This window comes from Kordia jejudonensis, from assembly GCF_001005315.1.
GTDB classification, from domain to species: Bacteria; Bacteroidota; Bacteroidia; order Flavobacteriales; family Flavobacteriaceae; genus Kordia; species Kordia jejudonensis.
Window position 1 is genome coordinate 57,672 of record NZ_LBMG01000009.1, and the last position, 57,671, is coordinate 115,342.

At 34.8% G+C, this 57,671-nt stretch carries 62 protein-coding genes (1 of these 62 only partly in view); 24 read left to right on the forward strand and 38 right to left on the reverse strand.

All coding sequences use genetic code 11. The annotated features are described in order from the left end of the window. Positions 1–145: 145 nt before the first annotated feature. From AA089_RS06680 to AA089_RS06730, 12 genes are all read right to left on the reverse strand, one after another. A complete protein-coding gene (locus AA089_RS06680) occupies positions 146–508 on the reverse strand; it encodes a four helix bundle protein (protein WP_046756156.1) in 363 nt (120 codons plus the stop codon). 34 nt (positions 509–542) lie between these two features. Next, complete coding sequence (locus tag AA089_RS06685) at positions 543–956, reverse strand: PaaI family thioesterase (protein ID WP_173427051.1); 414 nt, start codon at positions 954–956, stop codon at positions 543–545. 68 nt (positions 957–1,024) lie between these two features. After that, complete coding sequence (locus AA089_RS06690) at positions 1,025–1,414, reverse strand: four helix bundle protein (protein ID WP_046756157.1); 390 nt, start codon at positions 1,412–1,414, stop codon at positions 1,025–1,027. A gap of 24 nt (positions 1,415–1,438) precedes the next feature. After that, a complete protein-coding gene (locus tag AA089_RS06695; RefSeq protein WP_046756158.1) occupies positions 1,439–2,632 on the reverse strand; it encodes a 3-hydroxyacyl-CoA dehydrogenase NAD-binding domain-containing protein in 1,194 nt (397 codons plus the stop codon). Positions 2,633–2,705: 73 nt separating this feature from the next. Beyond that, a complete protein-coding gene (locus AA089_RS06700) occupies positions 2,706–3,491 on the reverse strand; it encodes an enoyl-CoA hydratase-related protein (protein WP_046756159.1) in 786 nt (261 codons plus the stop codon). Positions 3,492–3,593: 102 nt separating this feature from the next. Further along, entirely contained in the window at positions 3,594–4,094 is a 501-nt protein-coding gene (gene paaD / locus AA089_RS06705; RefSeq protein ID WP_046756160.1) for a 1,2-phenylacetyl-CoA epoxidase subunit PaaD, read from the reverse strand. Positions 4,095–4,186: 92 nt separating this feature from the next. Beyond that, entirely contained in the window at positions 4,187–4,942 is a 756-nt protein-coding gene (gene paaC / locus AA089_RS06710) for a 1,2-phenylacetyl-CoA epoxidase subunit PaaC (protein ID WP_046756161.1), read from the reverse strand. Positions 4,943–5,091: 149 nt separating this feature from the next. Then, positions 5,092–5,376, reverse strand: coding sequence for a 1,2-phenylacetyl-CoA epoxidase subunit PaaB (paaB, locus tag AA089_RS06715; RefSeq protein WP_046756162.1), 285 nt, complete (start codon positions 5,374–5,376; stop codon positions 5,092–5,094). Positions 5,377–5,510: 134 nt separating this feature from the next. After that, positions 5,511–6,473 carry a 1,2-phenylacetyl-CoA epoxidase subunit PaaA gene (gene paaA, locus AA089_RS06720; protein WP_046756163.1) on the reverse strand — a complete coding sequence of 321 codons (963 nt, stop codon included), beginning with the start codon at positions 6,471–6,473 and terminating at the stop codon, positions 5,511–5,513. A gap of 335 nt (positions 6,474–6,808) precedes the next feature. After that, positions 6,809–7,882, reverse strand: a complete 1,074-nt coding sequence (paaE, locus tag AA089_RS06725; RefSeq protein ID WP_046756164.1) for a 1,2-phenylacetyl-CoA epoxidase subunit PaaE — start codon at positions 7,880–7,882, stop codon at positions 6,809–6,811. A gap of 148 nt (positions 7,883–8,030) precedes the next feature. Further along, positions 8,031–8,207 (reverse strand): hypothetical protein, encoded by a 177-nt coding sequence (locus AA089_RS24620; protein ID WP_156168929.1) that lies wholly within the window; start codon positions 8,205–8,207, stop codon positions 8,031–8,033. Positions 8,208–8,312: 105 nt separating this feature from the next. Then, positions 8,313–8,885, reverse strand: coding sequence for a TetR/AcrR family transcriptional regulator (locus AA089_RS06730; protein WP_046756165.1), 573 nt, complete (start codon positions 8,883–8,885; stop codon positions 8,313–8,315). Positions 8,886–9,548: 663 nt separating this feature from the next. On the opposite strand from AA089_RS06730, the gene AA089_RS06735 reads away from it, so the two are divergent. Continuing rightward, the gene (locus tag AA089_RS06735; protein WP_046756166.1) at positions 9,549–11,294 is read left to right on the forward strand and encodes an aromatic amino acid hydroxylase; all 1,746 of its coding nucleotides are present in this window, start codon (positions 9,549–9,551) and stop codon (positions 11,292–11,294) included. A 6-nt stretch (positions 11,295–11,300) separates the two neighbouring features. Here AA089_RS06735 and AA089_RS06740 read toward each other — a convergent pair whose 3' ends face one another. From AA089_RS06740 to alaS, 9 genes are all read right to left on the reverse strand, one after another. Then, positions 11,301–11,486: a hypothetical protein gene (locus AA089_RS06740; protein WP_046756167.1), complete on the reverse strand. Its 186-nt coding sequence runs from the start codon at positions 11,484–11,486 to the stop codon at positions 11,301–11,303. A 77-nt stretch (positions 11,487–11,563) separates the two neighbouring features. After that, complete coding sequence (locus AA089_RS24625) at positions 11,564–11,731, reverse strand: hypothetical protein (protein WP_156168930.1); 168 nt, start codon at positions 11,729–11,731, stop codon at positions 11,564–11,566. 123 nt (positions 11,732–11,854) lie between these two features. Further along, on the reverse strand, positions 11,855–12,019 hold the full coding sequence (locus AA089_RS24630) for a hypothetical protein (protein WP_156168931.1): 165 nt from the start codon (positions 12,017–12,019) through the stop codon (positions 11,855–11,857). Positions 12,020–12,233: 214 nt separating this feature from the next. Next, positions 12,234–12,485, reverse strand: a complete 252-nt coding sequence (locus tag AA089_RS06745) for a hypothetical protein (RefSeq protein WP_046756168.1) — start codon at positions 12,483–12,485, stop codon at positions 12,234–12,236. 106 nt (positions 12,486–12,591) lie between these two features. Beyond that, positions 12,592–12,753, reverse strand: coding sequence for a hypothetical protein (locus AA089_RS24635; RefSeq protein WP_156168932.1), 162 nt, complete (start codon positions 12,751–12,753; stop codon positions 12,592–12,594). Positions 12,754–13,023: 270 nt separating this feature from the next. Next, positions 13,024–13,209 carry a hypothetical protein gene (locus tag AA089_RS06750; RefSeq protein ID WP_046756169.1) on the reverse strand — a complete coding sequence of 62 codons (186 nt, stop codon included), beginning with the start codon at positions 13,207–13,209 and terminating at the stop codon, positions 13,024–13,026. Positions 13,210–13,317: 108 nt separating this feature from the next. Then, positions 13,318–14,268 (reverse strand): GSCFA domain-containing protein, encoded by a 951-nt coding sequence (locus AA089_RS06755; RefSeq protein ID WP_046756170.1) that lies wholly within the window; start codon positions 14,266–14,268, stop codon positions 13,318–13,320. Position 14,269: 1 nt separating this feature from the next. Beyond that, the gene (locus AA089_RS06760) at positions 14,270–14,662 is read right to left on the reverse strand and encodes a hypothetical protein (RefSeq protein ID WP_046756171.1); all 393 of its coding nucleotides are present in this window, start codon (positions 14,660–14,662) and stop codon (positions 14,270–14,272) included. Between the two features lie 34 nt (positions 14,663–14,696). After that, a complete protein-coding gene (gene alaS / locus AA089_RS06765; protein WP_046756172.1) occupies positions 14,697–17,309 on the reverse strand; it encodes an alanine--tRNA ligase in 2,613 nt (870 codons plus the stop codon). Positions 17,310–17,575: 266 nt separating this feature from the next. Between alaS and AA089_RS06770 the strand changes: the two genes are divergently transcribed. The 5 genes from AA089_RS06770 to AA089_RS06790 are packed head-to-tail and all read left to right on the forward strand — an operon-like array spanning position 17,576 to position 20,830. Then, complete coding sequence (locus AA089_RS06770; RefSeq protein ID WP_046756173.1) at positions 17,576–18,556, forward strand: M23 family metallopeptidase; 981 nt, start codon at positions 17,576–17,578, stop codon at positions 18,554–18,556. Beyond that, positions 18,556–18,885, forward strand: coding sequence for a MerR family transcriptional regulator (locus AA089_RS06775; protein WP_046756174.1), 330 nt, complete (start codon positions 18,556–18,558; stop codon positions 18,883–18,885). The genes AA089_RS06770 and AA089_RS06775 overlap by 1 nt, the downstream gene beginning before the upstream one ends. A gap of 48 nt (positions 18,886–18,933) precedes the next feature. Further along, positions 18,934–19,542 (forward strand): LemA family protein, encoded by a 609-nt coding sequence (locus AA089_RS06780; RefSeq protein ID WP_046756175.1) that lies wholly within the window; start codon positions 18,934–18,936, stop codon positions 19,540–19,542. 14 nt (positions 19,543–19,556) lie between these two features. Further along, positions 19,557–19,997 carry a TPM domain-containing protein gene (locus AA089_RS06785; protein ID WP_046756176.1) on the forward strand — a complete coding sequence of 147 codons (441 nt, stop codon included), beginning with the start codon at positions 19,557–19,559 and terminating at the stop codon, positions 19,995–19,997. Continuing rightward, positions 19,997–20,830 carry a TPM domain-containing protein gene (locus tag AA089_RS06790; RefSeq protein WP_046756177.1) on the forward strand — a complete coding sequence of 278 codons (834 nt, stop codon included), beginning with the start codon at positions 19,997–19,999 and terminating at the stop codon, positions 20,828–20,830. Before AA089_RS06785 ends, AA089_RS06790 begins: the two co-directional genes overlap by 1 nt. Positions 20,831–21,007: 177 nt before the next feature. Here the strand turns inward: AA089_RS06790 and AA089_RS06795 are convergent, their stop codons facing one another. The 4 genes from AA089_RS06795 to AA089_RS06810 all read right to left on the reverse strand — a co-directional run bounded on the left by AA089_RS06795 (position 21,008) and on the right by AA089_RS06810 (position 28,008). Continuing rightward, the gene (locus tag AA089_RS06795) at positions 21,008–23,431 is read right to left on the reverse strand and encodes a T9SS type B sorting domain-containing protein (protein ID WP_046756178.1); all 2,424 of its coding nucleotides are present in this window, start codon (positions 23,429–23,431) and stop codon (positions 21,008–21,010) included. A gap of 90 nt (positions 23,432–23,521) precedes the next feature. Continuing rightward, positions 23,522–24,430 (reverse strand): hypothetical protein, encoded by a 909-nt coding sequence (locus tag AA089_RS06800; protein WP_046756179.1) that lies wholly within the window; start codon positions 24,428–24,430, stop codon positions 23,522–23,524. Positions 24,431–24,544: 114 nt separating this feature from the next. Then, positions 24,545–25,114: a hypothetical protein gene (locus AA089_RS06805; protein ID WP_046756180.1), complete on the reverse strand. Its 570-nt coding sequence runs from the start codon at positions 25,112–25,114 to the stop codon at positions 24,545–24,547. Between the two features lie 128 nt (positions 25,115–25,242). Continuing rightward, on the reverse strand, positions 25,243–28,008 hold the full coding sequence (locus tag AA089_RS06810) for an outer membrane beta-barrel protein (RefSeq protein ID WP_046756181.1): 2,766 nt from the start codon (positions 28,006–28,008) through the stop codon (positions 25,243–25,245). Positions 28,009–28,211: 203 nt separating this feature from the next. On the opposite strand from AA089_RS06810, the gene AA089_RS06815 reads away from it, so the two are divergent. The 3 genes from AA089_RS06815 (at position 28,212) to AA089_RS06825 (ending at position 31,173) form a co-directional block, all read left to right on the forward strand. Beyond that, a complete protein-coding gene (locus tag AA089_RS06815) occupies positions 28,212–29,924 on the forward strand; it encodes a helix-turn-helix domain-containing protein (protein WP_082113221.1) in 1,713 nt (570 codons plus the stop codon). Positions 29,925–30,020: 96 nt separating this feature from the next. After that, positions 30,021–30,248 (forward strand): hypothetical protein, encoded by a 228-nt coding sequence (locus AA089_RS06820; RefSeq protein ID WP_046756183.1) that lies wholly within the window; start codon positions 30,021–30,023, stop codon positions 30,246–30,248. A 172-nt stretch (positions 30,249–30,420) separates the two neighbouring features. After that, entirely contained in the window at positions 30,421–31,173 is a 753-nt protein-coding gene (locus AA089_RS06825) for a GNAT family N-acetyltransferase (protein WP_046756184.1), read from the forward strand. An 8-nt stretch (positions 31,174–31,181) separates the two neighbouring features. Here AA089_RS06825 and AA089_RS06830 read toward each other — a convergent pair whose 3' ends face one another. The 3 genes from AA089_RS06830 to AA089_RS06840 all read right to left on the reverse strand — a co-directional run bounded on the left by AA089_RS06830 (position 31,182) and on the right by AA089_RS06840 (position 33,888). Continuing rightward, positions 31,182–31,769: a hypothetical protein gene (locus AA089_RS06830; protein WP_046756185.1), complete on the reverse strand. Its 588-nt coding sequence runs from the start codon at positions 31,767–31,769 to the stop codon at positions 31,182–31,184. Beyond that, the gene (gene der, locus AA089_RS06835) at positions 31,770–33,074 is read right to left on the reverse strand and encodes a ribosome biogenesis GTPase Der (protein WP_046756186.1); all 1,305 of its coding nucleotides are present in this window, start codon (positions 33,072–33,074) and stop codon (positions 31,770–31,772) included. Positions 33,075–33,234: 160 nt separating this feature from the next. After that, the gene (locus tag AA089_RS06840) at positions 33,235–33,888 is read right to left on the reverse strand and encodes a hypothetical protein (protein WP_046756187.1); all 654 of its coding nucleotides are present in this window, start codon (positions 33,886–33,888) and stop codon (positions 33,235–33,237) included. Between the two features lie 157 nt (positions 33,889–34,045). On the opposite strand from AA089_RS06840, the gene AA089_RS06845 reads away from it, so the two are divergent. Next, positions 34,046–34,540 carry a hypothetical protein gene (locus AA089_RS06845; protein ID WP_046756188.1) on the forward strand — a complete coding sequence of 165 codons (495 nt, stop codon included), beginning with the start codon at positions 34,046–34,048 and terminating at the stop codon, positions 34,538–34,540. Positions 34,541–35,191: 651 nt separating this feature from the next. On the opposite strand, the gene AA089_RS06850 is transcribed toward AA089_RS06845, so the two are convergent. Next, a complete protein-coding gene (locus AA089_RS06850) occupies positions 35,192–36,685 on the reverse strand; it encodes a choice-of-anchor I family protein (RefSeq protein WP_046756189.1) in 1,494 nt (497 codons plus the stop codon). A gap of 6 nt (positions 36,686–36,691) precedes the next feature. Beyond that, entirely contained in the window at positions 36,692–37,576 is an 885-nt protein-coding gene (gene era, locus AA089_RS06855; protein ID WP_046756245.1) for a GTPase Era, read from the reverse strand. 232 nt (positions 37,577–37,808) lie between these two features. On the opposite strand from era, the gene AA089_RS06860 reads away from it, so the two are divergent. The 7 genes from AA089_RS06860 (at position 37,809) to AA089_RS24645 (ending at position 42,740) form a co-directional block, all read left to right on the forward strand. Then, positions 37,809–38,480 carry a TetR/AcrR family transcriptional regulator gene (locus tag AA089_RS06860; protein WP_046756246.1) on the forward strand — a complete coding sequence of 224 codons (672 nt, stop codon included), beginning with the start codon at positions 37,809–37,811 and terminating at the stop codon, positions 38,478–38,480. Beyond that, positions 38,480–38,809 carry a hypothetical protein gene (locus AA089_RS06865; RefSeq protein WP_046756190.1) on the forward strand — a complete coding sequence of 110 codons (330 nt, stop codon included), beginning with the start codon at positions 38,480–38,482 and terminating at the stop codon, positions 38,807–38,809. Before AA089_RS06860 ends, AA089_RS06865 begins: the two co-directional genes overlap by 1 nt. Before the next feature lie 177 nt (positions 38,810–38,986). After that, on the forward strand, positions 38,987–40,582 hold the full coding sequence (locus AA089_RS06870; protein WP_046756191.1) for a SulP family inorganic anion transporter: 1,596 nt from the start codon (positions 38,987–38,989) through the stop codon (positions 40,580–40,582). A gap of 27 nt (positions 40,583–40,609) precedes the next feature. Next, positions 40,610–41,437, forward strand: coding sequence for a universal stress protein (locus AA089_RS06875; protein ID WP_046756192.1), 828 nt, complete (start codon positions 40,610–40,612; stop codon positions 41,435–41,437). Positions 41,438–41,498: 61 nt separating this feature from the next. Then, on the forward strand, positions 41,499–42,125 hold the full coding sequence (locus AA089_RS06880) for a carbonic anhydrase family protein (RefSeq protein ID WP_046756193.1): 627 nt from the start codon (positions 41,499–41,501) through the stop codon (positions 42,123–42,125). 173 nt (positions 42,126–42,298) lie between these two features. Beyond that, a complete protein-coding gene (locus AA089_RS24640) occupies positions 42,299–42,460 on the forward strand; it encodes a Lacal_2735 family protein (protein ID WP_046756194.1) in 162 nt (53 codons plus the stop codon). Positions 42,461–42,602: 142 nt separating this feature from the next. Next, complete coding sequence (locus AA089_RS24645) at positions 42,603–42,740, forward strand: hypothetical protein (RefSeq protein WP_156168933.1); 138 nt, start codon at positions 42,603–42,605, stop codon at positions 42,738–42,740. A 28-nt stretch (positions 42,741–42,768) separates the two neighbouring features. Here the strand turns inward: AA089_RS24645 and AA089_RS06890 are convergent, their stop codons facing one another. Continuing rightward, complete coding sequence (locus tag AA089_RS06890; RefSeq protein WP_046756195.1) at positions 42,769–43,308, reverse strand: hypothetical protein; 540 nt, start codon at positions 43,306–43,308, stop codon at positions 42,769–42,771. 162 nt (positions 43,309–43,470) lie between these two features. Between AA089_RS06890 and AA089_RS06895 the strand changes: the two genes are divergently transcribed. From AA089_RS06895 to AA089_RS06910, 4 genes are all read left to right on the forward strand, one after another. After that, complete coding sequence (locus AA089_RS06895; protein WP_046756247.1) at positions 43,471–44,106, forward strand: Crp/Fnr family transcriptional regulator; 636 nt, start codon at positions 43,471–43,473, stop codon at positions 44,104–44,106. A 71-nt stretch (positions 44,107–44,177) separates the two neighbouring features. Continuing rightward, positions 44,178–44,975 (forward strand): sulfite exporter TauE/SafE family protein, encoded by a 798-nt coding sequence (locus tag AA089_RS06900; RefSeq protein ID WP_046756248.1) that lies wholly within the window; start codon positions 44,178–44,180, stop codon positions 44,973–44,975. A 94-nt stretch (positions 44,976–45,069) separates the two neighbouring features. Then, positions 45,070–46,476: an MBL fold metallo-hydrolase gene (locus AA089_RS06905; protein WP_046756196.1), complete on the forward strand. Its 1,407-nt coding sequence runs from the start codon at positions 45,070–45,072 to the stop codon at positions 46,474–46,476. 126 nt (positions 46,477–46,602) lie between these two features. Next, positions 46,603–46,947 (forward strand): rhodanese-like domain-containing protein, encoded by a 345-nt coding sequence (locus AA089_RS06910; protein ID WP_173427052.1) that lies wholly within the window; start codon positions 46,603–46,605, stop codon positions 46,945–46,947. Positions 46,948–46,950: 3 nt separating this feature from the next. Here AA089_RS06910 and AA089_RS06915 read toward each other — a convergent pair whose 3' ends face one another. Further along, the gene (locus AA089_RS06915) at positions 46,951–47,547 is read right to left on the reverse strand and encodes a class I SAM-dependent methyltransferase (protein WP_046756197.1); all 597 of its coding nucleotides are present in this window, start codon (positions 47,545–47,547) and stop codon (positions 46,951–46,953) included. A 181-nt stretch (positions 47,548–47,728) separates the two neighbouring features. On the opposite strand from AA089_RS06915, the gene AA089_RS06920 reads away from it, so the two are divergent. From AA089_RS06920 to AA089_RS06930, 3 genes are all read left to right on the forward strand, one after another. After that, positions 47,729–48,286, forward strand: coding sequence for a YeeE/YedE family protein (locus AA089_RS06920; RefSeq protein ID WP_046756198.1), 558 nt, complete (start codon positions 47,729–47,731; stop codon positions 48,284–48,286). Between the two features lie 3 nt (positions 48,287–48,289). Further along, a complete protein-coding gene (locus AA089_RS06925) occupies positions 48,290–48,703 on the forward strand; it encodes a DUF6691 family protein (RefSeq protein WP_046756199.1) in 414 nt (137 codons plus the stop codon). A 225-nt stretch (positions 48,704–48,928) separates the two neighbouring features. Beyond that, positions 48,929–50,062, forward strand: coding sequence for a hypothetical protein (locus tag AA089_RS06930; RefSeq protein WP_046756200.1), 1,134 nt, complete (start codon positions 48,929–48,931; stop codon positions 50,060–50,062). A gap of 237 nt (positions 50,063–50,299) precedes the next feature. Here AA089_RS06930 and AA089_RS06935 read toward each other — a convergent pair whose 3' ends face one another. The 6 genes from AA089_RS06935 to AA089_RS06960 form a co-directional block, all read right to left on the reverse strand. Further along, positions 50,300–50,950: a response regulator transcription factor gene (locus AA089_RS06935; protein WP_046756201.1), complete on the reverse strand. Its 651-nt coding sequence runs from the start codon at positions 50,948–50,950 to the stop codon at positions 50,300–50,302. A 384-nt stretch (positions 50,951–51,334) separates the two neighbouring features. After that, on the reverse strand, positions 51,335–53,149 hold the full coding sequence (locus AA089_RS23585) for a sensor histidine kinase (protein WP_156168934.1): 1,815 nt from the start codon (positions 53,147–53,149) through the stop codon (positions 51,335–51,337). Positions 53,150–53,315: 166 nt separating this feature from the next. Then, positions 53,316–54,377 carry a hypothetical protein gene (locus tag AA089_RS06945; protein ID WP_046756202.1) on the reverse strand — a complete coding sequence of 354 codons (1,062 nt, stop codon included), beginning with the start codon at positions 54,375–54,377 and terminating at the stop codon, positions 53,316–53,318. Positions 54,378–54,564: 187 nt separating this feature from the next. After that, entirely contained in the window at positions 54,565–55,188 is a 624-nt protein-coding gene (locus AA089_RS06950) for a hypothetical protein (protein WP_046756203.1), read from the reverse strand. A gap of 37 nt (positions 55,189–55,225) precedes the next feature. Then, complete coding sequence (locus AA089_RS06955) at positions 55,226–57,343, reverse strand: MORN repeat-containing protein (RefSeq protein WP_046756204.1); 2,118 nt, start codon at positions 57,341–57,343, stop codon at positions 55,226–55,228. 11 nt (positions 57,344–57,354) lie between these two features. Then, positions 57,355–57,671, reverse strand: partial view of a hypothetical protein gene (locus tag AA089_RS06960; RefSeq protein ID WP_046756205.1) — the end only. The gene runs 379 nt beyond the window's last position; 317 of the gene's 696 nt are visible here — the last part of the coding sequence; its start codon lies off the right edge, out of view; its stop codon occupies positions 57,355–57,357.

Genomic DNA, 57,671 nt, shown 5'->3' on the forward strand with positions numbered 1-57,671 from the left:
TTTTAAATGCTAAATTTTAAATGCGAAAGTTGATATTACTTCAATTCAAAATTTTTGCTACTTATTGCTTGTTCAATTTAAAATGTAAAATTCTAAAGTGTTTGTTTTGATTATCAAACTGGATTTAGAACTTACTTATTATTATTTATATTTTATTTGACGTTTTTATACTTGTTGTAAAGATAGCCACTAATTCGCTACATTCTTTTTGATTTTTTTTGAACTCAGTCGTGTCGTTTACTAGGTTTGCTTCTACCAAAATCTGCATATTTACTTGAGATTCTCGCAATTCTTTTAGACATATTTTCATTTTATGAATGAAATCTCTCTTTGATTCAGCCGATTGAGCTTCTCCATAGTTTAACGCTGCTGATGTAGACGAACGAATCAATTGTTTTAGTAAGTGCTCAGATGCAAATTCTTTTTTTAAAGCAGAAGCATTGACGATAATATTTGCTGAAAATTTCACCAAACGTTTTTGTAAGTCGTATTGTTTCTTTTTTCCCACTTTATAATTTAAAATTTTACATTTAGCATTTATTCTATTCTTCCCAGTCTTTTTGCGTTCGGTATACAACTCCTTTGAATAGTGCAATGAGCTCGTCGCCACGTTTGACTTCTATGATGTTGAAACCAAGTTTGTTTTTTACTTTTTCGATGACAGATTCCGCCACAATGAAATCACCTTCTTCTAATGCTTCTATATGATTGATAGATGTTTCTATAGAAACTGCATATTTCCCATGTGTATTTGCCGCAAAACCGAAAGCTGTGTCTGCTAAAGAATAGCTGATGCCACCATGTGCTTTCCCCATACTGTTGAGCATGTCTTTTTTGACCGTGAGTCCTACTTTACATCTTCCTATTTCACATTCTAATATCTCGATTCCTAGCCATGTACTGAATGGATCTTGACTGAGCATTTTGGTTGGTATGTCTTTACCTTTTATGGGCATTAGTTTTTAGTGATTAGGGATTTGGCATTAGGAATTAGTTTCTTACTTAGGTACATTAGCTCTTGAGATTAGGAATTAGTGTTTTTTCTTTCTAGTATTCTTCTTCTTAGTGACGACATCATTTTAGTAAGTTCGGTTAATAATTTTCTATTTTCTTCATCTTCTTCAAAATTAATATAGTTTCTTCTTCTTGCTTTTGTACTACAATTTACACATTCGTTTGCACTATAGATAGCATGATTCAAATGTTTTACAAATTGCGCATCAGAACTTGGATAACCTTCAGCTATATTTAACGCTACAGAATCAGCTGCTCTTCTAAATTGTGATGATAAAGCATATAATTCATGATTTGGAAATTTTTTAACCATTTTATTTACTAACTCTCCAAAATCCATCGCTTTTTGATAAATCTTTAAGTCTTCAAACTTAAAATTGTATTTACTTACTTGACTCATCCCTACTTTTCTAATACCTAATCCCTAGTTGAAAAATTTAGTTCCAACTCTATTCATCTTCCGAAGCAACGGCGAACAACGATAACGATCTTCATGATATTCGTCGTATAAATCATCTAGGGTTTTCACGCACCAATCGATTCCTTTTTCATCTGCCCAAGCGAGTAATCCTTTTGGATAGTTGACACCTTTGGTCATGGCATTGTCGATGTCTTCTGCGGAAGCGATGTTTAAGAATAATGCATCGGCTGCTTCGTTGATGAGCATGGCAAGGACGCGGTTGAATATTTGTCGCGATAATTCAACATCTTGAGGCGTCTCGACTGCGCTCGAAGTGACATTTGAGTTCTCAATCTTTTTTCCGTTTTCATCATAGTCATAATACCCTTTTCCTGTTTTTCTTCCGAGATATCCTGCTTCTGATAAACGTTTTTGCGTAAATGATGGTTTGTATCTTGCATCGAAATAGAATGCTGTAAACACCGTTTCTGTTACGGTATAGTTTACATCGTTTCCGATGAAATCCATGAGTTCAAATGGTCCCATTCGGAATCCACCAAGCATTTTTAAGGCTTTATCTATCGTCGCAAAATCTGCCAAACCTTCTTCATAGATTCGTAATGATTCTCCATAGAAAGGTCGCGCGACACGGTTAACAATAAATCCTGGTGTGTCTTTTGCGACAGCGACTACTTTTTTCCAATCGGCAATGGTTTGTGTTGCTTTCTCCAATACTTCTTGTGAGGTTTGAATGGCAGGAATGACCTCAACTAGTTTCATTAATGGTGCTGGATTAAAAAAGTGAATTCCGATACAACGTTCAGGTTTTTGCAATGATGAAGCGATAGAAGCAATGGATAAAGAAGAAGTGTTTGAAGCAATAATCGCATCATCAGAAAGATAGGTTTCAAGTTCTGAAAATACTTTTTGTTTGATGTCTAAATTTTCAACAATTGCTTCGATGGTTAAATCGGAATCTCCTAAATCTTTTAGTGTATCTACATAAGAAATATTCCCTTGAATGCGTTCTTTTTCAGTTTCGTCAATACGTCCTTTTTGGATGAGACGGTTTAATATTTTTTCTAAAGCGGCTTTGCTTTTATCCAAAGCAACTTGTTTTGTATCGTATAGTTTTACAATGCATCCAACGGTAGCTGCCACTTGTGCAATTCCGCTTCCCATTGTTCCTGAGCCAATAATTCCAACTTTTTTGATCATCAATTTTAAATGTTAAATTATGAATGTTAAATGCGGTTTTACATTTAAACTTTTACATTTTGCTGTTTTATATTTATTTGCCTTTGAAATTCGGTAATCTTTTTTCAACAAATGAAGCGACACCTTCACGATAGTCTTCTGATTCGCTGGCTTCTATTTGATGTTTTGATTCTAACGCTAGTTGTGCTTCTAAATCGTTTGTTAGGGATTGATTCAGTACTTTTTTGGTTAAACCTAATGCTTTTGTTGGCATTTTTGCTAGTTTTTCCGCCAATTCAATTATTTCTTCTTTGAATGTTTCTAATGGTAACACTTTGTAGAGCATTCCCAATCGTTCGGCTTCTACAGCGCTAATTCTGTCTCCCAACATCATGAGTGCTGATGCTTTTTGAAAACCGATTAATCGCGGTAAGAAGAAGGTTCCTGCACTGTCTGGAATGAGTCCGATTTTACTAAATGCTTGAATGAAACTTACTTTTTCATGTGCCACAACAATGTCACATGCCAACGCAATGTTTGCTCCTGCACCAGCGGCAACTCCATTTACAGCTCCAACGATTGGTTTTTCGATATTTCGAATTCGTTGAATGATTGGATTGTAATGTTCTTCTAGTATTTTTTTGAATCCTGGATTGAGTTCTGGATGTGTAACTTCTTTTAGGTCTTGACCTGCACAAAATGCTTTTCCTTCTCCTGTTAATACAATCGCGCGTACTTCGTCATTTTGTTCACATTGATCTAGTGTATCTTGTAAACGCAATGCCATTTCACGATTGAAACTGTTGAATACTTCAGGACGATTGAGCGTTATATATGCTACGTTGTTTTGAATGGTTATTGTGATTGATTGGTCACTCATATATTATGTAAAATATAAAATAATAAAGTCTAAATGTAAAAGTTGAAGTCATAACAAATTATCAGGTTTACATTTATTATTTAAAATTTTGTGGTTTATTATTTATTTAAGGCACTTAAAGTAATCAAATGGTTCTAGACAGTCTTCGCATTTGAATAATGCTTTGCATGCTGTGGAACCAAATTGACTGACTAATTTTGTATTTGTTGAATTGCAATTGGTACATTTTACGATTCGTTTATCACCCAATAATGCATCTTTGTCCGCATCGGGATTTAGTGGTGGTGCAATTCCATATTTACGAAGTGCTTCACGTCCGCGTTCGGTAATCCAATCAGTTGTCCATGCTGGTACTAAGATCAATTTCACTTTAGATTCGTAACCGTTTTCTTTTAGTGCTTTCGCGATATCATCTCCAATAACATCCATGGCAGGACAACCTGAATACGTTGGTGTAATACTTACTTCAACGATTCCATTGACGAGTATTGCCGAACGCACAACGCCCATATCCATGATAGAAAGTACAGGAATTTCAGGATCTGATACTTTTTCAAGGATTGGAATAAGATTTTCGTCTATATGTTGATTTGTTGCGATCATTTACTGGTGTTGGTTTTTTGGGTCTTAGGTTTTTGGGAGATCCTGAAACAAGTTCAGGATGAAATGGTAATATTTCTGAGAAATCAGAAATATTACCATTTCATATTCGGATACGCTCGTTGCATGTATTGCATGTCTGCTAACAAATAGCCCATATGTTCTGTGTGAATTCCTGCTTTGCCTCCTTTTTGAAAGTATTTTGATTCTGGAATTGTCAGTGTTGCTTCTGTTAGTAAAGCTGTCACTTTTTCGTAATAGGTTTTTTTTAATGTGGAAACATCAACTGCAATTCCTTCTTCCGCTAGAGTTTTCGCTTCTTCGGTTACTTCAAATAATTCGTTTGTATATGTCCAAAGTCCGTCAATTGCTTCTTGCATTTTTGCATGACTTTCTTCTGTTCCATCGCCTAAACGTTTTATCCAATCGCCTGTAAAACGTACATGATACGATACTTCCTTGATTGACTTCTTTGCAATTGCACTTAGTGTTAGGTCTTGGCTGAATTGTAATTTTTCAAGTAATAGTAAGTGATATACATCAAATAGATATTGTCTAGCTAGTGTATATGCAAAGTCGCGATTTGGCTGTTCTACTAGTAAAACATTTTTGTATTCGCGCTCGAAACGTAAGAAAGCTATGCTGTCTTCTGTGGCATCTTCTCCTTTGATGTCTGCCGCGTATTGAAAGTAACTACGTGTTTGTCCAAATAAATCTAAGGAAATATTTGTACACGCAATGTCCGTTTCCAAGCTTGGTCCGTGACCACATAGCTCTCCTAAGCGCTGACCTGCTATTAAACAGTTGTCTGCTAGCTCAAGTATATAGTTGTATAGGTTTGTTTTTTTCATATTTATTTCCCGTGAAAACGGGAATCTTTTTGTTGTTAAACTTTAGAGTACATTTCGACTCGTTCAGTGCACGAATGTAGATTCCTGCCGCCGCAGGAATGACAAAGTGAATATTGAGATTCCCACTTTCGCGGGAATAGCGCAAAGCGCTACATATGCTTTATCTCATCTGGTAACGTGTAAAACGTTGGATGGCGATAGACTTTGTCTTGTGCTGGTTCAAATAATTCGCCGTTGTTTTCAGGATTTGAAGCCGTAATGTTTTTTGATTCTACCACCCAAATACTGACACCTTCGCTTCTGCGCGTATATACGTCTCTCGCATTTTCCAATGCCATATCTGCATCTGCTGCATGTAAACTTCCAAAGTGTCTGTGTTCTAATCCGTTTTTACTTCTTACGAATATTTCCCAAAGAGGCCATTTTTTTTCCATATTTATTGCCCACGAAAGTGGGTGTCTTTTTAGTTAGTATTCTAATTTTTAACATCTGTTTGTGTCTCGACTGCGCTCGACATGACAAAGTAACAATAATGAGGTTCCTGCGAAGGCAGGAACAATAAAAAAAGTTATACAGCTTTCGCTGGGTTTTCTTTTTTGTTTTGTTGCTTTTCAGCGTATGCCATCGCTGCATCACGAACCCAAGTTCCTTTTTCCCATGCACCAACTCTAGCATTCATACGTTCTTTGTTGCATGGTCCATGACCTTTGACTACTTGCCAAAATTCATCCCAATTGATTTCTCCAAAGTCGTAATGCCCTGTTTCTTCATTCCATTTTAAGTCTGGATCTGGAACTGTTAGTCCTAAGATGTCTGCTTGTGGCACCGTTTGATCTATGAATTGCTGACGTAATTCGTCGTTTGTTTTACGTTTTAGCTTCCATTTCATGGATTGTTCTGTGTGAACAGATTCTGCATCCACTGGACCAAGCATCATCAATGATGGCCACCACCAGCGGTTTAGTGCATCTTGCGCCATTTGTTTTTGTGCTTCCGTTCCGTTACAAAGTGTCATCATGATTTCAAATCCTTGACGTTGGTGGAAACTTTCTTCTTTACATACACGAATCATAGCTCTTGCATATGGTCCGTACGAAGTGTTGCATAATGGTACTTGATTGATGATTGCCGCGCCATCTACCAACCAACCAATTGCGCCCATATCTGCCCAAGTTACTGTAGGATAGTTAAAGATACTAGAGTATTTTGCTTTGCCAGAGTGTAATTGTTCGTATAGTTCGTCGCGAGAGATTCCTAAGGTTTCACATGCGCTGTACAGGTATAATCCGTGACCAGCTTCGTCTTGTACTTTTGCCAATAAGGCAACTTTTCTTCGTAGTGAAGGCGCTCTGGTAATCCAGTTTCCTTCGGGTAACATTCCTACGATTTCGGAGTGTGCGTGCTGTGATATTTGTCTGATGTGTGTTTTCCTGTATTTTTCAGGCATCCAATCTTTTGGTTCAATCTTTTCATCATTTGCAATGCGTTGCTCAAAGATTTCTTCTAGGTTTTTTAATTGTGCGTCACTCATAGTTATGAATTTTTAATTGCATTTGTAATCTGAAGTATATCTCGACTGCGCTCGATATGACATTTTTGATTACTTTTTCTTTTATTTTCTTTTTCTTTTTTTTTCAATATTCACTTAAAGCATTTACAACAGCTTATTTTTATAAAGCATCTCGACTGCGCTCGATGTGACATTTTTTTATTTTAGTAAGGCTCCTGATTTCTCGGGAACTTCCGCGTTAAGGATTGAGGTTTTGTTGGAGCTCTTTTGAGAAATGGATTCCTGCCTACGCAGGAATGACAGTTTTCAAAAAGCGACTACCGAAAGCCTGACCCTTGGGTAACGCCCAAAATATACTACACATCAAAGTCTACGACGACTTTTTCCGTGGTTGGAACGGCTTGACACGATAGTACCAATCCGCTCGCGAGTTCTTCTTCAACTAGAGCATAGTTGATTTTCATTTCTACAGAACCTTCGATAACTCTGCATTTACAAGTGCTACAAACGCCGCCTTTACAAGCAAATGGCAGATCGGCTCCTGCGGCTAATGCGCCGTCTAAGATGTTGTCATATTCGTCTTCCATGATGAAATGAAATTCTTTTCCACCATCGACGATTGTAACGTCAGTTCCATCTACTTTTTGTTCTAATATTTCGGCAATGTGAGCATTTGATGCTTTTTTATCGCCTGAAAAGAATAGTTCGTAATGAATATTTTCTTTTGGTAATCCTGCGGCTTCAAGTTCGTCTCGGATGAGAAATATCATTTCCTCGGGTCCGCAAATAAAACAATCGGCCGTATCATTGATGTCTATGAACGTTTTTGTGAGTGTTTGAATTTTCTCTGCGGTAAATCGCCCGTTTAAAAATTCGATATCACGTTGTTCTTTTGTTAAGAAATAGAAAATATTGAAACGCTGTAAGTATTTGTTTTTCAGTTGTTCTATCTCTTCTTTAAAGATAATAGATTTTACCGTACGATTCAAGTAGAAGAGCTTAAAGGTGCTTTCTGGCTCTAGTTCTAGATGTGTTTTTATGATAGACAGCATTGGCGTAATTCCGCTTCCTGCGGCAAAAGCAATGTAGTTTTTCTTTTTATTTGGATCTACTTCTACGAAGAAATTACCTGCTGGTGCCATGAGTTCAAGCGTATCGCCTGCTGTTAGCTCAGTGTTTGCGTAGGTTGAAAATATTCCTCCTGGAATTTGTTTTACAGCAACTTTCCATTGGTTGTCAACTGGACTCGAACATAATGAGTATGATCTGCGAATGTCTTCATCGTTGATTATTTTCCGTAGCGTTAGGTATTGTCCTTGCGTGTATTTGAATTCTTCCTGAAGATTTTCAGGAATGTTGAATGTAATTACAGTACAATCAGATGTGTCTTTGTATACGTCTGATACTTCAATTTCATGAAATTTTGCCATGTACGTTTTCGTTGTTTATACAAAACTAACAATTGTTAGTTTGACTTGCAACTAAATTTTTGTTAAATAGTATGCATCAACGCATTAGAATATAAAAGGACGCTCAATATGGCGTCCTTTTGTAGTTTGGGTATTGTTTTTAAAATAGTTAACACGTCCGATCACACGTTTCATTACATGTAGCTCCAAAGCATGTGAGACATGTTTCTTCTTGTATGCACGAGTTACTTCCTGGTGGCACTGGCGGATTTCCTGCTACAACTGCATTTAGATTTGAGACTGTAAATTTTTTAAATCTCAAATCATTCATAGTTTTTCTTTTCATTGGGATTGATTTAAAAAATTAATTGAAGCAAATCTATGTGAGATATTTCATATTAAAATATGGTTTTTCTGTATTTTTTTTAGTGTTAAACTTTAATGAACCTTTTTATTGTGCGATTCCTTTGAGTAATACTTTGCTTAATTCTTGGCGTAAATCTTCTTGCTGAATGGCTTCTTTTTTGGGCAACCAAAGATATAGTGAACGCAATGTAGATAGTATGGAAAACAAGATGATTTCTAGGTTTACGTCTTTTAGTTCTCCTACTTCGATTCCTTTTTTGAGGATTTGACGAAAGCTTTCTTCATAGTTTCTGCGTAATGTAAGATAGTAATCAAGTTGTCCTTCAAGATGCATCCAATCGTTGTTCATGGTTGCCATTTTAGAAGGGTTTTTTACTGTAATTTTAACATGTAATTTGATGATTTGCTCCAGTTTTTGAATGCTATTGGTATTTTTATCGGCAACAATTTCGTCCATTCCTGCTGTAAATTCTTCTCCAATTTTAATAATGATATCTGAAAGTATTTCTTGTTTTGATTGAATGTGATTGTATAAGCTTGCCGCTTTTACACCAACTGCTTGCGCAATGTCGCGCATGGTAACCGCGCTATACCCTTTTTTTTTGAAAAGCATTTCGGCAATACGTACTATTTCTTCTTTACGAGTTTCTATTTTCATTCCTGTAACTTTTTACTATATAACGTGAGTTTGATATTAGTGATTCTATTCATATTTGTAATTGAGTTTAGAAACTCCTTACTAAAAACCACATTTTCTATGTCTTATTTTCATTTTCTTTGCTTTCCCAAAGAAAAGAAACAAAAGAAAGGGAACTTTTCCAGAGGTATTTTTAGTTTTTCTTTGGAGGAAAAACTAAAACCGCATGAATTTCCCTAAATTTTTTCCAAGGCTTCAAAAATTTTTAACGGAAAATCCCTGCTATACTTCGGAAAAGAAAAGTATAGAACTAAATTTTTTACTTCGTCGAACCCAGGTTATATAAGGTTTTACCATAACTACATTCGTTCATTTTTTATTAATTTAATTAAGTAAACCAACATAAATTATATCATGAAAAAAAGAATTTGAAAACGCTAAAGTTAAACAAAAAGTCGATTTCCAAAATGGAAACAATTCAAGTTAAAGGAGGATATACTAATCGTTGTACGAGTCCATTAACACGTATGGGAACTTCATATTGCTACTGCCTGTAAGTTTTAAAGCGAGTTTCGACTCGCTCTTGTTTTTTATTCTTTTTTTACGAAGATATGCATAAAATTTTTCGATTGTATTTTACATCGTTTTTTCTTCCTTTTTTGGTAATTTTACAAAAATTACTTCATGAATCAGCATATTGAAACCAATCCTTTGTTGGATAGACTTCCGCAACATTTACAACAATACATAAAGCCGCAAAATTACGAGGAGTATACACCTATTAATCAGGCAGTTTGGCGCTATGTGATGCGAAAGAGTGTTTCGTATTTGAGTACGGTAGCGCATGATTCTTATTTAGACGGATTGCAAAAGACAGGAATTTCCATTGACGATATTCCGAGTATGTATGGCATGAATCGGATTTTAAAAGAAATCGGTTGGGCAGCCGTTGCCGTTGACGGTTTTATTCCGCCAAATGCATTTATGGAGTTTCAAGCGTATAAAGTGTTGGTAATTGCAAGCGATATTCGCCAATTAGAACATATTTCATATACGCCAGCTCCTGATATTATTCATGAAGCGGCAGGACATGCGCCTATTATCGCCAATCCTGATTATGCAGAATATTTACGTCGTTTTGGAGAAATTGGAGCAAAAGCAATTTTGTCGGCTCATGATAATGATATGTATGAAGCGGTTCGAAGACTTTCTATTTTGAAAGAAGCACCAAATAGCACTGAAGCTGAAATTGAAGCCGCAGAAAATCGCGTTAATGAGTTGCAAGACAAGAAAGTTGAATTGTCCGAAATGGCCATGATTCGAAATTTACATTGGTGGACCGTTGAATACGGTTTGATTGGCGATGTAACTGATCCAAAAATTTACGGTGCTGGACTACTTTCTTCTATTGGCGAAAGTAAATGGTGCATGACGGATGAAGTGAAAAAGATTCCGTATTCGGTTGATGCCGCGTATCAAGAGTTTGATATTACCAAACCGCAACCACAGTTGTATGTAACCCCCGATTTTTCATATTTGATGCAGGTTTTGGAAGAGTTTACAAATACGATGGCGTTGCGAAAAGGTGGTTTTAGAGGATTGCGAAAGTTGATTGCATCTAAAAAAATCGGAACTATTGAATTGAGTACTGGCTTGCAAGTTTCTGGTGTGTTTACAGAGATGATTACCAATGAAGATAATGAAGTTGTCTTTTTTAGAACGGAAGGACCAACGGCTTTATCTAACAGAGAGAAAGAATTGATTGGACACGGCGTATTGACACATCCACATGGGTTTAGTTCTCCGTTAGGAAAACTGAAAGGCATTAATTTGGCGATTGAAGATATGAGTCCACGCGATTTGAAAGCCTATAATTTTTACGATGGTGAACGCATTGCTTTTGAGTATGAAAGTGGCATTAAAGTGGAAGGACTGAATGTAACAGGAATTCGAAATATTTATGGAAAGTTGATTTTGATTCAATTTACAGATTGTACCGTAATATACAAAGATCGTATACTATTTAAACCTGAATATGGCACATTTGATTTGGCATTGGGAAAAAAGGTGGTTTCCGCTTATGCTGGCGCGGCAGATTATAATTCGTTTGATGCGTTACATTTTAAATCAGAGACATTGACAGTGAAAATAGAAACCTCTAAAGAAGATCAAGATTTGGAAGCCTTGTATGCTAAAGTTCGTGATTTTAGAACTGGAAAAGATACAGCATTCACACTTGCATCTGTTTTTGAGAAACTTACCAAACAGCATACAAACGATTGGTTGTTGTTGATAGAATTGTACGAATTGACCAACAATCAAGTTGATTTACAACAACAAATTTTACAGCGTTTACAGGCGATTCAAACACAACGTCCAGAAGTTGCACAGTTGATTACAGATGGAATTGATTTGGTTGATAAAATCTAAAAAATTTTATTCCTTCAACTTTCTCTTTTTGTTGTACTGAATTACTGAGATAATTCCGGAGATGATTATGATTGCAAAACCGCCAATGAATATTTGCATTCCATATGGCCAATGCTGAATTTTGAATAGATATCCAATTATAAACATAAACATTCCCAAATAATATAAAACGGTGGTAAATTTTAGTTTCATATGCTAAATATACATCCTTTTTATACAAAAAAAAGCAATCTGAAGATTGCTTTTAATTTACTGTTTCTGATTATGCTTTAGTGTGCACAGCAGTCCGAATATGGAAGACTCATCCATTCTCTTTCTTTTCCTGCTGGATGACTTGCATGCCAAGTGTCTAACCAACCTCCATTAATGGTAAGTGTGTTGAACCTTGAAATCGATCTTTTACTTAGCGACAAACTTTTTACATTTCTTTTTTTCATAGTATAAAATTTTTATGATTATACATAGTAGTTATCATACTAAAGAAATGTTACCCATCATTTTAAGTAAGAAAATTAAATCAATCTTCATTTCATCGTAAGCTGAAACAATTTCTTGATTTGCTATTGTCTTGGACACGCACAATCTGTTACGGTAACATCGCACCAGCAAGAACCTGCCAATCCTGAACATAAATCACTTTTTCCACCACCTTTTGATGTTAGTGTATCTAGTGTTGAAATTGACTTTTTGTTTAGTAGTAAATTTTTAATTCCTCTTTTTTTCATGGTCTTTGATTTTAAGTTAATTTTTCGAAAATATTTCTTACTAAAAGTATTCTGATAAATATTTCAAAACAAAGTTTGTTACCGTTGTTTTATAAAAAAGAGGCGTAAAATTTTTAGTTTATTCTAGTATGGGAAGAATTCTAAAATTCAATACCCAAAAGGCATAAAGAACGAAACGAAGTTCGCTTTTATGTTTACTACTGGAAAGTTTAGCCTAACAAAGTGCAACTGTATCTGTGTCTACCTGCTGTGTATTTGGCACTCCACATCCTACGGCTTCTGTTTGCCAACAATCGCTATACATGGTCACAAAACAAACATTTATTTCATTGTTAGGGTTTGTTTTGAAGCAAACATAGTACGTATTTGCACAATCTTCTTCTCCACCAATTATACTTCTTACGGTGGTAAGTTTAGAAATTGATTTTTTGTTTAATAGTAAATTTTTTAAAAGCTTTTTTTTCATGGTATAATATTTTTAGGTTATGAACTACAGGGTAAAATAAAATAGCAAGTACCCATCATTTATAAGTAAGAAAAATGAACTGATATTCATTTTAGAAATAGCAGTACTAAGGAACTTGACAACTACCTGTTCCGCCTTGACAAGGAGATCTACACGTCATGTACTCTTTACGAAAATCGTTATCTTCATTTGGATCTGTGACACCTCCTAAAATCTGATAGATGGTTTTCTTTTTTAATGCTAATTTTTTAAAATGGCGTTTTTTCATGATTCTATAGTTAAAGGTTAATTAATGGCAATTAACTGTAATAGAAGCAATAAAAAAAGATAGTGTTGTGACGCTTTATAAAATGTCAGATAAAAGTTACAGCTTTATTTATATAATTATGACATTCAAAATCTTAGCTATAAGTTGCCGAATAACAAGCATGCATCGCTAAGGTTTTATAGAAAGAGTTCAAGATATAAAACTATGTACATTACAATAAGACAAAAAAAAACGAACCTAAGTTCGTTTTAGCACATTTATAGATTCTTATTAACAAAAACAATTACTAAATGTCTCTTCACATAATGTTGCGTTCCCAGTACAACCAAAAGAATCACGACAAATTACTCTTGAATCTTCGGTAGTAGTTCTGTTTGCGCCAATTACTTGCGCTGTTTTTAAGTTGGAAATTGACTTTTTACGTAGTTGTAAACTTTTTACATTTCTTCTTTTCATAGCTTTATTTTTTAATTAAACAATACAGTAATATAGAAGATACAATTGAAAATTAGCTACGGTAACACCTTACTTTCAATGCTTTACGTAATAAATTTTCTTTTTTTATTAAAATGCTATTTCTGGAAACTGTTGTTGAAGTTGTGCAATTTTAGCCTGAAGATTAGCTAAAAACTGTTGATGCGCTTCCGAATTTGGATTGAACGGTTTGTGCAAAAGTCCTTTTTGAATGGTTTCAATTTCTTGCATAGTTTTTTCACTTTCGTGAGAAATCCAAGCGTGTGAAAATTTTTCCCAAATGTACTGAATTGCCAATGCATTTGGATGAATCATGTCTTCCGCATAGAAACGATAATCGCGCAATTCGTCCATCATCAGTTCATACGAAGGAAAGTAATGAATTTGATTTCGAATATCTACTACTTGATGAATTCCTGCCAACAAATGTGCTTTGCTTTGTTGATTTTCCACAAAACCATCTTTTAAATGGCGTACGGGCGAAACCGTAAAAATGGTTGTAATATTTGGATTGATACTTTTCAGCAACGCAACACAATTATCAATACTTGCCGACACTTCGTCTACCGACAGCAATTCTTTAAGAAACTTTTTTTGTCGTACTTTATGACAATTTGCGACTGTAGTATCTGTTTCAATATGTCGATACGTCCAAGCCGTTCCAAGCGTAATGATGATGTGAGAAGCTTCACGAAGTGTTTGTAATGTCTTTTTTAATGCAGTATTCAAATTTGACAATACAATGTCTTTGTCTGCATTGCTTAACGCAGAATGTGCTTCAAAACAATGCCAGCGTTCGTTTGCATAAAAAATAGCATCGGAAGTAAATTCTTCTTCATTGATCGCTCTTAAAATTATGTGTTCTATAGCTTTTGGATGAAATAGAATTCCAAACGGATTTTGCAGTGTTTTAAATTTATAATACGACAACTTTCCGCCCATGTGTTCAGAAAAACAAGAACCCAATAAACATACGTTTGCATCGTATGTTATTGGGTGATACGTTTCTTTTTTGAACGGAATGTTGGTTTGCAATAGCATGTTATTGCTTTCCTTCTCTCGCTCTTTTTGCAGTGTAATAGGCTACAATAAGACGGTTTTTCATTCCTTGTGTAATTCCTGTGAGTTCTTTTGTATTGTACGTTACACCACGTGCTCTTTCAAAAGTCAAAATAGCATCACTGGTTGCTCTGTCTAACACACCTTTTTTGGTAACTTCGTCTTCATCTAACACTTCAAGATAGATTAATTTATCTTGAAAATCAGCAACTTCTCCTGGTGTTGCAGGTTTTAGCGTAAGCCATTGTCCTTTGTCTTTTCCGGGCATGGTACACAATACTGAAATTTCTCTTGGACCTTCTTTTGTTTCTGTTTCCTGCGCTACAGCTGGAATAGCGAGTAGAAACGTAAAAATGATGATATATACGTTTTTCATTTGTTTGTTTTTATGCGTTATTATTAGTGTGATGTTATTTTATGTATTCTTTTACGCGTTCTATCGCTTTCGGAATTCCACCAGGATTTTTTCCTCCTGCTGTTGCAAAGAAAGGCTGTCCGCCGCCGCCGCCGTGAATTAGTTTTCCAAGTTCACGCACTACTTTTCCAGCATCATAACCGCGTTCGGCAACTAAATCTTTCGAAATATAGCACGTTAGCATGACTTTGTTTTCATTCGCGGTAACAAAGAACAAAAATAAGTTGTTTAGTTCGCCTCCAAGTTCAAATGCTAGGTTTTTGATTCCGTTTTGATCTAAATCTACTTGTTTTGCTAAAAAATTGACACCATTAATTTCTTCTAGCTGATTTTTTAAATCTCCTTTTAAGTTTTTGGCTTTGTCTTTTAGTAAGTTTTCAATTTGCTTTCGCAATTTAGCATTTTCATCTTTTAAATCGGCAACTGCTTTGACAGCATCTTTTGGATGATTTAACGCATCTTTTATTTCATAATACGCTCTGTTGTTTTGCGCGTAAAATTCTTTTGTAGCATCTAAAGTAATTGCTTCAATTCGGCGAATTCCTGCGGCAACTGCACCTTCTGACTTTATTTTAAAGTGCCAAATATCGCCTGTGTTTTCTACATGCGTTCCACCACAAAGTTCTATTGATTTTCCAAAACGAATGGAACGAACTGTATCGCCATATTTTTCTCCAAATAACGCCATTGCTCCATCTGCCATTGCTTCCGAAACGGGTCTGTTGCGTTTTTCTTCTAGCGGAAGCTTTCCTTCTATTCTGGCATTTACGAAATCTTCTACATCACGCAATTCTTCTACGGTAAGTTTTGCAAAGTGTGAAAAGTCAAAACGTAAATATTTTGAATGTACTGCCGAACCTTTTTGCTCTACGTGTTCTCCTAAAATTTCACGCAATGCTTGATGCAATAAGTGCGTTGCTGTATGATTGGCTGACGTACGGTAACGTTGCTTCTGATCGACAACTGCTTTAAAGGTAGCATTTAGATTTTTCGGCAATGTTTTCGCAATGTGAATGATCAAGTTGTTTTCTTTCTTCGTGTCAATGATGTACACAGTATCGCCATCTTGCGTTTGCAGATATCCTTTGTCGCCAACTTGTCCACCACCTTCAGGGTAAAAAGGTGTCAAATTGAACACCAATTGGTATTGTACACCTTCTTTTTTGGTTTCGATTTTACGATATTTTACCAGCTTCACATCAACTTCTAAGGTATCATACCCTACAAATTCTTCTTCTTCATCTTCGATAACGGTTACCCAATCATCTGCCTGAATCGCAGTAGCTTCACGACCTTTTCCTTTTTGTTCTTCAAGTAATTTATGGAATTCTTCTTTGTTGTATGATAAATCGCGTTCCCGCAGGATTAACTCTGTCAAATCTTCTGGAAAACCGTAGGTATCTTTTAATTCGAATACTTTCTTCCCTGAAATTTCGTTTCCACTCGTGTTTTTTATCACACGATCTAACAATACCAATCCTTGATCTAACGTACGTAAGAATGAAGTTTCTTCTTCCTTTATTACATTTTGGATTAGTTGTTTTTGTTCTTTAATTTCTGGGAAAGCTTCTCCCATTTTTTTATCTAAAACGTCTACCAAACGGTAAATAAACGGTTCTTTTTTGTTTAAGAATGTAAATCCGTAACGAATGGCTCTTCGCAATATTCTACGAATTACATATCCTGCCGCATTGTTACTTGGCAACTGTCCGTCGGCAATTGAAAATGATACCGCACGCACATGATCTGCAATGACACGTGTTGCAATGTCTATTTTTTCATCGTTTCCATATTCGGTATTTGTAATTGCTTCAATTTCTCTGATAATTGGCGTAAATACGTCTGTATCATAGTTCGATTTTACATGTTGCAACACCATACACAAACGCTCAAATCCCATTCCCGTATCAACATGTTGTGAAGGTAATTTTTCTAGTGAACCATCAGCTTTACGATTGTATTGCATGAATACTAAGTTCCAAATTTCCACCACATGCGGATGATCCATATTTACTAAATCGGCACCTTTTGTAGTTGCTTTTTCTTCCTCAGAACGAATATCAACATGAATTTCCGAACATGGTCCACATGGTCCTTGACTTCCCATTTCCCAGAAATTGTCTTTCTTATTTCCCATCAAAATACGATCTTCAGGAATAATTTGTTTCCACAAATCGTATGCTTCTTGATCGAGTGTTAAACCATCATCATCACTTCCTTCAAAAACAGTTACGTACAAAATATCTTTGTCGATTCCGTATACTTCGGTCAATAATTCCCATGCCCAGGTAATGGCTTCTTTTTTAAAGTAATCGCCAAAACTCCAGTTTCCAAGCATTTCAAACATGGTATGATGATAGGTGTCATATCCAACTTCTTCCAAATCGTTGTGTTTTCCACTTACACGCAAGCATTTTTGTGTATCGGCAATACGATTGCTTTTTGGCGTTCCGTTTCCTAAGAAATATTCTTTAAAAGGCGCCATTCCAGAGTTTATAAACATCAATGTTGGATCATTCTTCATAACCATAGGCGCAGAAGGTACAATTTGATGTGTTTTAGATTTAAAAAACTCTAAAAACTTAGCTCTAATATCCTGAGATTTCATGTGTCTATTTATATTGTCTTCAACGTTTGTATGCTGTTTGCTATTCGTTTTTCTCTTAAAAAGAATACCATTTTAAGCACGCTCGTTGTATGTGTTATACTTTATTATTGTTGCTGTAAGATATTTCATGGTTGATTCATAAATTTATCTTAACCTACTTTAAAATTCTTAAAAACTGTAAAACAATAGCTATATTTGTTCGCTTTACAGATTATCTATGTAATGAATTTATAGATAATTTGTGCAAAAATAGCATAATTTAGGGAATGAGTAAGGTAAAATATTATTACGATTCAGAAACACTGTCATATCGAAAGATTGAAACGAAACGCGGACGCAAAATTGGGTATGCTATTTTGTTTGTCGCTGCAGTTGCTTTGTGTACAATTTTATTAACTTCTTCACTCTTTATTTTTGATACTGCAATTGAAACACCAAGAGAGAAATCATTGAAACGTGAATTGGCAAATATGCAGTTTCAGTACGATTTATTGAATAAAAAAATAGCGCAAGCAGAAGCTGTTCTTACCAATATTGAAGAACGCGATAATACTATTTACAGATTGTATTTTGAAGCAAATCCGATTCCTGAAGAACAACGAAAAGCAGGTTTTGGTGGTGTAAATAGATATGAAGCGTTGTACAATTATGAAAACTCCGATTTGATTGTTGAAACGACAAAACGCTTAGAAATTCTACAAAAACAGTTAGTTGTACAGTCAAAATCGTTAGATGAAATTGCCAAATTAGCAGAAGATAAAGAAGAGTTTTTAGCGTCTATTCCTGCCATTCAACCTGTTAACAATGAAGATTTAACACGTATGGCTTCTGGTTACGGCTGGCGAAATGATCCGTTTACGAAAGCCCGAAAAATGCATTGGGGAATGGATTTTACTGCGCCAAGAGGAACGCCTGTGTACGCTTCAGGAGATGGCGTTGTTGTTAGAGCAGACAATTCGGCTTCTGGTTTTGGAAAGCATATTCGCATTGATCACGGTTATGGATATGTTTCATTGTACGCACATTTAAGCAAGTACAATGTACGCAAAGGAAAAAAAGTAAAACGTGGGGATTTAATTGGTTTTGTAGGAAGTACAGGACGATCGCAAGCACCACATTTACATTATGAAATTCGCAAGAATGGCGATAAAATAAATCCGATCAACTTCTATTACGGAAATTTATCTGCGGAAGAATTTGAAGAGTTATTGTTAAATGCTTCCAAGCAAAATCAATCGCTAGACTAATGCATGTCGATTTACCTGAAAAATTATATTACAGTATTGGCGAAGTTGCCAAAGCTTTTGACGTAAACGCTTCTTTGATACGTTTTTGGGAAAAAGAATTTGATGTGATTCAGCCTAAAAAGAATGCAAAAGGCAATCGTAAGTTTACGCAACAAGACATTAAAAATTTAGAACTTATTTACCACTTGGTTAAAGAACGCGGCTTCACACTTGACGGCGCAAAAGTTCATTTAAAGGAAGAAAAGAAAAAAACACTTTCCAATTTTGAGATTATTCGTAAATTACAGCAAATAAGAGCTGAACTTGTGAAAATCAAGGACAATCTGTAACGTTTACATCAATAATAACACTATACTAATAAATAAACCTGAATAATTATGAAGAAATGGTTAATCCCTTTAATCATTGTTGGACTTATCGCCTTTGGAATTTATCAATGGGCCGTTGGTTTTAACAATACTGCTGTTGAATATGAAGCAAATGCAAAAACAGCTTGGTCAAATGTCGAAAGCGAATACCAACGTAGAAGTGATTTAATAGGCAACTTAATTGATGTTGTAAAAGGCGCTGCCGAATATGAACGTACAACATTAACCGAAGTCATTGAAGCCAGAGCCAAAGCAACCTCAACAACAATAGATGCTAGCAATTTGACGCCAGAAAATATGGCACAATTTCAACAAGCACAAGCTGGACTTTCAGGTGCTTTGAGTAAATTATTAGTTTCGGTAGAACGCTATCCTGAATTAAAATCTAACGAAAACTTTTTAAAGCTTCAAGATGAGTTAGCAAGTACCGAAAACTCAATTAGAACCGCTCGAAAACGCTTTAACGACAAGGTAAACATATATGACATTTATACGACCAAATTCCCTAATAAAATTTTAGCAGGTTGGTTTGGATTTAAAGAAATGCAACGCTTTAAAGCAGATCCTGGAGCTGATAAAAAAGTAGATACTAGCGGACTCAGACCAGATAAAAAGTAATTAAAAAATAACACATGTCTAACGTAGAAGATTTCCTTTCTGTTCAAGAAGAGCAGGAAATCATAGCTGCCATCAGAAAAGCAGAGCGAAGTACTTCTGGCGAAATCAGAGTACACATTGAAGCACATACAGATGCTGATCATTTTGATCGTGCTTTGGAAGTATTTCACTTGCTTAAGATGGATAATACACGGCTTCAAAATGGCGTGCTCATTTACGTCGCTGTCGCTGATAAATCATTTGTAATTTACGGCGATGAAGGTATTAATAATGTGGTTCCAAACGATTTTTGGAATAGCACACGCGATATTATGAGCAAGCACTTTAGGCAAGGAAATTTTAAACAAGGCTTGATAGAAGGTGTTTTGAAAGCTGGCATAGAATTACAGCAACACTTTCCATGGGATATTGATACGCATGAAGACGAATTGCCTAACGAAATTTCAAAAAGCTAATGCGGATCATCTCTAAAATACATACACGTTTCTTGTTTGTGCTGTTAGGAATATTTTTCTTGAATGTTGCGCATGCACAATATACCATTCCTCCAAAACCCGCAGATAAAGATCAAAAGTTTGTATATGATTATGCAAATTTGCTTCCAATTGACGATAATGCGTATTTAAAAGCCAAACTTACACATTATGCCGATAGTACATCCACGCAAATTGTAGTTGTTATTATTGAATCGCTTAAAGGCGAAAGTATTGGTATGCTAACACCTGAATGGGGACATAAATGGGGAATTGGACAAGCAGAAAAAGACAATGGTGTGATTATCCTGTTGGCACAAAAAGAACGTAGAATATGGATTTCTCCAGGATATGGTGCCGAAAACAAATTAACCGCAGGAATTACAGGTCAAATTGTACGTAATAGAATCATTCCACACTTTAAACGAAATGATTATACGAGCGGATTAGACGCTGGAATTGAAAGTATTTTTGAAGTATTGAGAGGCGAGTTTAAAAATACTCGAAAACGTGACAGAAGTAATAGTAACAGCGACGGAATTCCTGCTGGAGTTGTTTTTTTCCTGATTATATTTTTTATCATTCTAATCTCTATTTTAGCCAATAATAAACGTAATGGCGGCGGTGGCAATCACGGTGGCGGACGTCGTAGCACGGGAAGCGATTTATTAGATATTATTATTTTGAGTAATATGGGACGTGGAAGTTTTGGCTCTGGTTCTGGAAGCAGTGGCGGCTTTGGTGGCGGTGGATTCGGCGGTGGCGGCTTTGGCGGTGGCGGATTTAGCGGCGGTGGCGCTGGTGGAAGTTGGTAGTTTGGATGCGCTTTGCTGTTAGATTGTTAGTCACGCTTTGCTCTTAGAATATTAGTAGGTTCGCAAGTTTATTTACTAATCCCTAATGCCTATTCCCTAATACCTTTTTGCTAGAATGTTGGAATCTAAACTATCAAAACTTCTAACTACTCAATTCTCATAGCTCAATACTAGATCTTATCTTTTTAACGTAAAATGTCCTGTAAAGTTTCTTCCATCTTCAAGTTGAACTGAAAACCAATAGTCGCTAGATGGCATTTTAGCACCATTGATCATTCCATTCCAAGCATCTTCTGAATTGATTAATATTCTGAGAAGTTTCCCAAAACGATCGTAGATATATACTTGTGAATTTGCCTGAAACACATCTGAGATTCCTTTTATTTGCCATGTATCATTTACGCCATCATTGTTTGGTGTGAAAAATCTCGGGTAACCGATTACGGCGATTTCTTCATTTACAATGCCACAATTGTTTTTAATATCTTTTATATACACGGTGTGAAAACCTGCGCCCACATTTTCAAATACATTTGATTCTTGATAGATACCATTTGGATTGTCTAACGCAAATACATAATCGCCCAAACCAGAAACTAAAACTGTTACAACATTGTTATCGGAAATGTCGTTGATTTCAATTGCGTTTATGGTAGCAATGTCAGAAGGTTGTACTGAAATTGTATTTATTTTTGAACAACCGCCAATTCGTGTTACTTCAACGGTGTAATTTCCTAATTGATTGACTTGGATTTCTGGTGTGGTTTCTCCCGTAGACCAAAGAAATGTATAGTCACTAAAGTTTGAAGTAATTCCGCTTTGAAGCGTTATCAACTGTGGCGTAAAGTTCACGCAATAGTATTCCGTTTCCGAAGTTGGAATGTTTGGCAAATTGATCACACTTAGCATGACTTCTCCGATTCCATAACATTCGCCATTGCGTTCTACACGTGCATAAATAGTTTGCGAATAGGCTTCTGTATTGGTAAAATTGGTTCCTAACGGATTCATTAATAACAATGCATCTTGCAATGTTTCATAGTAATTTACCGTTGTTCCCGAAGGCAAACCATTCAAAATTTGTGCGTCAGCTAGTGACAGATCAAAAGGTGCCAAACCGATTTCTTCTTCTGCATCACAGGTATGTAAGCTTGCATTATTTACTGTATTTAAACTTACTTCTAGTGTAACTTCGGCAGTATTTACACAACCAAAAATCAAATCGGTTACTTCTGCATATACGGTTTGCGGATTTGAAAGATTTGTGTATGCACTTGTTGTTATTTCTTGCGTAAGCGCACTATCTTCATAATAGCGAACTTGCCGATCTGCTAAAACTCCTGCGGCAACTTCTTGCGAATATTCAAATAGATTGAATATTGTTGTTCCACTTGTTGATCCGCATTGCACAATGGTAATGTCTTCCGTATCGGGCAACCCATAAATGGTTGCTGTGATAGGACTTCGTGCGCCGCCAGTACATCCAGAGAATGCTGGCAACACCCATAACGTTGTTGTTTGTGTTACAGAAATTGTATAACTCGCTCCACTGTGAATTGGCGTTGTTGCCGTTTCCGAATCGAACCATAATATACTGTCAGCATTCGTATCTACACTTAATGTCATGGTATCTTCATCGCAACTTGCGCCTTCTGTAATGGTTGATTTTGGTGTTTCAATTCGTGTACTTGCCGATAAATTTATGGTAGGTTCGCCAGGCATTCCACCATATTCAATGATGTATCCTTGCGGATGATATGGATTGTTTGGATCTGTAGAACCTACATTTGGCAAGTCGTTCCAAGAACCTAAAGAGCCAATACTTGGATCGGTAATGTGTGCATAGTGTTCGCCTCCAAAGTTATTGGGTTCGCCAGAATTCCAAAATGTGTAAAGTCCATTTTGTGGCGTTCCACCAACTTCACCGATCCAAAAAACGGTTCCAGCTTCTGGTCCTGTAACCCATTGCCATATTCCTTCTTGTCCTATATCTGAGGCGCCAATCCAACCTGTACCTGAACTTTGCGAACCTGCTAAGTCTGCTTCTTCTTCAGTGGTCAATGTGGCGAGATATCCTTGCAATCCAAAGTAGGTTTGCGTAGCTGCTAAATCGCGTGCTTCTGTCCATGAAATTCCAGTGTTTTGCACATAGAAATAGTAATGTCCTGTAGATGGTAAGTAATTTGCATCTCCTAAGTTGATGGAGAAAAATTTGTCTTCTGTAAAGATTGTTTGTGTGGTTTCGAAAACAACATCAGCTATTGCAGCTTCATATTCTGCAAATGTTGCCGGACCAACGAGTGCCAATCGTCCTAAGGCTGGTGTCCAAAAGGCGTTGATATTTGGATGTGTTCCTGTGAGTGATAATACATCATTTCCGTTGGAATATCCTTCTGATATTTGAATGTATATGATTGGTAAAGTAGTATCTGTCGGATCAGGATCTGTGATTGAAACACTCGTGATAATATTCATTGGCGCATCTCCACAAAATTGTTGATCGCCTGTTGCCGTAATCGTTGGTGGAGTATTTTGCGCATACGCAGTTAGTGTTGCTAAGAGTAGCAAATATGTTAGTATGGATGAGTAAAAACTGCGCATGTTGAACTGAGTATACCTTTAAAATTAGGTATTTTTTTGGTGTGTACGAACTTGATGATCTTATTTTAACAACTACAACGTTGTAGTTTGTTAGAAATTTGCGCGAACTATCTTTTTTGGATAGACTTTTAGGATTTCTTGCTGTTCTGCTTCTGTTAGTTGATTGAAAGAGCGCTGGAATTTTTCTAGTGAAAGTTCTTTTTGCAATTCGTCAATTGTTTTTGATATTTGTTGCTTTATCGCTTGTATGAATTGTTTGGAAATGCCTTGTTTTACTTTCAACGCAATGAGCGCATCTGTTGAACTTTTTTGCATATATTTTTTAACTTCTTGTAGCAATTCTCCAAATGAAACTGCTTTGCCATGAACGATGATTTCATCTTGTGCTTTTATGTGAATTTTTAATGCGCTTCTTAATTCTGTTTCACTTAACGCTATATTTTCATTAGGTGGTTTTATACTTTTACTGCCATTGAGTTCTAAAAAGTTGATGATTCTCAATCTGTAATATATGTGTTCAAGATCTGTTGGTGTGAGAAGTTTTGCTACTTTTTTCGTCACATCCTGTACATTGTTGGCGGTTTTTATTTGTTTGAGCGTTTCTTCTACTTGATACATGTTGGAATTTTGAAAACCTTCTTGTTGCTTCACTGTTTCTGTACAAGCTTTAAAGGCTTTGATATCAAACTTCTTGGCAGAAAGTTGCGCCATCACAAAGTTTATAAACTTCAGATTTTTGTAATCGATGCTTGTATAGGTTCCGCTATTTTTTAGAAAGTATAGGTAGCTTTCTCCACTGATTCCTTTTAAGATATTGGCTTCCGACAGCAATGCTTCTGCCTTAGTTACAAATTCACGAAGCGCAACACCTTTGTCTTTAAAGTTGTCTTCATAGCATTTCATGTGTGCATCTTCAAAAGAATAATCGTTTGCTTGTGCATTCAGCATGACAACATTTAGCAAAAAGATAAAGAAACAAGAGAAACGAACTATTTTCATAAGCAATTTATTTACTTAAAGATATATAGTTTGTAAGTTATAAGAAAGTATTTTTATGATGAATTGTTGTGTTTAAAAAGTCATTTAATGTTTTTCACAGTAAACGTAGCTAATTTATCCTTTTGAAGCGTTTACTCCAGTTTTGTTTGCTTTGTTAAACTTGTCTAAGAATGAAAACGTAAGGTATTTGTAAAAATCGTTTGAAAAGTCTTTTGGTTCAAAAATGGCAAGTAATTTATTGGCAAGTGTTTTTAGGTCAGGATTGTTATTTCCTGAAGAAGATAGTTGTATGAATTTGCTCAGTTTTGACTCTTTGAATTCAGCAGATTCCATAAGTCCGTTCATACATTCCATGTATTCCTTTATTTTTTTGTTGTTACTCATACCTTTGATCACGTAATCGCTGATTTCAAGATTTCCCATATTGCCTTTTACCGCTTCTTCAATGTTTTGGAAAAGTGCTATGTAACTTTCGCCGCTTGTATCTTTTAGCAGTTTTGTATCTATAAGTTGTTGTTCCGCTTTTTTGATTAATTTTTGAAGTTTTACTCCATTGTCTTCAAAGATGCCATACATACAATTCATGTATTGGGTTTCTAATTGATAGTTTTTGTTTTGTGCAATACTTACACACGAAATGAGCATTATAAAGCTATACAATAAAGGTTTTAGCGAAGTTTTCATTATTATTTTTTTATGTGACGATTGTTTTTTAATTCGGTTACATTTCATAACGAATATACAAACTCTATTCCATAAAAAAAGCTCTTGAATGTTTTTCAAAAGCTTTCCTTATATAGTGTACTATACATTTACATAAATTTCATACCGCCTTTTTTACCACCAACTTTGTTAAGTTTATAGGTAAAACCTAGCATGAAATATCGTTGCAATACGGTACTTTGTGAATCTTGAATAAAGTCAGCCGTAACCGATCTACGTGTGTTGATATTTTGATCTAATAAATCGTACGCCGTTAGTTTTATAGTGCCTCTATCGTCTAATATTTTGAGTCCCAAACTCATATTCCAAAAGAGTGCACTTCGTTCAAATCCTGGCGCTACATTGGTTCTGTACGTATAACGCAAGTCATTTCCAAATACAACTTTCTTTGGCCAAAATGTCGTTGTTCTCAGTCCTACATTGTGTGTTTGAAAGGTTTCATCATCAAAGTTATCTAAGGTGTATTTTGTCGTATTTAATTCTAGTGAATATCGCGGCTCTATTTCTAGCAGTTCTTTGTAGTTGTAGTTCACACTTATTCTTGGTGTTAACGCATTTCGTTTGGTTGCAAATTTTACACCATTACTAAAGTTAAATTCTTTGTTATAATTGTTATAAATTCCTGTTCTGAAACGGATTGATGAGCTATCACGTTTGATGGTTTTACTGTATGAAACGCCTCCGCTTGCTCTTAATACACCATCAACATTGGTAAAGGTTGTCGTTCTGATTCGGTTTTCATCTGTTGTTGAAATTGGCACAATTCTATCTTCCGTAAGTGTTGTAGAAAGCCACACAAAAAATCCACTTTTACTTTTAAAATCATAGTTATTGAAATTCGCGTATATGTTGTGTGTAAATTCGCGATTCAGGTTTGGATTACCAATCGTAATGTTTAGTGGATTGCTAACATTGGCAACAGGTTGCAATTGTTGTGCGCTCGGCGCTTGCGTTCGTGTATTGTAGTTTACCGAAACACTCATCCCTTGCTTGATTCGATAACGCATATATGTATTAATGTTGATATCGGTAAAGTTTGAAGTTATGGAAGTATTTTGGATGAATTCTTCATTTTTTAGTTCCGAAAAGCGAATTCCAGTATTGAAACTTAGGTATAATTTTTCTGTTTCGTAATTGATACCAATTCTTGGCAAATGTGTTAGAAAGTTCACTTTTAAATCGGAACTCAACGTTTCATTAAAATCATCATATTGATTCGTCGTATTGTCAAAATCGAATACTTTTCGATCGTTGCGTTCGCGTCGGTTGCTAAATTCGTAATTGATATCTAAGAAGAGTTTTTCTTTTAATGGAATTCTATATTCTACTTCTGTTGTGATATTGTTTTGTTTGGAATCAGTATCTGTCAGCTGATCTCTAGTTTCGGAAGACGGCGTTGTGCCAAATATTTCGTTGCTCGTATTAAGAAAGTTCTCTGAAGTATTATTGATGATTCCGTTCGAGATATTGAAACTTACATAAGAACCTTTGCTTCCAAATTTTTTAATGATATCAATATCGCTTCCAAAGTTTCTACGTTCAGAATCTGTTCTGTTTTGCGAATTTCCTCGGTTGAGTATGTTATCATCTTCATCAGATGATTCTTCCGTGCTTGAAGAAAAGTTTTCGCCTTCCGTAAATCTGAAACTTGGCGCTACGACTACTTTAAATGTCGAATCGATTTGAAATTGCAATTCTGCGGTAGCTCTATGACTGTCATTTACGTTGAGTGAAGTTGTTGTCGAATTGGTAAAGAAACTTCCATCGGGCAAAATGTTTTCACGCTCTACTTTGCTTTCGTTTTCCGAATCGGCGCGCGAAAAGAAGTAATCTGCTAATATTTCGGTTTTATCTTCATATTCATCTACAAAACTTGCGCCTGCATTTGATGATGTTGTAATTCCTTGTCCGCCACCAAAGTTAAGTCCGCCTACCGAAAAGGAACCATTTCCACTCCACGAAACACCGCCAGCATTTCCCATCATGTCGTAAATTTCATCAAAACTAAAACCTGAACTATTAATATTGTTTTTACTTGCCAATACACTAACGCGTTGCTTGTCGTTAAAGTAGTTCCAAATACCACTTAAAGCATAGCGTTCATCGGTTCCGCCACTGACTGTTGCGCGTCCAAAAAATCCTTTGTTTTGATCTTCTTTGAGTTCAATATTAATGGTTTGTTCTTCGGAAGTTCCTTGTTTTCCTGTGAATTCTTGCGATTCACTTTTGGTGGTTGTTACTTGAATTTTATCAACAATTTCTTTGGTAAGATTTTTTGTAGCAATGCTAGGATCGTTTCCAAAGAATGGTTTCCCGTTGACTAATATTTTGTTGACTTCTTTACCGTTTACCGTTATTTTTCCTTCACTATCGACCTCAACACCTGGCAATTTTTTAATTAAATCTTCCACAGTAGCATCTGGTCTGGCTTTAAAGGAATCTGCATTAAACTCTAAGGTATCTTTTTTTATGGTAATTGGCGCACGTACAGCAACCAATTGCACCGCATCCAATTCGTTTGACGCAGGTTTCATTGCAATAGTTGGCACTTGAATTACAGGTTTGTTTAGGCTAATTTTTTTCTTGTATGTTTGAAATCCGTTGAATGTTACCAATAGGTTTACTTCTTTCAATTTAGTGCGCGTTAACATTTCAAATACACCATTTTTGTCACTAATGGTGTATGTAATTAGCGTCGTATCTTTTATAGATTCTAAATATACAGTGGCAGATTCTAACGGAGTTTTTGTTGTTTCGTCAATGATTTTTCCTTTGACTTCAAATTCTTGTGCCGTAAGTTTGGTAGCACATAAACTGATAAGAAGTATCAGTAATACAGTAAATGGTTTATTCATGTTGGTTTTTTGAGTGATGGTAATCGGTTTGTCACACAAACAAACACAAAAAATGATGATTTATTATTAAAATAATCTTAAAAGTATTTTTTTAAATCTTAAAATCTGATTTTAGTTGTTTTGCATTGTTGAAGCTTTTTTAGTTGCGTTTGCGTATTGGCTACTTTTGTGTTTTATCTTCATGCCCTAATTTGTATCAATTTATGACAAAATTTGTTTTTTTAGTTGCTCTATGTTGCTTGTGTTCTATACAATTATTCTCAAAAGATAATGAGCTACAAACGGACAGTTTGGCTACGTATTCTTTTGACAAATTGCAAACGAAATATCATTTTTACAAGAATACAAATCCTGTGGATGCCACTGTATATCTTGATGAAATGTTAGTGAAAGCCACAAGCTTAGAACAGCGTGTTTCTTCCCTTTTGGTAGCATGCAGACATGAAACATTTTATGGAACTACTGCGAAAGCATTTGAATATGTTGATCGTGCAATTTCATTGGTTGCCAACTCGAAAAGTTCAGTTTTACTTGGAAAAGCGTACGAACGAAAAGGATTTGTTTTTTATTATAAAGAGAAAGAGTATGATACCGCACTTGATTTTTACCTGAAAGCATTAGCAATAGCCAAACAGCAGAAAGATTCATTGTTAATGATTACCGTAGAACACAAGATTGCCGCTTTGTATTTTATGATCGATAATAAAGCGGTTGCCTTGCAAAAGTATCGAACTTTGTACAATATGACATATACGGATGAAACGATTCCGTATGACGTAAAGGTTTCTATTTTGAAGAGTTTGAGCAATGTGTATTTTAAAAAATATTCTGTACATCCGACTTCAGAAATGTTGTTAGATTCTGCTACTTTTTTTGGTCAAAAAGGCTTAAAACTTGCAGTTGCTGAGCAGAATAAAAAAGATGTTGCGTATTTGACAAATTTATTAGGCATTGCTTCATATACAAATAAGGCATATGAGGAAGCTTTGTATTATCTCGCGAAAGCGGAAAAAACAGCTTCTGAAATCGGATTGAACGAACGACTAAAATCTGTATATCATTTTAAAGGAATGGTGTTTTTGGCGCAGCAACAATCAGATTCGGCTATTTATTATTTTCAAAAAAACATCAAACACTTAACAGATACGACTAAATTATTTGTGTATCCAAATACGTATGCATTGTTGTCCGAAAGCTACGAGCAGAAAAATGATTTTAAAAAGGCGTTGACATATGCACAACTAGCCATTGAATATACTACTTCAACCTATTCTAAAAGAGCTGCGTTACAGTATACGTTAGACACTAAATATGATGTTCCGCAGCTGAAAGAGAAGTCTAAACAATTACAAAAAGAGTTGCAACAAACCTCGAATTCAAAGGATCTTTGGACTGTTTTAGCATTACTTTTAGTTGTTATTTTAATTGGTAGTTTTGTGTTTTTTAGGAGAAAAGAACGTTTGAATAGAGAACAATTTGAAAAAATAGTCGCCAAATTAGCAGAAGCTGAAAGTACAACTGCTAAGCGTTCGCCCACAACACAGGTTTCGGAAGCACAAACGGAAACAATTTTGAAAGCATTAGACAATTTTGAACAAAGCATTTTATTTGTAAATCCTGATTGTACATTGTCGTTTTTGGCACAAGAATTGGCTACAAATACGAGTTATTTATCAAAGATTATTAATACGCACAAAAAGAAAAGTTACACCGAATATTTGGTCAATTTACGTATTTCATATGCATTGAAACGCTTGAAAAACGAGAAACGATTTAGAGCGTATGCAATTGCATCTGTAGCTGAGGAATGCGGTTTTAAGAGTGCAAAATCATTTTCGAGAGCTTTTAAAAAGAATACAGGAATTTACCCTTCGTATTATATTAAAAATATAGATTCAGATGCATTGTCTCAGTAAATTATTGGTGGCGCATTTATAAATAGGCACTGGTAGACTTCTTATTTTATAGGTAGAACTAATACATTTGAATACACATTTGAAAATATTAATTACATGAAAAGAAAACTCGAATTTAAGAAACATTCTATTTCCAAGTTGAATAGTTATAAGATTGCTGGTGGAACTGGTGGAAGTTCTTTGGATGATGAAACCAATCAACAACCTACACACGATTGCCAAACGCAGCAACCGCAGAATGGTTGTAGAAATACGGTGGATTATCCTGCGAATTGCAGTGCAGATCCAACGAGATGCATGGTCGATCCGCCAACACATCCGTAATCTATTGTTTTGCCTGATCGAAAAAGTACGGTTCAAAGATCACTGAGATTTTTGTTTTGTAGTAATTCTGCTTTACTACTCATACATGAATTATCTAGAAATACGGTTTAAGATGACAATTGTCATGGAAAATTAAAGGTTTACAGGCTAATTTTAGAAAAAATATACAACAATGGAAATTCTGAAATTAACGGAGAAAAATATCCAAGATGAACATATTTGTTGCGCCATAAGTGATAAAAAATGCAAGAATGGATATGAAAAGAAAAAAGCTTGGCTCAAAAAAGAATTCAAAAACGGATATACATTTCAGAAAGTAGCGGTTCGAGGGAAAGTTTTTATTGAATATGTTCCCATTGAGCATTCTTGGCTTCCGCTTGTTGGGAAAAACTTTATGGTTATCAATTGTTTTTGGGTTTCAGGAAAGTTTAAAGGACATGGAAACGGAAAAAAACTTTTGCAACAATGTCTTAAAGATGCCAAAGAGAATGGTATAGATGGCGTTATTGCAATTTCGAGCGATAAGAAACGACCGTTTATGTCTGATCCGAAATTCTTGAAATACCAAGGATTTGAAATTATTGATGAAGCGCCTCCATTTTTTAAATTATGGGGATATAAATTACATCCTAATGCAACATTGCCAAGTATTAAGAAATCGGCAAAGTTGGGAACTTGTCCAGACAAAGAAGGAATTACCGCTTATTACTCAAATACCTGTCCGTTTACCGATTATTATACAAATCAACTTCTGCGTGAATATGCCAAGAAAAAGAAAATTCCGTTGACTATTCATCATATTGCAACTCAAGAAGACGGACAAAAGATGCCAATTCCTTGGATTATTAATAGCGTTTTTTATAAAGGAGAATTGGTAAGTTTAGAAATGAAAGTTGAGCGACATTTAGAGAAACTAATACCGTAAAATAGTTTTTAGTTTTTAGTGATTACGAGCATCGTAACGTCTTTCCGTTTTCTTCTGATTGTGCTTTCCATGTTGTTTAAGCTTGCATTTACAGAGATTACAGGAAAGTCTTTGAAGTTTTCTATGAGCCAATCTTCGCCTCGTTTTGTGGCACGAAGTGATGCTATTATTGATTTTGTTTTAGGAAATTCACGATGTACAACCGCTAGACTTTTTTCGTACGCTTCTATTTTTTCAATAAATGCCTGTCCTTTTGCGCTGTATAGATTTGTGTTTTTATCAAAAAGAATTTCATTTTTCCGAGCGTCCATTTCCTCAAAACTATCGCCTACAACGAAATCTTCTTTTAGCAATGCAATGTAGGCAAGTAATTCTTCTGCTTTCGTGTTGAACTGTTGTAAGGATTCAGGATACTCTTCTGGCGTAAGTTCAGATTGTTTTTGTTTGTTGTTTTCGAGAACAGGTTGCGTTTGTTTTTTTTCAGTATTTGTATCTTCAAAAAACGAATTCATTCTTACATCTGCAACAATAAGCATCAATCCAATTAATAGTAGACTGATGACGAATACAGTTATGAGAAATCCTTTTTTTGACATTTATTTTTTTCTGAAATATACCGTTACTGGCACTCCATTGAAATCAAAATTTTCTCGGAGTTTGTTTTCTATAAATCGTTTGTACGGATCGCGCACATATTGTGGCAAGTTGGCAAAGAAGGCAAATTGCGGATATGATGTTGGCAATTGTGTACAGAATTTTATTTTTACGTATTTTCCTTTGTGTGCTGGCGGCGGCGTACGCTCAATGATGTCTAGCATAACGTCATTTAGCTTACTTGTCGGAATTCGGTTTGATCTGTTTTTGTACACTTGTACAGCCGTTTCAATAGCTTTGTATATACGTTGCTTCGTAAGCGCTGAGATAAATACAATTGGTACATCTGTAAACGGTTCTATTTGTTGGCGAATGTGCTTTTCAAATTCTTTTACCGTAGACGTTTCTTTTTCTACTAAATCCCACTTATTGACTAAGATGACAACACCTTTGTTATTTTTTTCTGCTAACCAGAATATGTTTTGCACTTGCGAATCGAATCCACGTGTTGCATCAACCACTAATAAACATACATCACTGTGTTCTATAGCACGAATGGATCGCATTACGGAATAAAATTCTAAATCTTCTTTTACTTTTGCTTTTCTACGAATTCCTGCGGTATCAACCAGATTAAATTCAAATCCAAAACGATTGTATTTTGTATCAATGGAATCACGTGTTGTTCCTGCAATATCGGTTACGATGTAGCGATCTTCTCCAATTAAGGCATTGATTAAGGATGATTTTCCAGCGTTTGGACGTCCTACAACGGCAAAACGTGGTAAGTTTTCTTCTTCTACTTCTTCCACTTCTGGCAACGCTTCTACCAACGCATCTAACAAATCTCCTGTTCCACTTCCGTTGATACTTGCAATTGGGAAATATTCACCTAAACCTAACGAATAGAATTCTGTAGCATCATGCAAACGATTGGCTGCATCTACTTTGTTGACTACTAATAATACAGGTTTGTTCACTCTGCGAAGTAAGTTGGCTACTTCTTCGTCCATTCCTGTAACACCAGATTCTACGTCTACTACAAAAAGAATTGCATCTGCTTCATCAATTGCCAATTCTACTTGTTTGTCAATTTCTGCTTCAAAGACATCATCACTTCCAATAACATATCCACCAGTATCAATTAGCGAAAATTCTTTTCCATTCCAATCAGATTTTCCGTAGTGTCTGTCTCTGGTCACACCACTTACGGCATCAACAATCGCTTCTCTACGTTTGATCATTCGATTAAATAAGGTTGATTTTCCAACATTTGGACGTCCAACTATGGCTACTATATTACTCATTTCGTTCTTTTTGTGCCTGCAAAGGTACGTTTTCTGTTTATTAGTAAAAAGTAATTTTGAGTAAGTCTTTTAGGAAGTTGGTTTTTTGAAATGATTTTACCATAAAATATACTTAAAAACTTGATTTCCTTAGCATTACCACTATACTTTGCACTATATATTAGCTTTTATCTACAACCATGTATTCATCTAGATCTTCCAGTTTTCCAGAAAAAGGTGCGCCGCTTGTCAAATTGTCCCATAATTCAGAATTAAAAAGTGTTTCAGGCACTCCTTTTTTGAATGTGTAATAAGGCACGATAGCATTTCCCGTTTTTTTGATGCGCTCATCGTATATACCTGTGCGCTCTTCATTCATGATCGTAATGTATTCTATTTTGTTTTTGAGTTTTCGAATTCCTAAAAATTCCTGTCCACCAATTAAGGATAATTGACCTTCAAACTCAACAATGAAATGGTTTCCTTCGTCATTGTAATTATTAATTTTCATGCAACGATCGATGTGTATTTCTGTAACTTCTACAATACCTGAATCCATTACTGTATATAAATTCTTGCTGTTTTTCGGATAGTTAAGTATGTCTTTTAGTTGTATCCATAACATCCAAATCATAAAGAAAGAAATGAGCAATATTGGAAGGAGCAACCAAAGAGAATAGAACGCATATATGATGCCTCCGAATATGATTAAAACACCTATTTTCACTAAGACAGATTGTATATTTTTTGATCGTTGTTTTTTAATGTACGTAACTTTTTTGGCAAGTCTTTTTTTCTCTGCTTCGGTTAATGGTCTGCTGTAGTCTTTGATCAATTTCTTCGTTTTTTTACACTTTTAAAACTACATTAATCTTCCTTAAAAACAAAATAGCGTGTATCGTTTTTAACTTATTGAAAGTGCTATGATGACATTTATCAGTTTATATCTTATTGAAAAATAGTAGTATTGATGATCTTAAAGGTAATCTGTAATGAGTTTAGGTGAAGAAATTATATTACGTCCACGGTTTAAACGAACGCTTTCCGAGCATAACGAAATAATTCTGAAACGTTTGGAAGATTCAAAAAATACACAAACTGATTTTGTTGTTTCCCGAATAGACAATCATGTTTTTATCCGAATTCCAAAACATAAACAGCATTTTTGGTCGCCGCAATTGCATGTGGAAGTAGATGAAATTGACGAACACAACTGTGAGTTGCACGGTTTATTTGGTCCAAGTCCGACGGTTTGGACATTTTTTATGTTTCTTCACTTTTTAGTGGTCTGTTTGTTTATCGGTTTTGGTATTTGGGCTTATACCAATGCTGTGTTGGGAAATACGTATGCGCTTCAAGTTGCGTTGATGATTTTTATGGTTTTTGTCTGGTTTGTGTTGTATATTGGTGGTCGCATGGGAAAAGCTACGGGAAAACCTGAAATGATTGAATTGTATCAATTTTTGAATGCTACGATTGTTATGTGATTTGCATTGTAAATTATTCAGAAGAATATTTTTTAAATATCATAAAGTTATACTGATTGTTCTACTACACTTGATGATCTTCAAATACATAATTATTTCCCAAATGCTAGCGCGAGTTTGCAACTCGTGAAGACATGCAAACTAGAATAGTTTTTCTTGTAAGATATTGAATCACACTTCGGTTTTTACTCAGCGTAAAAGTGTAACATGACGGTTTCTATTGTTAAGGCACGAGTTATAAACTCGCGTTAGCAGTGAAGATTTTAGCAAACACTTAAAAATTTATCGCTTTTTAGCTTCTCGACTGCGCTCGAAGTTGTAAAGGTTAAGTAATTCGTTGACAAAAATACTTATTTTAAGTCATGCGAATAGATACCAATGATTTGACCCAAATGCTAGCGCGAGTTTATAACTCGTGAAGACATACAAACTAGAATAGTTTTTCTTGTGGGATATTGAATCACACTTCGGTTTTTACTCAGCGTAAAAGTGTAACATGACAGTTTCTATATCTAAAGTACTATTGTTAAGGCACGAGTTATAAACTCGCGCTAGCAGTGGAGATTTTAGTAAACGCTAGAAAATTTATCGCTTTTTAGCTTCTCGACTGCGCTCGAAGGGACACTATTTTATAGTTGAAGATGAACTACACTACTTTACTTCAAACAAGCTGATCGTTCCGCTGATTTCGTTTGAAACGACTAAGATGTTTTCGCCTGTTGGACTTTCATTTGCTGGAATTACAAATAATCCTTCTGGAGAAATGTCGCCTTTATGATTGATCCACTCCAGAAAAATTGGTTGTTTAGGATTGGAAATGTCATACAACAATACGCCACTTGTACGCTCTAAACCAACAAAAAGCAAGGTTTTTCCATGGAACTGCAAAGTCGCCAATGCTTCAGGTTCAGCGCCTTTGTCGTCACTTCGTGTATCATTTTGATTGAATGTTTTCGGATTGACTTGTGTCTGCTTGGCAATATCATTTCCACTATCATACACTAAATTTCCATTGGTTTCCCAGATCGAAAATGAACGTCCGCCAAAAGCATACAATTCATCATAATCGCCATCAGTATCGATATCGCCACGAGTAGTTGTAATTTTGAGTCTGCCTAATTGTTCTTTTTGTTGTAATTTTTTTGCATTTGGAAATACGGTTGAATCGAGTTGTATTTCTGAAACGCGTACTTCTTCGGAAAACCCTACATAATCTCTTGAATCGCCTTCGTTTGCCGTAATTAAATAAGTTACATCTTTTATAGTGACATGAGTAATAGCATCTGGCAAGTAGAAAGCTTTCAAATGTGCCCAAGTATTGAATTGTATTTTCCCATCTTGATCACTTACATCAAAAGCATTTTTAGCCAAACTTACATCTTTTACACCTAATGGAAATATGTTATTGATTTTTGCAGTTGCAATATCAATTTCGGCAATCGCATTATTTTCTTGCAAAACTACCCAAGCTATTTTTTCGTCTTTGGAAATTGTAAGGTATTCTGGTTCTACATCTTTTGAAAAATTGGTATTTTTACCAAAACTTCGCATTCCTTTTGCTTTCAAAGCTTTCAGTTGTGCATCATCCACTTCAAATTCTACCGTCGTTACCGAATCATTTTTTGTATTAAAAATTGTTACGGAACCTTTCGGATCTATTTCATATGAATCATTTGGTTCGCCTTCATTTGCCGTTAGAATGTAAGTTCCATTGGATGAAAAATCAACCATATCGGGCAACGCACCTGTGGCGTAAGTTGTAATTTCTACTAAGTTCTCTGTATCGAATATAGCAACTGTTCCGTTTTCTTGACGCTTGGTATTTTCAATTGCCATTGCCAATTTACCATGAGAAACTGCTACACTATTTACATTTCCGCCATACGGTGTAATGCTTATTTCCTTTACTTTTTTAGGTTGATGTACGTTTGAAATATCGTAGACTAAAACCGCATCAAACAATGTACTTGCGGTAAATAAACGCTTTGTTTTGGCACAATAAGCGCTAATTTCAACAGCATTCATATCGCCAACTTTAATTGTATTGATATGTGTTACCTGAATATTTTCAGTCGTCTCTTTTGAAGGTTTTGAAGAACAACCAAGTATCAAAAGTGTAAAAAACAGACCAAATACGTTACGCATATGTAATTACTTATTATTATACCCAAAACGACGTAATTGCTTTGCATTGCTGCGCCAATTTTTATTAACTTTTACATACAATTCAATATGAATTTGCTTTCCAAAAAACTGCTCTAAGTCTTTACGCGCCTGAATTCCTACGGTTTTTAACGCATTTCCTTTGTGTCCAATAATAATTCCTTTTTGTGTTTCACGCTCAACCATAATAACCGAACGAATACGGATGATGTTTTCTTCTTCAAAAAATTCTTCAGTTTCTACTTCTACCGCGTATGGAATTTCTTTTTTGTAGTTGACTAATATTTTCTCACGAATGGCTTCATTGACAAAAAATCGTTCGGGTTTATCCGTCAATTGATCTTTTGGATAAAATGCTGGCGAAGCTGGTAACAGTTCTATAATTCTTGCAAATACTTGTGGAACATTGAAGTTTTCCAAAGCGGAAATTGGATATATTTCTGCGGTTGGCACTTTTTCGCGCCACAATTCCATTTGTTCTTCAAGTTCTTCTTGTGAAGATTTATCAATTTTATTCAACAGTAACAATACTGGAATTTCAGAGTTGATGATTTTTTTAAAAAATGCTTCATCTTTTAGACTCTTTTCGCCAATTTCAACCATGTAAATCAATACATCTGCATCTTCAAAAGCCGATTTTACAAAATCCATCATTGATGATTGCAATTCGTACGCTGGTTTTATAATTCCTGGCGTATCCGACAAAATAACTTGAAAGTCGTCTCCATTGACAATTCCTAAAATTCGGTGGCGTGTTGTTTGTGCTTTCGACGTGATGATCGAGAGTTTTTCTCCGATAAAGGCGTTCATTAATGTTGATTTCCCAACATTTGGGTTTCCGATAATATTTACAAATCCTGCTTTATGTGTCATGTATTTTATGGTCATCAAACGTATCAATTTGCACTATTGCACTACATACGCTTGTCATTCGTGGACAAAAATACGTATTATTTCAGAATATAAATACGCTTAACCATTTTAAAACAACTGTATTTTCGGGCTTTTCAAAGTATTACTCACTGCGACTAGTACATTTTTTTGAAAAAAAACAGTTAAACTTTTATTTTTTAATAGTAATACTATTATATTTGTTATGATTCGTATGGAGGAGCTACAAATACATATTGTTATTAGTGAGGAACTTTACACCAAAAATCCGGAGTCTTCGGAATTAGGAAAAAAGATTGTATCACGTAGTATAGAAATGATTGATGAATTAGGATTTGAATCGTTTACGTTCAAAAAGTTAGGACAGTCAATTGGTTCTAACGAAAGTTCTATTTATCGCTATTTTGAAAGCAAACACATGCTTTTATTATATTTGAATTGCTGGTATTGGAGTTGGGTTGAATATAAGTTGGTTTTTGCAACCGCTAATGTACAATCGAAAGAAGAAAAACTTTCTGCAGCCATTAATATTTTGACTCGTAAAGTAGATGTTGACAATTCATTTTCATACATCAACGAAGTGATTTTAAATAGAATTATCATTGCCGAATCTTCTAAAGCGTATCATACCAAAGATGTAGATTTAGAAAATGAGAAAGGTTATTATAAAGTATATAAACGTGTTGTACAACGTGTAAGCAATATTGTGACAGAAATTGATTCAAGTTTTGAATTTCCTCACATGCTCATTTCAACAGTTATTGAAGGCGCACACAAACAACGCTATTTTTCAGAACATTTACCATCGTTAACAGATGTAAAAGAAGGTAGAGATACGATTGTAAAATTTTACACGGATTTAGTTTTTAAAGTATTGAAAAAATAATGCAGTATAAAGATTCACATACATTCCAAATGCTAAAGCAAATTTCGTTTGCCTTGGTACTTATTGTGATGATTTTACAGCCGATATCGCAAGCATTTTCATCATTTTCTGATGTTAATTATGAATTGGTTGACATGGATTGGGAAGATGATACGGATAAGGAAGAAACCGAAGATACTATTGAAGAAGACGAAAAAGTTAGACCGTATGCAACTCATTTTATGGTGGCAAACTCGGATCTTTCCAAACATACAACGCCTTTTTACAGATTACAAGTAGATGCTTCTTTGAGCATTGAAATTTTGATTCCGCCTCCAGAATTTATTTAAAATACAACTCACCATACACGTGCCTCATCACTCTGCACGTGAAGGATTATTTTCCACTCATCACACTATCGGAGAATTTTTCTTTACATATAATATCAAACAAAATTAGCTAACATCGAATTGAAATTACACAAACTGTGAGTTGTCATTTCAGTTCAAAAAAACATTTTTACTATCATGAATAGTTCGAACCCATTCAAAAATTTTAAGTCGGATATCCCCGCAAGTATTGTCGTTTTCTTCGTTGCACTTCCACTCTGTTTAGGGATAGCCTTAGCCAGTGGCGCACCACTTTTTTCAGGTTTAATTGCTGGAATTATTGGTGGAATTGTCGTTGGAGCATTTAGCGGATCGCAAGTTGGTGTCAGTGGACCAGCCGCAGGTTTGGCCGTAATCGTATTAACCGCAATTACTACACTTGGCGGTTATGAAAACTTCTTAGTTGCCGTCGTTATTGGTGGTGTCATTCAAATTATATTTGGCGTTTTGCGCTTCGGAATCATTGGGTATTTCTTCCCATCTTCCGTAATTAAAGGAATGCTCACAGGAATCGGTATCATTATTATTTTAAAACAAATTCCACACTTTTTCGGATACGACGCAGATCCAGAAGGTGATTTTGCTTTTTTACAAGTAGACGGAGAGAATACATTTTCCGAAATTTTTAATACTATAAATTATATCAGTCCTGGCGCAACTATTATTGCCATTGTTGGTTTAGCTGTTTTAATTCTTTGGAATACTGTTTTATCTAAAAAAGGAAAAATATTTAAGTTAATTCAAGGACCGCTGGTTGCTGTAGCTTTAGGAATTATCTATTTCGCAGTTACAAAAGGGAATGATACCTTCGGAATTTCTGCGGAGCATTTGGTAAAAGTACCAGTTCCAGACAGTTTTGATTCTTTTCTAGGACAATTCAGTTTCCCGAATTTTGGCGCCATTAAAGATCCTGCCATTTGGATAACAGGTGTTACCATAGCAGTTGTAGCCAGTTTGGAAACTTTGTTATGTGTAGAAGCAACGGATAAATTAGATCCAATGAAACGTGTAACACCGACAAACAAAGAATTATTAGCACAAGGAACAGGAAATATTCTTTCTGGATTAATTGGTGGATTGCCAATTACACAGGTAATTGTAAGAAGTTCTGCCAACATTCAATCAGGTGGAAAAACAAAAATGGCGGCTATTATTCACGGTTTCTTATTATTGATTTCTGTGGTTTTAATTCCGACATTACTAAACATGATTCCACTTTCAGTATTGGCAGCAGTATTACTAATTGTAGGATACAAATTGGCAAAACCAACCGTATTTAAAAAGATGTTCCTAGCAGGATGGAAACAATTTGTTCCGTTCATGGTTACGATTTTAGGAATTGTATTTATCGATTTATTATGGGGAATTGGATTAGGTCTTGCCGTTGGAATTATAGTAATTTTAATTAAAAGTTTCCAAAATTCACACTTCTTGCATATTGAAGATAAAAGTAACGGAAAACATAAAATAAAAATGACGCTTGCTGAAGAAGTAACCTTCTTCAATAAAGGTGCTATTTTAAAAGAATTAGACAACTTACCAAGAGATACTTTCTTAGAATTGGATGTGCGTAAAACACGTTTCTTGGACAATGATATTATTGAAATACTGGAAGACTTCTCAGAAAAAGCACGTAACAGAAACATTGACATTAAGTTAATTTCTGAACGCGGAACTGTAGAAAACCCAAAGAGTTTTATTGAGTTTTTTCAACTCAGACCAAAAAGTGCCTAAGATTTTTAACCATTAAAATTTAGCATTATGAACAACCCAACATTTAAATTACTTGTTTTAACCGATCTATCTAAATCGGCTGCAAAAGCCTTAGATAACGCTGTAAATCTTGCCAAGATTATCAACGGAAGTATTGACGTTTTTCATGTATTGAAACCTTCTGATATTGCCGAATATGAAAATCAATATTCAGCGATGCGAACTATTGATGAAGAACGCTACAACACAAAAAATAAGTTAAAAACGTTGGTTCGAGAGATTTCAAAACGAGAAAACATACAAATACAAGCTAGTTTTCGTTTGGGAAACTTGAAAAGTGAAGTGCTCGAAGAAATTGAAAATGCAAAACCAGATATTATTGTATTGGGAAAACGTCCGCCAAGAATTTTTAACTTTTTAGGAGATAGTTTTACAAAATTTATCTTGAAGAATTTTAATGGTTCTGTACTAATTTCAGGCAAAAATACTGCAATACGTACCACAGAAACCATGTCACTTGGCTTGCTAAACACGACTACGGCAGATTTACCGCAAGGTATTACAACAGCATTGCGAAGACGTATTAAAAAACCGATTCGACAGTTTTTTGTACGCAATGCTTCAGAAGAAAACACACCTGAAACAGTATCAAAAGCAGAAAACGTGATAACTTTCGAGTTTGAAAATAGTTCGAACGCCATAGATAATGTTGCAACCTATGTTTCCAAAAATAATATTGGATTATTGTGTGTAAATAGACATGCAAAGAAAAATTCACGCTTCAAAAATATTACCTCAAATATAAAAGAAGCCATTCATAAAATAAATGTACCAATTTTGATTGTAAAGAATTCATCAACTATACAATTACAATAACAAACGGTACACATTAACTATAAATATTAATAACAAAAAAACTAGAATTAAACAAAGCTATATGAAAGCACAAACAAAAGAAACACAAGCTATCATGACGCCTGATTCGTCTTTGCAAGCACTAAAAGACGGAAACGAAAGGTTTGTAAAAAACACACAAGTTACACGTGATTTATTAGATCAGGTTTCAGATACTAGTACTGGGCAATATCCGTTTGCAACAGTATTGAGTTGTATTGACTCTAGAGTATCTTCAGAATTAATTTTTGACCAAGGAATTGGAGATATATTTAGTGTTCGTATTGCTGGAAACTTTGTCAATGAAGACATTTTAGGAAGTATGGAATTTGCTTGTAAACTTGCAGGAACAAAATTAGTAGTGGTTCTTGGACATACTGCTTGCGGAGCTGTAAAAGGTGCTTGCGATCATGCTCGACTTGGAAACTTGACAGCTTTAATCAACAAAATTGAACCTGCTGTAGATGCGGTAACAGAACCTACAGATGAAAGTTTACGAAATTCAAAAAATATTGAATTTGTAAACAATGTAGCTGCTAAAAACGTAGAAATGACTATTGATAATATTCGCAAACAAAGTGAAGTTTTAAAACGACTTGAAGAAGATGGAGACATTAAAATTGTAGGCGGAATGTACGATATCAACAATGGGAAAGTAACATTTTACTAATACCTAAATTCCATTACAACATAGATTAAAAATCGTTAGCTCGTTTTTTAGTATCAAAAGCTACAACTTCTGTGATGAAAGTTGTAGCTTTTCTAGTTGTAAATCATTAGTAAACATCTTTTTTAAGTCGTATCTTTACATGGCTATAAAAAATTAAGAAAAAGAAAAAAACTATGTTCGGATTATTTAAAAAGAAATCAGAAAAAGAAAAACTCTACGAAACGTATGAAAAATTGACGCAAGAAGCTTTCAATCTATCTACATCAAACAGAAAATTGAGCGATCAAAAAACGGCTGAAGCGGAAGAAATTATGAAGAAAATTGAAGCGTTGTAGAAGGTTTTAGCATTCATCACTTGACTTTATACTTTTATCGTTATCGGCAAAGTGTATACAAACTTTCATGAATTAGAATTAAGAATTTTGCACAAAACATATTTTTCAATATATTTATGTAAGAAATTAACCTAGCTAAACCATGAGTTATACACATTTTGATGATGAAGATGATTTTTCAAACTTTACTAGAAGTGGAACTTCTGAAACTTCCAAAAGTCCAGCAGAATCACCTATACTTCCTTCTGAAAAACAGTCCGAAGAAGAGGAAGAAGTTTAGCAAAAAAATCGTCAAACACAATTACTCTTTAAATCGAAAAAAAAGCTGCTACTAAGTAAATTGGTAATAGAATAATGAGTGTATACATTACAAATTTCATCCGATCTCTTCTACTTTTATTCTGCTTAAGGTTAAAATTTATTTTATGCTGAGAGTTTTCTATCTCTTGTATAATGAGCATTAGATAATTTTCTTGTGCAGTTAATTTTGGAGTAATTAATATATGTTTTTGTGCAAGTTCTTTAGGTATTCTTCCTTTAACAATCATCTTCTTAGGAAATACAATCATGAACAAACGAATCAGCAAAAAAACTATCGTTATTATAAAAACACAATTCACAATAATTAAATTGGCCAATTCACTGTCTACAATTTTCCCATAAGTATATCCTACTATTGCTGATAATAGTGAGATAAGAATTAGAACTAGAGAAAATGACCTACTTGTAATATGTTCAGACTCTTTCAAAGTATAATCAATATAATCTTTACTTTCATTTAAAATAAATAAAGCGGAATCTATAGAAATTGATTTCCAATTTTCTTTTGGTATTTCAAACTTGCTCATGACATATTTGTTTTACTTAAATATACATAAAAGATATTTCGTACAAATTAATAATGTAACCTTTGTTACTGAGTCCTTTTACAAAAAACGATAACTTTGTATTGACAATACTTTTTTACTTTGAAAAAGTAGAAAACGTTAATGTCGTACACAGACATACTTATGATTCAAGAACTCAAAGACAATTACGGACAGCTGTTTGAAGAAGATTTACTCAATGAAATTGCACAAGTAGGTACATTTAAAGAAGTGCCTGCGGGTTTTACCATGATGGCGATTGGCGATTATGTCCGTGGAATGCCATTGCTAATTTCAGGAGCCATCAAAGTACTGCGTGAAGACAATGAAGGCGACGAATTATTACTGTACTATTTAGAAAGTGGCGAAACCTGCTCAATGACAATGAATTGCTGTATGGGACATGCCAAAAGTGAAATAAAAGCCGTTGCCGAACGCGACACAACATTAATAATGGTGCCTGTGCAAAAAATGGAAGAATGGACAGCCAAGTACAAATCGTGGCGAAATTTCGTGTTTCAAAGCTATCATACACGCTTAAATGAAGTGTTGCACATTCTTGATAGTGTAGCTTTTGACAAAATGGACAAACGTTTGGTGGACTATTTAAAAGAAAAAGTTCGTGTCAATAAAACGAATACTATTCACAATACACATCAAGAAATAGCGTACGATTTGCACAGTTCCAGAGTTGTCATATCAAGACTCTTGAAGAAATTAGAACAAATGGGACATATAGAATTACACAGAAATCATATTAAAATCATAAATTTAGCCTGAATATGTAACTTAGGTTACTGCGAGATCATTGCATGCTCAATATTTTTGCACTGACAAATATTTATACAACCATGGAAATACTCGGCTATGTTAGTGCTTTGATTATTGGAATTTCGCTAGGACTCATCGGTGGCGGCGGCTCTATTTTAGCAGTTCCTGTACTCGCCTATCTTTTCGCAGTTAATGAAAAAATTGCGACCGCATATTCCCTTTTTATTGTAGGAACAAGTGCGCTTGTTGGTGGACTAAAACAACATTTTAAAGGATTTGTTGACTGGCGTACAGCAATTGTTTTCGGAATTCCGGCAATCGTTGGTGTCACGATGGTTCGCTATTACGTTATTCCTGCATTACCAAACGTTTTATTCACGCTGGGAGATTTTGAATTTACACGCAGAATGGGCATGTTCGGTTTATTTGCTGTATTGATGTTTCCAGCAGCATTCTCCATGTTAAAAGAACGCAAAGAAAAAGCGTCTTCAGGTAACGTTTCATATAACTATCCTTTAATACTAATTGAAGGCTTAGTCGTTGGAGCCATTACAGGTATGATTGGCGCTGGCGGTGGTTTCTTAATAATTCCTGCCTTAGTTTTATTGGCAAATGTAGACATGAAAGTTGCCGTTGGAACTTCACTCATTATCATTGCATTTAAGTCTTTATTAGGTTTCTTTTTAGGAGACGCATTGACCATGGAAATCGATTGGCAGTTTCTAGCAATTTTTACAAGTATTTCACTTGTCGGAATCTTTATCGGAAGCTACTTGGGTAACTTCATTGACGGCAAAAAACTAAAAAAAGGATTTGGCTATTTCATCTTTGTCATGGCAATCTTCATCTTTTACATGGAATTTTTCGTAAAACAATAAATTTTACAAAAAATAAAACGCTCTGTAACTTTAGTTACTGTAAATCTTACACTTAGCGCTTAATTTTATACTCGTAATCAAAAAAATACGAAGTATGAACATAGAACAAATATATACAGGCTGTTTGGCGCAAGGCGCTTATTATATAGAAAGCAATGGCGAAGTTGCCATCATTGATCCGTTACGAGAAGTACAACCTTACATTGACAAAGCCGTAGAGAATACTGCGAAAATTAAATACATTTTTGAAACGCATTTTCATGCAGATTTTGTGAGCGGACATGTGACACTAGCAAAACGAACTGGCGCTCCCATTGTATTTGGACCCAATGCAAATCCTTCATTTGATGCCATTATTGCAGAAGATTATCAAGAATTTGCACTCGGAAACATAACCATTATTGCCATCCATACGCCAGGTCACACGATGGAAAGTACCACGTATTTACTCCGTGATGAAAACGGAAAAGATCATGCTATTTTTAGTGGAGATACTTTATTTTTAGGCGATGTTGGACGACCAGATTTAGCGCAGAAATCAGGTAAAATTACCGTAGACGATTTGGCAAGTCATTTATATGATAGCTTACGCGAAAAAATCATGCCATTAGCAGATGATGTCATTGTATATCCTGCACATGGCGCGGGTTCTGCCTGTGGTAAAAATATGATGAAGGAAACTATTGATACGCTTGGAAATCAAAAGAAAGTCAATTACGCTTTACGCGCAGATATGACACGAGAAGAATTTATCAAAGAAGTGACTGATGGTTTGGTGCCGCCGCCAAATTATTTTCCTGAAAATGTAAAACTCAACAAAGAAGGTTATGCCGATATTTCAGAGATTCTAAAACGCGGAACACAACCGCTTTTACCAACTGAATTTGAAATTATTGCCAATGAAACTAATGCCATTGTCTTAGATGTTCGTCATCAAAAAGATTTTGTAAAAGGACACATTCCACGTTCTATATTTATAGGATTAGACGGAAGTTTTGCTCCTTGGGTTGGCGCGTTGATTGCAGACATTCAACAACCTATTTTATTAGTTACGCCCGAAGGACGCGAAGAAGAAGCTGTTACTCGTTTGTCAAGAGTTGGTTTTGATCATACACTTGGGTATTTGCAGGGTGGATTTGAAGCATGGAAAAAAGCATCAAAAGAATATGATACGATGAGTTCGGTTACAGCCGAAAAATTGCATGATGTTTTTCATGACAAGCTGCCTGTTTTTGATGTGCGAAAAGAGAGTGAATTCAATTCAGAACATATGCTGAATGCAGAAAATACACCGTTAGATTATATCAATAAATATTTGGCAGCATTTCCAAAAGACAAACCATTTTATATGCATTGTGCTGGCGGATACAGAAGTGTCATTGCGGCTTCTATTTTAAAAAGCAGAGGCATTCACAACGTAATTAATGTAGAAGGCGGATTTAAAGCCATAAAACAAACAGAAATTCCTGTTTCAAACTTTGTGTGTCCAACAACTTTATAAACACATGAGTTCTATGAAGTTTATAGCTTCGTAGAACTCAAAACTGGATTCTGTGACCAAAGTTACCGTGTATACTGTGGTATATTATTATCTTTGTCCATAAGATTATCCCCTAAATCTAAATATATGTCTTTTATTAACTCTTTATTGGGTACGAAAACCAAATCTTCAGATACTATTGAAATTTTAAATGCAGCAACTTTTAAAGATGCAATTTCGAAAGAAAAAGTGCAATTGGTCGATGTCCGCACAACACTAGAATATAGAAGCGGACATATTGAAAATGCTGTAAATATAGACTTTTTTGATCGTGCTAATTTTAATGAAAATTTTGCTGGTTTCAACCGAGAAAAACCGTTGTATTTGTATTGTCGATCAGGAAATAGAAGTCAACGCGCTGCCAAAAAACTTGTTGAAATCGGATTCAAAAAAATATATGATTTAAAAGGTGGCTTTAAAGCTTGGAAATAAAATTTACTTCATCAGCACCAACGTTGTCATGCTACGAACATCATGAACGTTGGTGCTTTTTATGTTTTCTAACAGCGAAAGTTGATGAGTAGAAAGCATTTCGTTGACTAATTTTCGGGTTAGTAAAAAACGTTCGGATTCATCTGGTAAAAAGTACACGCCATTTTGCAAATGTGTTGATTTTCCTTCTATGCCAATATCTGAAGTCATTCTAATAAATAAGCTTCCTCCTTTTTTTAACACGCGAACCAATTCGGAAAACATATTTTTAAAATGTGTCTCGCTTTGCGCGAAATGCAACACAGCATTACACAAAATATGATCAAATGTATTGTCTGAAAATGATAGTTTTTCTAAAGATTCAACGGTAAAATTTGAAGAGAATTCAGGATATCGATTTTGAAGATTCAGAATATGTTCTTCGTTTGAATCAACGGCATAGATCGTGAAACCACTTTCGTGAAAATAGTGCAAATTTCGTCCGCTTCCACAGCCCGCATCAAGAATAACTTCATTGGTTTGATAGCGACCTTTTAAAATTTGGTCGATCAAATAAATATCTGTATTTCCTAAAATTTCAGTTATAATATGTTGTTTCAAATCTTTAAATATTTACACCAAGATAGTATTTTTTACTTCAACAAAAAGAATACAAAAAGTTGTGTTGTATAAAACATGATATATATAGAAAATTTACTTTTCATCTACTATTTCATGCTTTGTAACTAAAGTTACTTTCTAGGTCAGCTAATTTTCTTTTTTTTGTTCAAAATTAGATGTTATGAATTGGATATATGAACCATGGCCTTGGTATGTTTCGGGTTTTATGATTGCGTTGGTCATGTTTTTATTGATCATGGTTGGAAAAAACTTTGGAATGTCTGGAAATCTGAGAACTATTTGCAGCATTTGTGGTGGTGGAAAGAAAGTTGATTTTTTTCGATTCAATTGGAAAGCTCAACGTTGGAATTTAACCGTTGTTTTAGGTGCAATTATTGGCGGATTTATAGCAAATCAGTTTCTTTCTGTTGATCCTTCTATTGATTTACACACGGAAACAGTTCAAAATTTACAAACACTAGGGTTTGAGAATGCTGGAGCAACGTACATGCCTGAGAAGTTGTTTTCTACAACTGTATTTTCGGACGCTAAACTACTTTTATTATTAGTTATCGGCGGATTTTTAGTCGGTTTCGGCGCACGCTATGCTGGCGGTTGTACATCTGGTCACGCCATTTCAGGATTGAGTAATTTGCAGTTGCCTTCATTAATTGCGGTAATTGGTTTCTTCATTGGCGGATTGATCATGATTCATTTAATTTTTCCTTTTTTATTTTAAACTATGCGAACACTTATTTATTTATTGATTGGAATTGTTTTTGGAATTACGATGTTTAAGTCCGAAGCTGCTTCGTGGTATCGTATTTATGAAATGTTCCGATTTGATTCGTTTCACATGTATGGAATTATTGGCACGGCTTTGTTTTTTGGCGCCATTACCATTTTGATCATCAAACGATTTGATATTACTTCTTTTTATGGCGAAAAGATTAATTTTCCTCCAAAGCAGAAAAGTTTTGCACGGTATGCTATTGGCGGAATTTTATTTGGATTAGGTTGGGCATTGGCTGGCGCCTGTCCAGGACCAATGTTTACATTACTTGGTGCAGGTTTCTCTCCAATAATTGTAGTTATTATTGCTTCGCTTCTGGGAACGTTTGTATACGGTTTATTGAAAGATAAGTTGCCGCATTAGGCTAAGTTCAATGTTCAGTGTTCAGTGTTCAGTATTCAGTATTCAGTATTCAGTATTCAGTATTCAGTATTCAGTATTCAGTATTCAGTATTCAGTATTCAGTATTCAGTATTCAGTATTCAAAATTCAGTATTCAAAATTAAAAAACTAGCATCAACTAATCTGACATTAAATACTATATTCTAAAAGGATTCGTTTCATAGTTTATAAAACTAAACAATTGATATGAAGCGAACTTTACTTCTTCTTCTTTTTCTAGGAAACATGATTGGATATGCGCAAAGTCAGGAAACTTTTGAAATAATCATTGATACAAATGTGGAGAATGCAAATGATCCTGATGAGAAAGAAATCATCGCACTTTGGACGGCCTATTTACAATCTGGAGAGTACGAAAATCCTGAAACTACTTTTTGGGATACCAGTCAATATAGAATTCCTGATTATTTCTTGTGGATGGTTGATTTCGGAACAATCCGTACTAGAAGTCCAAAAGTTCAATGTACGATTCTAGGTGTATTTGCGGTTGAAAATAATCATTACGCCATTAAAACTTCTCTGGCGCATGTTACGGACGACAATACCATCGTTTTAGAAGCCATTATTTCTGTATATGCTAAAAAAGTGAAAGGAAAATATGTGCTTGTAAATAGTTCGCAGTATCATAAAAATGTTTGGGAGAAAAAACGAGTTGGAAATATTACCTACTATATACATCCTATGCATCAATTTGATGAAAAAGATGCCGCCAACATGAACGCTTTTAATGTAGAAATAGCAAAGACTTTCAACACTTCCCCAATTCCGTTTGATTATTTTGTGAGCAGTTATTCCAGAGAAATAGTTCGCCTGTTAGGATATGATTACATGGCAAAGATTTATATTCCTGGGCAAACTGGTGGCGCTGCTGATATTGACAATCGAATTGTGTATGCAGGAAATAATTCGGCATATTACGCACATGAATTGGTTCATATTTACACGCATGAATTGTTCCCTAATGGCAATCATTTTTGGTTAAATGAAGGTTTTGCAACATATATGGGCGGAAGCGGCGGTAATGATTTGGATTGGCATATTGACAAATTGAAAGCTTATGTTTTACAGAATCCTGATTTTGAGATTTCGCTTCGTACGTTACGCGGTTATATTCCAAATGGCGAACATCATACAGAATTTCGATATGTAATTGGCGGATTGGTTTGTAAAAAAGTATTTGAAAAACACGGAATGAATGCCGTAATTGAAGGTTTACGAACCGTAAATACCAATGAAGATTTTTTGAATTTTGTCAAAGGAAAGTTAGGCATTTCCCATGACGATTTTTCAAACTATATTAAGAAGGTTGTTTTGGAATAGGTTGATTAATAGAATTCGTTTAAACTTTTTTAATTTGCTAAAAAATTGCTCTTTTCAGGCCTGTTTTTACCTTTTTTTCGTTCCGTAGCGCTGCTATGAAACTCAAAAAAGCTGTCAACAGAACTTAAAACTGCTAATTTTCGCCTAAATCCGAAAAGTTTAAACGAGTTCATAGATTAAAAAATATAAATCATTCTGCTTTTTCAAAATGTCCAATAATCTAAAAATCCAAGAAGTCTAAATAAGCTTTTGTGATTTCGCTTTTTGAACCGCTTCCATTTTGTTGTGTACTTGTAGTTTTCGGTAAATGTTTTCGATGTGTTTTCGAATCGTTCCTGAAGAGATGAATAGGTTTTCTGCAATTTCATTGTAATTTAAACCTTTACTCAATTGCAATAATACGTCCGTTTCACGTTTGGTCAGTTTTACTTTTTCAATGGCTTCATCTTCTGTGACTGTAAGCGGATTTCGAAGTAGCTTGAGCGCTTTTAATGCAATGCTTGGCGACATTGGCGCACCATTATTTACAACTTCTAGAATTGATTTATGAATGTTTTCTGCATTAATTTCTTTTAGCAAATAACCATCTGCACCAGCTTGAATGGCTTTGAAAATGTTTTCTTCGTCATCAAAAACCGTTAACATGATGATTTTGATTTGCGGATGTTTTTCCTTGATGATTTGTGTTGCTTTTATTCCATCCATTTCAGGCATTTGAATGTCCATCAAAATAACATCAATGTTATGATTTACTTCCAGTTTCCCGATCATTTCCGCACCATTAACCGCTTTAAATTTGAACACAAAATCGTCAAAGAAAGATAGTTTTTCCATCACCGCTTTGGCTAAAAAATGATTGTCTTCCGCAATGGCTATTTTGAGTTTCATATTTTTTTGGTTTTGGTTTTGGGTGTTGGGTCTTTGGGTTTTGGTTGTTGGGTGTTAGGTGTTAGAAACTAAAATTTTTATACTTTTAAACTTTATTTTTTTTTAGTTTAATATTCAAAGTTACTTGAAGCTTTCTCAATTCTCAATACTCATATCTCAATACTATTTTAGGTATTTGGTGTTGGGTCTTGGGTTTTGGGTCTAGGATCTTTATTCTTTATTCTTTATTCTAAATTAAAACTTCTCAATACTCAATTCTCATATCTCAATAATATTTTAAGTATTTTGGTCTTGGGTCTTGGATTTTATTTTTTCCGATTCAACATTCAACATTCAACATTCAACATTCAACATTCATAAGTTAACATTTAATATGATTAAAACCTACACATGAAATTTCACTGTAATTTTAGTTCCTTCATTTGACACAGAATTGATATCAATATGCGCGTTGATTTCGTCCATTCGTTTTTGCATGTTATACAGTCCGTTTCCGAGTTGTACGGTTTCTTTTTCAAAGCCGATTCCGTTGTCGGTAATCGTGAAAATTAGTTGCTTGTTTTGTTCTGCAAACGCAACGGTTACCAAATCTGCTTTTGCATATTTTAAAGAATTGTTGATGGCTTCCTGAATGACTCTGAATAGATGCATTCCTTCTATTGCGCTAAATTGAATAGTCGTTTCAACGTCATTGTTGAATTTAAATTTTATGTGTTCTTTAGCCACTTTTGCCTTTTCAATAAACGCCAAAGTTCTGCTTTGTAAGTCAGAAATTGAGATTTCATCTTTGTTCATTGCCCAAATGGTATCGCGCAATTGATCAATAGTTGATGATGTGAATTCGCTAATGTAACTCAACTTGTCTTTGAATTGATCCGACGCATCTTTGGAAGCATATTTTAAGTTATCAATTGATGAAATGATGAATGATAGTTGTGCGCCAATATTATCGTGCAAATCTCTTGAAATTTGCAACCGTTGTTCTTGTAATTTGTTTTGCGTTTCTATTTCTTTTAGTGCGACTTTCAACTTGTTTTCTTTGATTAACTGCCTGTTTTTTAGTTTTTGTTGATTGTAAAATAGATATCCAATCAAGCAGAAAAGTAATGCCAATCCGAGCGCGCCGTATATTTGGTATTGGCGTTCTTGCAATTGCAACCCTTTTTCGGCTATTTCGGCACGTTGTTCCAAAATTTGACGTTCTTTTTCGGCTGTTTTGTATCGGGTTCGCATTTCGGAAATTCCATAAGCAAAACGCTTGTTGTATTGTATAATTGCTAAATGGTATATTTCATCGCCTAAATCGGCAGCCTGTTTGTACTTTTGCTGTTGTTTTAAGAGCTTTTTTAGTTCAAAGTATGCGTAAATTAGTAAAGGAGTATCATTTTCTTTTTTGAATATATCTACAGCTTTTTGAAGCATTTTTGTTGCTTGCTCATATTTTTCTCGTTCTCGAAAAAGGTTTCCTTTTTTAATAAGTGCAAAGCCTTCTTCGCTTATATTTTTACTTTTTTTCGCGTAGTATATAGAACTATCTAATAATTTTAATGTAATATCTTTTTGTTGAAGTTGGTTGAAACTTTCGGCAAGCAAACCATAATTGGAAGCCAACTCATCATAGTCATTTTTTTGAATGTTTTTTTGAATGACTTCTCGCAATTGTGTATTTGCTTTACGAAACAGGGAACTGTCCTTTTTCATCATCCCAATTTCGATATTCATCGCACCAATTTTTTCCTGTGATTGCAAAACTAATTTATCGCTAACATATTTTTTATTTTTTATGATATCGGACATAATTTCGATAACATCTTCGCGCTGATTTGAATAGTAGTAGCATTTTGCAATTTTGAAACGGCCGCGATAATAGTCTCTGTATTCTTTTTGTAATCTAAAAAACTCTGTAGCTTTTAATAATATTTTTAAGGCTTCATCAGATTGAGTTTTTTGTAATAGTAGCGCACCACGAAGCAATTCGGCTCTGTAGTAGTATGAAGAATCATTTATTTTTGAAACCAGTGTGTCAATTTTACCCAAGTATACTTCCATAGAATCAACCGATCTTTTATAGGCAAATTCTTCACTTTTTTCTTCAAATTGTTCAAATAAAGATATAGCTTCTGCAGTAGGAATGTTGCTGTTTTGCGCAACTAAATACGTTGAAAATAGAAGTAATAGTATGAATGCGCGTCGTTTCATCTTGATAAAGATAGAAAATGTTTTGGTTGATTTCGTTTTGTGTGAAATTATCACAGTAACAATATTCTTAATTTTTCATTTGAATTCCTATACGTAGAGTTGCGTATTTTCATGAATTGAATGATTGAATGATTGAAAAATTCAAAGATTGAAGAATTGAAGATGTTTACAAACTTCTTTTGATTATTTTTTTGAATGTAAAATCTAGCACGATTGAAAATACTACGTAATACAGCAAGTATTTTGGAAAGTACAGAAAGCTAAAGAAAGCGCCATAACTTTCACGTCCGCTTGCATACGGTTCGCCAATAGCGGCATCAATCCAAAGTGATGCAAAGATCAATACAATAGTAAATATAAACGGAAGAATGATCGCTCCAGTGATTGCTGGCGTAGAGAATTTACGTCTTGGGTGTTTTTTTCGAAACTGAAACATGTGCCATATGTGAAATAATACTAGTAAACTGATTAGAATGATTGCAAACCAAAATGATTCTATTTTCATAAGAAATTTAGCAAAACCACTCAATTTTGGTACGCGAGATATTTGCAAAACCTCAACAGGAAGTTTGCTAAATTCGTAGGTAGCAATTCCGTTGATTTCTCCAGTTTTAGGTGTTCCAACATTGATTGATACTTTGTCTTTTACCTTGCTCGTATCTATTGTAATGTTTAGTGTTCCGAATGATTTCCAGTATTTGGCTGGCGCTAATGCATATAGAAAACTGTCTTCGTTGAGACGATTGTGTTTGTAACGCCAATTGGTTGCTTTGTAGGTAACTTTTATGGTGTGATTTCCTTCTGAAATATCCGTTTCGAAGTATAAAAAATCATTCAGATTGATCCGTTCGCTTCTTCCGTATTGAAATTGATTTTCTATTTCGGTAACTTCTTTTCGATCTGCATTGTAGAGATAGTGGAAGTTGGTTAGCTTTTCTTTTTCTGCTCCGTAAGCATTCCAAAAATCTTCTTGTCGTGCAAGTGTAACTTCTTTTCCATCAATGGTTACTGTAAAATTTTCATAGTACGAAGAAGCATAGAATAGTAACGGAATTTGTGTGCCGCTTTTTTCTGCCTGAATTTGATATTCGACTACAAAATCAGCATATTCAAAGTTTTCGTCAATGGTAATGTGCAAATTTTCATGTAAAATATTTACATACTGACTTATAAAAGGGCGTGTACCAAAGGTTCCTTCATTTACTGGCGATGCCATATTTGCATGCATGCTTATTGAGCTTAGTATACAGATGAAGAAAAGTTTGATACGCATAGGACTTTTTTTGGTTGCTTAAGGATGTATAGTGTTTGATTTGAATTTATTTGTTGCTTTACTACATCTCGACTGCGCTCGATGTGACAAAAGTAAAGAAGTTGTTCTGACGCAAACAACTTCTTTAAAATGACTAACAGAATTATTTAAGGTAAGTAAATGACTTCCACAAGGTTGATACCGTTAATTTGTCTTTGAAGTCTTCATAGGAGTTGACTTCCGTATCTTTTGCAGCCATCAACATAATGATGTGTGTATCTGTATATGGATTTGGTTTTGCAATGACATTAAAGTAGTAACGTCCTTGAAATAGATCGCTGAGTCCTTCTTTCATAGTTCCGATGGCGCGAAGCGATAAGTATTTGTCTCCATCAAATTCTTTGACACCGATAGCATCCTCTTCTATGTTGTATCCGCCACTTTTGAGCATGTCTCTGATTTGTTTCATGAACGTTTGTCCATCTTTTTCAAGCTGCATGTTTCCATCCATGGAAATGTATCCAAACGAGTACATTTCTGAGACAATACTGTCGTTTCCAATTTTTTGAATCATTCCATAGGAATATGTTTTTTTGCCTTCTACTGGTTTTTCAAATTTCAGATTTTTAGGAATATCTACTTTGAAATGCACTTCTGGCTTGTCGATTTTTTTAGAAAATTCGGGGGTTACTTCATATGTAATTACGTCTATTTTTTCTTTGTTTTGACACTGCACAAAGCCAAGTTGCACACAGAGTACTACGACAATCCATTTTATATTTTTCATGCGAATTTTGTTTGTTTTTTTACTTATTATTGATTGTTTAATATTCTCTTACTCGAGCACCTTTGTTGTTAAAAACGCCTTGTACTACGTTTCCAGTTTTGTTGTATTTCATCACGCCAAGTCCATCGATACGGTCTCCTACAAATATTCCTTTAAACACTGAACGATCAACATATGTGTAAATTCCGTAGCCATTTCGCTTTCCGTCTGCCGTATATGCGCCTGTGTAAGCACTTTTGTTTTTCCACAGATATGTTCCGACTCCAAAACGTTTTCCACTTTTGAAAAATCCCCAATAGATATCTCCGTTATTGTATTCAAATTTTCCAAAACCATCTACACAATCGCCTGTACAATTACCATTCTTTTTTCCTGATTTGTAGTTTTCTGATGATTCTTGGATGAGTTTTCCATTTTCAAATAAACCTGCACTTGTTATTTGATTTTTTTCATTCATTGTATAGCCTAATCCGTGTTGTTTTCCATCTTTCCAACCACCAACATAGATGTTTCCTGTAGACCATTTGTAATATCCAACTCCGTGACGTCGATTGTTTTTATATTGTCCGTGATAGTATCCGCCATTTGAATATGTAATGTATGCTACACCGTTGATGGCACCATCTTTAAAGGTTGCATCCGTAATGATGTTATTTACTTCTACACGTCCCCAACCTTCTTTGCAGTCGCCTTTTACACAATCATAGTCAGTCGAAGTTGAAGCCTTTTTTGTAGTATTTGTAGTTGATACTGTACTTGACGTTGTGGTTTCTTCTTTGTTGTCTAATTCTCCATTGTACAATTTTCCTTGATATATTTCATTGTTTTTAGCGATTCTGAAACCTGTTAAAATATACTGAGGTTTGTCGTCTATAAAAATTACAGGATCACCATTGCTTAGGTATTCAAAACGAGCTTTTTTGTAATCAATATGTTTTCCTTTGACCACAATAAAGAAGTTTTCTTTTTCTAATTCACGTGTGTATAGAATAGACGATTCATCAGTTGTAAATAACTTCATGTTTTTTACGGCTTGTGATTTTATATTTTGGTAATTGTTGATTACGTAAGTTCTTCCTAAACTTTTTTCTATGCGATAATCAATCATGTGTGGACCTAAGAATGCAAAATCGCGTGATTTCACTTTGTTTTGCCCGTGTACATAGTTGATAAATTTTCCATCATGTGCATAGCTTATCATAATGTCTCCTTTCGAAATTACTTGTGTTACGGGAATTTTCGTTGCTACCGTATTTGCATCATTGTTTACATTAGGAACAGAATAGTATGTTTTTGTAAGTCCGTCATATACCAATTTTTCATTTGGCTTTACTCCTTTGCTGATTATGATATCCGTTGCTCTTTCTCCATTTATGAAAACAGTTTGTATTTTTTTCGCTGTTGCACTTCCACTTGGAATGTAGTAGCCAAATTCAAGTTTCATTGGTTTGTTGATATCGCTGTAATATCGATTGAATGTTTTATAGTGTTTGGCTTTTGCATCGTTTGCCACGTAGAAATCAATTTTGTTTCCTTCTGTATCTACATCTACTTGATAGTTATAAATTCCTGAAGCGAGTTCTTCTTTGATTAAATATCCGTTTTTGTAATGATATTTCCCTTTAAATCCAGGTTGACGATTTTCTTTTGTGTATTGGGTAGTCACAATAACAATGTTTCCTTTTTTCTCATAGCTATAATCGCGTTGTTGATAGAAAACTCCTTTTTTATCGATGACCGTTTTTATGATTCTATCTTGCGAATCGTAGGTATATGTTTTTTCATCGCCATAAGTGTTTTTTTCAAATACTAATAAGTTTTTGGCGTTGAATGTATAGTTGCTTAGACTTCCACTTTTGTATTTAAATTTGATGATATTTCCTCGCGAATCGTATTCAAAAGTATCATCATAATTGTTTCCAGTTATTTTTCCATTATTGTCGTAGTAATAGCGTGTTCCGTAGTTGTATACTAAGTTTCCTTGTACATCGAATATTTTTCCGCTTGACGCATAAATATCTCCACGAAGAAAGAAATGTTCTTTTTTATGCTTGAACCCAATTGGGTTTCTAGGCGCATTGACCATGTCTATTTTTTGTGCTTGAGTGATTTGAAACACCAAGAAAAACAGGATAAGAAACGTTATATTTTTCATTATATACAGTTTTATTCTATAATTTTTATTGTATTCATGAGTTCGTCACACATGTGTACATTTACAGTTGTATTGTTGAATGTATTTTTTGATAATTCGTCTTTGAAAAAGGTTAAAAGACTTACCGTTACTTTGTCTTCTAGCTTGCTTTCATCTATCACCATTTTAAAAATATATTTCCCGTCTTGTTTGTCTAACGCAACAGTTTTAGGCGTTTCATCAGTAGCAAAACCGTATTCTATTAAAAAGTCTTTAAGATTTTCTGCATCTTGCTTTGTTACATTTTTTGTGTAGCGAACTTCCGTTGCTTTTGCCATGAGTGTTTTGC

Coding starts and splice junctions, on each gene's coding strand:
- AA089_RS06685 (WP_173427051.1), bottom strand. CDS start 956: ATGCCCATAAAAGGTAAAGACATACCAACCAAAATGCTCAGTCAAGAT.
- AA089_RS06690 (WP_046756157.1), bottom strand. CDS start 1,414: ATGAGTCAAGTAAGTAAATACAATTTTAAGTTTGAAGACTTAAAGATT.
- AA089_RS06695 (WP_046756158.1), bottom strand. CDS start 2,632: ATGATCAAAAAAGTTGGAATTATTGGCTCAGGAACAATGGGAAGCGGA.
- AA089_RS06700 (WP_046756159.1), bottom strand. CDS start 3,491: ATGAGTGACCAATCAATCACAATAACCATTCAAAACAACGTAGCATAT.
- paaD (WP_046756160.1), bottom strand. CDS start 4,094: ATGATCGCAACAAATCAACATATAGACGAAAATCTTATTCCAATCCTT.
- paaC (WP_046756161.1), bottom strand. CDS start 4,942: ATGAAAAAAACAAACCTATACAACTATATACTTGAGCTAGCAGACAAC.
- paaB (WP_046756162.1), bottom strand. CDS start 5,376: ATGGAAAAAAAATGGCCTCTTTGGGAAATATTCGTAAGAAGTAAAAAC.
- paaA (WP_046756163.1), bottom strand. CDS start 6,473: ATGAGTGACGCACAATTAAAAAACCTAGAAGAAATCTTTGAGCAACGC.
- paaE (WP_046756164.1), bottom strand. CDS start 7,882: ATGGCAAAATTTCATGAAATTGAAGTATCAGACGTATACAAAGACACA.
- AA089_RS24620 (WP_156168929.1), bottom strand. CDS start 8,207: ATGAAAAGAAAAACTATGAATGATTTGAGATTTAAAAAATTTACAGTC.
- AA089_RS06730 (WP_046756165.1), bottom strand. CDS start 8,885: ATGAAAATAGAAACTCGTAAAGAAGAAATAGTACGTATTGCCGAAATG.
- AA089_RS06735 (WP_046756166.1), top strand. CDS start 9,549: ATGAATCAGCATATTGAAACCAATCCTTTGTTGGATAGACTTCCGCAA.
- AA089_RS06740 (WP_046756167.1), bottom strand. CDS start 11,486: ATGAAACTAAAATTTACCACCGTTTTATATTATTTGGGAATGTTTATG.
- AA089_RS24625 (WP_156168930.1), bottom strand. CDS start 11,731: ATGAAAAAAAGAAATGTAAAAAGTTTGTCGCTAAGTAAAAGATCGATT.
- AA089_RS24630 (WP_156168931.1), bottom strand. CDS start 12,019: ATGAAAAAAAGAGGAATTAAAAATTTACTACTAAACAAAAAGTCAATT.
- AA089_RS06745 (WP_046756168.1), bottom strand. CDS start 12,485: ATGAAAAAAAAGCTTTTAAAAAATTTACTATTAAACAAAAAATCAATT.
- AA089_RS24635 (WP_156168932.1), bottom strand. CDS start 12,753: ATGAAAAAACGCCATTTTAAAAAATTAGCATTAAAAAAGAAAACCATC.
- AA089_RS06750 (WP_046756169.1), bottom strand. CDS start 13,209: ATGAAAAGAAGAAATGTAAAAAGTTTACAACTACGTAAAAAGTCAATT.
- AA089_RS06755 (WP_046756170.1), bottom strand. CDS start 14,268: ATGCTATTGCAAACCAACATTCCGTTCAAAAAAGAAACGTATCACCCA.
- AA089_RS06760 (WP_046756171.1), bottom strand. CDS start 14,662: ATGAAAAACGTATATATCATCATTTTTACGTTTCTACTCGCTATTCCA.
- alaS (WP_046756172.1), bottom strand. CDS start 17,309: ATGAAATCTCAGGATATTAGAGCTAAGTTTTTAGAGTTTTTTAAATCT.
- AA089_RS06770 (WP_046756173.1), top strand. CDS start 17,576: ATGAGTAAGGTAAAATATTATTACGATTCAGAAACACTGTCATATCGA.
- AA089_RS06775 (WP_046756174.1), top strand. CDS start 18,556: ATGCATGTCGATTTACCTGAAAAATTATATTACAGTATTGGCGAAGTT.
- AA089_RS06780 (WP_046756175.1), top strand. CDS start 18,934: ATGAAGAAATGGTTAATCCCTTTAATCATTGTTGGACTTATCGCCTTT.
- AA089_RS06785 (WP_046756176.1), top strand. CDS start 19,557: ATGTCTAACGTAGAAGATTTCCTTTCTGTTCAAGAAGAGCAGGAAATC.
- AA089_RS06790 (WP_046756177.1), top strand. CDS start 19,997: ATGCGGATCATCTCTAAAATACATACACGTTTCTTGTTTGTGCTGTTA.
- AA089_RS06795 (WP_046756178.1), bottom strand. CDS start 23,431: ATGCGCAGTTTTTACTCATCCATACTAACATATTTGCTACTCTTAGCA.
- AA089_RS06800 (WP_046756179.1), bottom strand. CDS start 24,430: ATGAAAATAGTTCGTTTCTCTTGTTTCTTTATCTTTTTGCTAAATGTT.
- AA089_RS06805 (WP_046756180.1), bottom strand. CDS start 25,114: ATGAAAACTTCGCTAAAACCTTTATTGTATAGCTTTATAATGCTCATT.
- AA089_RS06810 (WP_046756181.1), bottom strand. CDS start 28,008: ATGAATAAACCATTTACTGTATTACTGATACTTCTTATCAGTTTATGT.
- AA089_RS06815 (WP_082113221.1), top strand. CDS start 28,212: ATGACAAAATTTGTTTTTTTAGTTGCTCTATGTTGCTTGTGTTCTATA.
- AA089_RS06820 (WP_046756183.1), top strand. CDS start 30,021: ATGAAAAGAAAACTCGAATTTAAGAAACATTCTATTTCCAAGTTGAAT.
- AA089_RS06825 (WP_046756184.1), top strand. CDS start 30,421: ATGGAAATTCTGAAATTAACGGAGAAAAATATCCAAGATGAACATATT.
- AA089_RS06830 (WP_046756185.1), bottom strand. CDS start 31,769: ATGTCAAAAAAAGGATTTCTCATAACTGTATTCGTCATCAGTCTACTA.
- der (WP_046756186.1), bottom strand. CDS start 33,074: ATGAGTAATATAGTAGCCATAGTTGGACGTCCAAATGTTGGAAAATCA.
- AA089_RS06845 (WP_046756188.1), top strand. CDS start 34,046: ATGAGTTTAGGTGAAGAAATTATATTACGTCCACGGTTTAAACGAACG.
- AA089_RS06850 (WP_046756189.1), bottom strand. CDS start 36,685: ATGCGTAACGTATTTGGTCTGTTTTTTACACTTTTGATACTTGGTTGT.
- era (WP_046756245.1), bottom strand. CDS start 37,576: ATGACACATAAAGCAGGATTTGTAAATATTATCGGAAACCCAAATGTT.
- AA089_RS06860 (WP_046756246.1), top strand. CDS start 37,809: ATGGAGGAGCTACAAATACATATTGTTATTAGTGAGGAACTTTACACC.
- AA089_RS06865 (WP_046756190.1), top strand. CDS start 38,480: ATGCAGTATAAAGATTCACATACATTCCAAATGCTAAAGCAAATTTCG.
- AA089_RS06870 (WP_046756191.1), top strand. CDS start 38,987: ATGAATAGTTCGAACCCATTCAAAAATTTTAAGTCGGATATCCCCGCA.
- AA089_RS06875 (WP_046756192.1), top strand. CDS start 40,610: ATGAACAACCCAACATTTAAATTACTTGTTTTAACCGATCTATCTAAA.
- AA089_RS06880 (WP_046756193.1), top strand. CDS start 41,499: ATGAAAGCACAAACAAAAGAAACACAAGCTATCATGACGCCTGATTCG.
- AA089_RS24640 (WP_046756194.1), top strand. CDS start 42,299: ATGTTCGGATTATTTAAAAAGAAATCAGAAAAAGAAAAACTCTACGAA.
- AA089_RS24645 (WP_156168933.1), top strand. CDS start 42,603: ATGAGTTATACACATTTTGATGATGAAGATGATTTTTCAAACTTTACT.
- AA089_RS06890 (WP_046756195.1), bottom strand. CDS start 43,308: ATGAGCAAGTTTGAAATACCAAAAGAAAATTGGAAATCAATTTCTATA.
- AA089_RS06895 (WP_046756247.1), top strand. CDS start 43,471: ATGATTCAAGAACTCAAAGACAATTACGGACAGCTGTTTGAAGAAGAT.
- AA089_RS06900 (WP_046756248.1), top strand. CDS start 44,178: ATGGAAATACTCGGCTATGTTAGTGCTTTGATTATTGGAATTTCGCTA.
- AA089_RS06905 (WP_046756196.1), top strand. CDS start 45,070: ATGAACATAGAACAAATATATACAGGCTGTTTGGCGCAAGGCGCTTAT.
- AA089_RS06910 (WP_173427052.1), top strand. CDS start 46,603: ATGTCTTTTATTAACTCTTTATTGGGTACGAAAACCAAATCTTCAGAT.
- AA089_RS06920 (WP_046756198.1), top strand. CDS start 47,729: ATGAATTGGATATATGAACCATGGCCTTGGTATGTTTCGGGTTTTATG.
- AA089_RS06925 (WP_046756199.1), top strand. CDS start 48,290: ATGCGAACACTTATTTATTTATTGATTGGAATTGTTTTTGGAATTACG.
- AA089_RS06930 (WP_046756200.1), top strand. CDS start 48,929: ATGAAGCGAACTTTACTTCTTCTTCTTTTTCTAGGAAACATGATTGGA.
- AA089_RS06935 (WP_046756201.1), bottom strand. CDS start 50,950: ATGAAACTCAAAATAGCCATTGCGGAAGACAATCATTTTTTAGCCAAA.
- AA089_RS23585 (WP_156168934.1), bottom strand. CDS start 53,149: ATGAAACGACGCGCATTCATACTATTACTTCTATTTTCAACGTATTTA.
- AA089_RS06945 (WP_046756202.1), bottom strand. CDS start 54,377: ATGCATGCAAATATGGCATCGCCAGTAAATGAAGGAACCTTTGGTACA.
- AA089_RS06950 (WP_046756203.1), bottom strand. CDS start 55,188: ATGAAAAATATAAAATGGATTGTCGTAGTACTCTGTGTGCAACTTGGC.
- AA089_RS06955 (WP_046756204.1), bottom strand. CDS start 57,343: ATGAAAAATATAACGTTTCTTATCCTGTTTTTCTTGGTGTTTCAAATC.